The 57,671-nt window shown below is 71.4% G+C and carries 47 protein-coding genes and 2 pseudogenes (2 of these 49 cut by a window edge); 19 read left to right on the forward strand and 30 right to left on the reverse strand.

Going from position 1 to position 57,671, the window contains the following annotated elements:
* The 5 genes from ACZ6B1_RS31875 to ACZ6B1_RS31895 all read right to left on the reverse strand — a co-directional run.
* Positions 1-535, reverse strand: the start of a protein-coding gene (locus ACZ6B1_RS31875; RefSeq protein WP_468784097.1) for an RNA polymerase sigma factor. 1,007 nt of this gene lie to the left of the window's left edge; 535 of the gene's 1,542 nt are visible here — the first part of the coding sequence; the start codon lies at positions 533-535; its stop codon lies beyond the left edge, outside the window.
* A 432-nt stretch (positions 536-967) separates the two neighbouring features.
* Entirely contained in the window at positions 968-1,855 is an 888-nt protein-coding gene (locus ACZ6B1_RS31880) for a FadR/GntR family transcriptional regulator (RefSeq protein WP_468784099.1), read from the reverse strand.
* A gap of 163 nt (positions 1,856-2,018) precedes the next feature.
* Positions 2,019-4,361 carry an ABC transporter ATP-binding protein gene (locus ACZ6B1_RS31885; protein WP_468784101.1) on the reverse strand — a complete coding sequence of 781 codons (2,343 nt, stop codon included), beginning with the start codon at positions 4,359-4,361 and terminating at the stop codon, positions 2,019-2,021.
* A 160-nt stretch (positions 4,362-4,521) separates the two neighbouring features.
* Positions 4,522-5,280 (reverse strand): NUDIX hydrolase, encoded by a 759-nt coding sequence (locus ACZ6B1_RS31890; RefSeq protein ID WP_468784103.1) that lies wholly within the window; start codon positions 5,278-5,280, stop codon positions 4,522-4,524.
* A gap of 216 nt (positions 5,281-5,496) precedes the next feature.
* Entirely contained in the window at positions 5,497-7,062 is a 1,566-nt protein-coding gene (locus tag ACZ6B1_RS31895) for a DUF4192 domain-containing protein (RefSeq protein ID WP_468784104.1), read from the reverse strand.
* A gap of 187 nt (positions 7,063-7,249) precedes the next feature.
* Between ACZ6B1_RS31895 and ACZ6B1_RS31900 the strand changes: the two genes are divergently transcribed.
* Both ACZ6B1_RS31900 and ACZ6B1_RS31905 read left to right on the forward strand, forming a co-directional pair.
* Positions 7,250-9,415, forward strand: a complete 2,166-nt coding sequence (locus ACZ6B1_RS31900) for a RecQ family ATP-dependent DNA helicase (RefSeq protein WP_468784106.1) — start codon at positions 7,250-7,252, stop codon at positions 9,413-9,415.
* 284 nt (positions 9,416-9,699) lie between these two features.
* Positions 9,700-10,320: a hypothetical protein gene (locus tag ACZ6B1_RS31905; protein ID WP_468784108.1), complete on the forward strand. Its 621-nt coding sequence runs from the start codon at positions 9,700-9,702 to the stop codon at positions 10,318-10,320.
* A 300-nt stretch (positions 10,321-10,620) separates the two neighbouring features.
* On the opposite strand, the gene ACZ6B1_RS31910 is transcribed toward ACZ6B1_RS31905, so the two are convergent.
* The 3 genes from ACZ6B1_RS31910 to ACZ6B1_RS31920 all read right to left on the reverse strand — a co-directional run bounded on the left by ACZ6B1_RS31910 (position 10,621) and on the right by ACZ6B1_RS31920 (position 12,722).
* Positions 10,621-11,247: a hypothetical protein gene (locus ACZ6B1_RS31910; RefSeq protein WP_468784109.1), complete on the reverse strand. Its 627-nt coding sequence runs from the start codon at positions 11,245-11,247 to the stop codon at positions 10,621-10,623.
* A 68-nt stretch (positions 11,248-11,315) separates the two neighbouring features.
* Positions 11,316-12,017, reverse strand: a complete 702-nt coding sequence (locus ACZ6B1_RS31915; protein WP_468784111.1) for a ribonuclease HII — start codon at positions 12,015-12,017, stop codon at positions 11,316-11,318.
* A gap of 81 nt (positions 12,018-12,098) precedes the next feature.
* Positions 12,099-12,722 (reverse strand): TetR/AcrR family transcriptional regulator, encoded by a 624-nt coding sequence (locus ACZ6B1_RS31920; RefSeq protein WP_468784113.1) that lies wholly within the window; start codon positions 12,720-12,722, stop codon positions 12,099-12,101.
* Between the two features lie 185 nt (positions 12,723-12,907).
* Between ACZ6B1_RS31920 and ACZ6B1_RS31925 the strand changes: the two genes are divergently transcribed.
* Positions 12,908-14,455 carry an MFS transporter gene (locus tag ACZ6B1_RS31925; protein WP_468784115.1) on the forward strand — a complete coding sequence of 516 codons (1,548 nt, stop codon included), beginning with the start codon at positions 12,908-12,910 and terminating at the stop codon, positions 14,453-14,455.
* 303 nt (positions 14,456-14,758) lie between these two features.
* On the opposite strand, the gene ACZ6B1_RS31930 is transcribed toward ACZ6B1_RS31925, so the two are convergent.
* From ACZ6B1_RS31930 to ACZ6B1_RS31940, 3 genes are all read right to left on the reverse strand, one after another.
* Positions 14,759-15,664 carry an ADP-ribosylglycohydrolase family protein gene (locus ACZ6B1_RS31930; RefSeq protein WP_468784117.1) on the reverse strand — a complete coding sequence of 302 codons (906 nt, stop codon included), beginning with the start codon at positions 15,662-15,664 and terminating at the stop codon, positions 14,759-14,761.
* Between the two features lie 12 nt (positions 15,665-15,676).
* Positions 15,677-16,336, reverse strand: coding sequence for a histidine phosphatase family protein (locus ACZ6B1_RS31935; RefSeq protein ID WP_468784119.1), 660 nt, complete (start codon positions 16,334-16,336; stop codon positions 15,677-15,679).
* Between the two features lie 173 nt (positions 16,337-16,509).
* Positions 16,510-17,115 carry a YdbC family protein gene (locus ACZ6B1_RS31940; RefSeq protein ID WP_468784121.1) on the reverse strand — a complete coding sequence of 202 codons (606 nt, stop codon included), beginning with the start codon at positions 17,113-17,115 and terminating at the stop codon, positions 16,510-16,512.
* Positions 17,116-17,210: 95 nt separating this feature from the next.
* Between ACZ6B1_RS31940 and ACZ6B1_RS31945 the strand changes: the two are divergent.
* Positions 17,211-17,801 (forward strand): annotated as a pseudogene (locus ACZ6B1_RS31945) (TerD family protein); the annotation flags it as partial.
* Between the two features lie 67 nt (positions 17,802-17,868).
* Here ACZ6B1_RS31945 and ACZ6B1_RS31950 read toward each other — a convergent pair.
* Together ACZ6B1_RS31950 and nrdR are read right to left on the reverse strand one after the other, a co-directional pair.
* Positions 17,869-20,766: a vitamin B12-dependent ribonucleotide reductase gene (locus ACZ6B1_RS31950; RefSeq protein ID WP_468784123.1), complete on the reverse strand. Its 2,898-nt coding sequence runs from the start codon at positions 20,764-20,766 to the stop codon at positions 17,869-17,871.
* Positions 20,767-20,929: 163 nt separating this feature from the next.
* A complete protein-coding gene (nrdR, locus tag ACZ6B1_RS31955; protein WP_468784125.1) occupies positions 20,930-21,475 on the reverse strand; it encodes a transcriptional regulator NrdR in 546 nt (181 codons plus the stop codon).
* Positions 21,476-22,041: 566 nt separating this feature from the next.
* Here nrdR and lexA point away from each other — a divergent pair.
* Positions 22,042-22,821: a transcriptional repressor LexA gene (gene lexA / locus ACZ6B1_RS31960; RefSeq protein WP_014675455.1), complete on the forward strand. Its 780-nt coding sequence runs from the start codon at positions 22,042-22,044 to the stop codon at positions 22,819-22,821.
* A gap of 159 nt (positions 22,822-22,980) precedes the next feature.
* On the opposite strand, the gene ACZ6B1_RS31965 is transcribed toward lexA, so the two are convergent.
* The 4 genes from ACZ6B1_RS31965 to ACZ6B1_RS31980 form a co-directional block, all read right to left on the reverse strand.
* Positions 22,981-24,972, reverse strand: a complete 1,992-nt coding sequence (locus ACZ6B1_RS31965) for an ATP-dependent DNA helicase (protein ID WP_468784127.1) — start codon at positions 24,970-24,972, stop codon at positions 22,981-22,983.
* A gap of 196 nt (positions 24,973-25,168) precedes the next feature.
* Positions 25,169-25,843: a GNAT family N-acetyltransferase gene (locus ACZ6B1_RS31970; RefSeq protein ID WP_468784129.1), complete on the reverse strand. Its 675-nt coding sequence runs from the start codon at positions 25,841-25,843 to the stop codon at positions 25,169-25,171.
* Between the two features lie 67 nt (positions 25,844-25,910).
* Positions 25,911-27,860, reverse strand: a complete 1,950-nt coding sequence (locus ACZ6B1_RS31975; protein WP_468784131.1) for an IucA/IucC family protein — start codon at positions 27,858-27,860, stop codon at positions 25,911-25,913.
* A gap of 256 nt (positions 27,861-28,116) precedes the next feature.
* Positions 28,117-29,589, reverse strand: a complete 1,473-nt coding sequence (locus tag ACZ6B1_RS31980; RefSeq protein ID WP_468784133.1) for a diaminobutyrate--2-oxoglutarate transaminase family protein — start codon at positions 29,587-29,589, stop codon at positions 28,117-28,119.
* A 222-nt stretch (positions 29,590-29,811) separates the two neighbouring features.
* On the opposite strand from ACZ6B1_RS31980, the pseudogene ACZ6B1_RS31985 reads away from it, so the two are divergent.
* The 3 genes and pseudogenes from ACZ6B1_RS31985 to ACZ6B1_RS31995 form a co-directional block, all read left to right on the forward strand.
* A pseudogene (locus tag ACZ6B1_RS31985) lies at positions 29,812-29,907 on the forward strand (esterase); the annotation flags it as partial.
* A gap of 262 nt (positions 29,908-30,169) precedes the next feature.
* A complete protein-coding gene (locus ACZ6B1_RS31990) occupies positions 30,170-31,402 on the forward strand; it encodes a trypsin-like serine peptidase (protein ID WP_468784135.1) in 1,233 nt (410 codons plus the stop codon).
* A gap of 130 nt (positions 31,403-31,532) precedes the next feature.
* Positions 31,533-32,738, forward strand: coding sequence for a trypsin-like serine peptidase (locus ACZ6B1_RS31995; RefSeq protein WP_468784137.1), 1,206 nt, complete (start codon positions 31,533-31,535; stop codon positions 32,736-32,738).
* Between the two features lie 82 nt (positions 32,739-32,820).
* Here ACZ6B1_RS31995 and hflX read toward each other — a convergent pair whose 3' ends face one another.
* The 6 genes from hflX to miaA form a co-directional block, all read right to left on the reverse strand.
* Complete coding sequence (hflX, locus tag ACZ6B1_RS32000; protein ID WP_468784139.1) at positions 32,821-34,311, reverse strand: GTPase HflX; 1,491 nt, start codon at positions 34,309-34,311, stop codon at positions 32,821-32,823.
* 134 nt (positions 34,312-34,445) lie between these two features.
* Positions 34,446-35,972: a M1 family metallopeptidase gene (locus ACZ6B1_RS32005; protein ID WP_468784141.1), complete on the reverse strand. Its 1,527-nt coding sequence runs from the start codon at positions 35,970-35,972 to the stop codon at positions 34,446-34,448.
* 112 nt (positions 35,973-36,084) lie between these two features.
* Positions 36,085-38,250, reverse strand: a complete 2,166-nt coding sequence (locus ACZ6B1_RS32010; RefSeq protein ID WP_468784143.1) for a RelA/SpoT family protein — start codon at positions 38,248-38,250, stop codon at positions 36,085-36,087.
* Positions 38,251-38,533: 283 nt separating this feature from the next.
* A complete protein-coding gene (dapF, locus tag ACZ6B1_RS32015; protein ID WP_468784145.1) occupies positions 38,534-39,403 on the reverse strand; it encodes a diaminopimelate epimerase in 870 nt (289 codons plus the stop codon).
* 59 nt (positions 39,404-39,462) lie between these two features.
* Positions 39,463-39,987 carry a hypothetical protein gene (locus ACZ6B1_RS32020; protein WP_468784232.1) on the reverse strand — a complete coding sequence of 175 codons (525 nt, stop codon included), beginning with the start codon at positions 39,985-39,987 and terminating at the stop codon, positions 39,463-39,465.
* Between the two features lie 107 nt (positions 39,988-40,094).
* Positions 40,095-41,033, reverse strand: a complete 939-nt coding sequence (gene miaA, locus ACZ6B1_RS32025; protein WP_468784147.1) for a tRNA (adenosine(37)-N6)-dimethylallyltransferase MiaA — start codon at positions 41,031-41,033, stop codon at positions 40,095-40,097.
* Between the two features lie 179 nt (positions 41,034-41,212).
* Between miaA and ACZ6B1_RS32030 the strand changes: the two genes are divergently transcribed.
* Together ACZ6B1_RS32030 and ACZ6B1_RS32035 are read left to right on the forward strand one after the other, a co-directional pair.
* Complete coding sequence (locus tag ACZ6B1_RS32030) at positions 41,213-41,512, forward strand: hypothetical protein (protein ID WP_468784149.1); 300 nt, start codon at positions 41,213-41,215, stop codon at positions 41,510-41,512.
* Positions 41,513-41,537: 25 nt separating this feature from the next.
* Positions 41,538-41,810, forward strand: a complete 273-nt coding sequence (locus ACZ6B1_RS32035) for an antitoxin (protein WP_468784151.1) — start codon at positions 41,538-41,540, stop codon at positions 41,808-41,810.
* 103 nt (positions 41,811-41,913) lie between these two features.
* Here ACZ6B1_RS32035 and ACZ6B1_RS32040 read toward each other — a convergent pair whose 3' ends face one another.
* From ACZ6B1_RS32040 to ACZ6B1_RS32055, 4 genes are all read right to left on the reverse strand, one after another.
* Complete coding sequence (locus ACZ6B1_RS32040) at positions 41,914-42,627, reverse strand: class III extradiol dioxygenase subunit B-like domain-containing protein (RefSeq protein WP_468784153.1); 714 nt, start codon at positions 42,625-42,627, stop codon at positions 41,914-41,916.
* A 142-nt stretch (positions 42,628-42,769) separates the two neighbouring features.
* Positions 42,770-44,296, reverse strand: coding sequence for a tRNA (N6-isopentenyl adenosine(37)-C2)-methylthiotransferase MiaB (gene miaB, locus ACZ6B1_RS32045; protein ID WP_468784155.1), 1,527 nt, complete (start codon positions 44,294-44,296; stop codon positions 42,770-42,772).
* 33 nt (positions 44,297-44,329) lie between these two features.
* Positions 44,330-45,079 carry a PP2C family protein-serine/threonine phosphatase gene (locus tag ACZ6B1_RS32050; protein WP_468784157.1) on the reverse strand — a complete coding sequence of 250 codons (750 nt, stop codon included), beginning with the start codon at positions 45,077-45,079 and terminating at the stop codon, positions 44,330-44,332.
* Positions 45,080-45,358: 279 nt separating this feature from the next.
* A complete protein-coding gene (locus ACZ6B1_RS32055) occupies positions 45,359-45,766 on the reverse strand; it encodes a pyrophosphohydrolase domain-containing protein (protein ID WP_468784159.1) in 408 nt (135 codons plus the stop codon).
* 106 nt (positions 45,767-45,872) lie between these two features.
* Between ACZ6B1_RS32055 and ACZ6B1_RS32060 the strand changes: the two genes are divergently transcribed.
* A complete protein-coding gene (locus ACZ6B1_RS32060; protein WP_468784161.1) occupies positions 45,873-46,871 on the forward strand; it encodes a TAXI family TRAP transporter solute-binding subunit in 999 nt (332 codons plus the stop codon).
* Positions 46,872-46,917: 46 nt separating this feature from the next.
* Here ACZ6B1_RS32060 and ACZ6B1_RS32065 read toward each other — a convergent pair whose 3' ends face one another.
* A complete protein-coding gene (locus tag ACZ6B1_RS32065; protein WP_468784163.1) occupies positions 46,918-48,324 on the reverse strand; it encodes a sensor histidine kinase in 1,407 nt (468 codons plus the stop codon).
* 9 nt (positions 48,325-48,333) lie between these two features.
* The gene (locus ACZ6B1_RS32070; protein ID WP_468784165.1) at positions 48,334-49,020 is read right to left on the reverse strand and encodes a response regulator transcription factor; all 687 of its coding nucleotides are present in this window, start codon (positions 49,018-49,020) and stop codon (positions 48,334-48,336) included.
* Between the two features lie 296 nt (positions 49,021-49,316).
* On the opposite strand from ACZ6B1_RS32070, the gene ACZ6B1_RS32075 reads away from it, so the two are divergent.
* The 8 genes from ACZ6B1_RS32075 to ACZ6B1_RS32110 all read left to right on the forward strand — a co-directional run bounded on the left by ACZ6B1_RS32075 (position 49,317) and on the right by ACZ6B1_RS32110 (position 55,727).
* The gene (locus ACZ6B1_RS32075; RefSeq protein ID WP_468784167.1) at positions 49,317-50,093 is read left to right on the forward strand and encodes an amino acid ABC transporter ATP-binding protein; all 777 of its coding nucleotides are present in this window, start codon (positions 49,317-49,319) and stop codon (positions 50,091-50,093) included.
* 85 nt (positions 50,094-50,178) lie between these two features.
* Positions 50,179-51,012 carry a glutamate ABC transporter substrate-binding protein gene (locus ACZ6B1_RS32080; RefSeq protein WP_468784169.1) on the forward strand — a complete coding sequence of 278 codons (834 nt, stop codon included), beginning with the start codon at positions 50,179-50,181 and terminating at the stop codon, positions 51,010-51,012.
* Between the two features lie 122 nt (positions 51,013-51,134).
* Positions 51,135-51,800: an amino acid ABC transporter permease gene (locus ACZ6B1_RS32085; protein ID WP_468784234.1), complete on the forward strand. Its 666-nt coding sequence runs from the start codon at positions 51,135-51,137 to the stop codon at positions 51,798-51,800.
* Positions 51,797-52,699: an amino acid ABC transporter permease gene (locus ACZ6B1_RS32090; protein WP_468784171.1), complete on the forward strand. Its 903-nt coding sequence runs from the start codon at positions 51,797-51,799 to the stop codon at positions 52,697-52,699. The genes ACZ6B1_RS32085 and ACZ6B1_RS32090 overlap by 4 nt, the downstream gene beginning before the upstream one ends.
* A gap of 178 nt (positions 52,700-52,877) precedes the next feature.
* Entirely contained in the window at positions 52,878-54,479 is a 1,602-nt protein-coding gene (locus ACZ6B1_RS32095) for an FAD-dependent monooxygenase (RefSeq protein WP_468784173.1), read from the forward strand.
* Positions 54,480-54,595: 116 nt separating this feature from the next.
* Entirely contained in the window at positions 54,596-54,643 is a 48-nt protein-coding gene (locus ACZ6B1_RS32100) for a hypothetical protein (RefSeq protein ID WP_309506048.1), read from the forward strand.
* Between the two features lie 182 nt (positions 54,644-54,825).
* Positions 54,826-55,317, forward strand: coding sequence for a cupin domain-containing protein (locus ACZ6B1_RS32105; RefSeq protein ID WP_468784175.1), 492 nt, complete (start codon positions 54,826-54,828; stop codon positions 55,315-55,317).
* Complete coding sequence (locus ACZ6B1_RS32110) at positions 55,314-55,727, forward strand: rhodanese-like domain-containing protein (protein ID WP_468784177.1); 414 nt, start codon at positions 55,314-55,316, stop codon at positions 55,725-55,727. Before ACZ6B1_RS32105 ends, ACZ6B1_RS32110 begins: the two co-directional genes overlap by 4 nt.
* An 81-nt stretch (positions 55,728-55,808) precedes the next feature.
* Here the strand turns inward: ACZ6B1_RS32110 and ACZ6B1_RS32115 are convergent, their stop codons facing one another.
* On the reverse strand, positions 55,809-57,671 hold the 3' portion of the coding sequence (locus ACZ6B1_RS32115) for an FtsX-like permease family protein (RefSeq protein ID WP_468784179.1). The gene runs 666 nt beyond the window's last position; only the last 1,863 of its 2,529 coding nucleotides appear in the window; its start codon lies beyond the right edge, outside the window — the gene reads right to left on this strand; it ends in the stop codon at positions 55,809-55,811.

Raw genomic sequence — 57,671 nt, forward strand, 5'->3', positions numbered from 1 at the left:
TGGTCTCCTCGAGGACCTCGTCCTCGATGAGTTCGGCGTCGTCCTTCTTGCCCGTGGTCTTCTTGGCCGCGGTCTTCTTGGCGACGGTCTTCTTCGCAGCCGCTTTCTTGGCGGTCGTCTTCTTGGCTGCGGCCTTCTTGGCGGGGGCGGCTTCCTCGGCGGGCTCGTCGGCGGCCGGGGCGGCGGGCGCGACCGGGGCGGCCGTGGTGGCGGTGGCCTTCCTGGTGGTCACCGTCTTCGCCGCGACCGTCTTGGTGGCGGTGCGCTTGGCCGGGCTCTTCGCTGCGACGCTCTTTCGGGTGCGCTTGGGCTCTGCTGCACTGACCATCAGCGTCACACCCTCTTCCTCAAGGATCTGGTTGAGGCTGCGCAGTACGTTCTTCCACTGAGTGGCCGGAATCTGGTCGGCTTCGAAGGCCCGACGCACATCGTCGCCGGCGATCTGCCCCTCAGCCTTTCCCCGCTCAATGAGCGCCATGACAGAGACGGACTCGGCGATCTCCGGCGGGAGCGTACGGGATGTGCTGGCCGACACGAACAACCTCTCGGAACGTTGGAAAACGGCTTCCGGCCCCGTCCACAACGGACAGGAGCCGACCACCGGCCGGGGAGGGCCGACGGAGCGGGCGGGGGCCGGGAAGATGCACAGCGCCTTGCCAGGCGTCCGTATTCCCTCCGCGGCTGTCACCTCTTAGGTCATCGCGCTGCTCCCACGAGCGTTACGCCCAATCTGCGTGGCCCGAGTCACACCCCGTAAGCGGTCAAAAGCTATCGAAGACTGGCATACAGGATCATCTGCGCAGCCGCCCCGTCAGCCTGGGCCGATCGGGGCCCGACCGCGGCGTCGCCGGGCCCCGCCGGACTCCGGGGATTCCGGCGGGGCCCGGCGGCGGCCGGTCCCCTAGCCCGGCCGCCGCGCCGGCCACGGCACCGCGGCACACCGACGACCGCACCGCTGGGAAGCGGGTCAGTGCTCACGCGGGGCGGGAACCACGCGCTCCACCTCGGGGTGGACGGTGAGCAGCTGACGCATGGCCGTCTCCGCCGCCGTGCCGTCGCCGGTGCCCAGCGCGTCGACCATCCGCGCGTGCAGCGCGAGCGAGGCCTCGTTCGGCCGGTCACAGCCCGTGACCGGGCCCCCGGAGACCTGGAGAGCGGCCGAGACGATCCCGGAGAGGTGCTCCAGCATGCGGTTGCCGGCGATCTGGATGAGCAGCGCGTGGAACTCGGTGTCGGCACGCGAGAACGTCAGCGCGTCACCCTGCGCCATGGCGTGACTCATGATCTCGACCACGTCGGACAGGCGCTGCTGCACCTCCTCGCGTCCGTGCCCGGCGGCGAGACGGGCGGCGAGCGGCTCGATCGTCCAGCGCAGCTCGTTCAGCTCGCGGCGCTGATCGTCGCGCTGCGGCCCGAAGGCCCGCCACTCGATGATGTCCGGGTCCAGGAGGTTCCAGTCACTGACGGGACGCACGCGCGTACCGACGTTCGGGCGGGCGCTGACGAGGCCCTTGGCCTCCAGGACGCGGAGGGACTCACGGACGACGGTACGGGAGACCTCGAAACGCTGGCCGATCTCCTCGGGCACGAGCGGCCGGTCGGCTCCCAGGTCGCCCGATACGATCATCTGACCGAGCTGCTGAACGAGTTGGCCGTGCAGTCCGCGTCCGCGGCTGCCCGCGGCGCGCCGGCCCACGCGGCCCAGCTCGGGGTCCGCTGCCTCCCAGGCGGGCGCTCCGACCCGGTCGTTCACCGCCGCGTCGGTGTAGGGGTAGCGGTCGAGTTCGCCCGGGCCGACCAGACCGGAGTCTGAGGAGCGGGCGGCGGTCATCATGGTGTGCGCAAGGGTACTCACGCATCCTTTGTCGGCGCCGTCTTCAACTCCCTTGAGGTCTTTGGTGAAAAGCACACGAAAGGGTGATCGCTCACCCCGTCGCAATTGACGCCTTATCGGAAAGAAACGAGCCGTATTCGGGGAGTTGTTGGCACGACGGGACCGGATGCGTTCGCAGCGGTGGTCATCGGATCCTGGTTCGCATGGTTGTGACCAGGTACGCACACAGCAGTGCGGTCAACGACAACGCCAGTGCACCGCCGAACGGTTGGGCGACGACTCGCACCGTGGCCAGCAGGTAGCGCTCGCCGCCGAAGGGCCACTGCAGCAGCAGTACCTCCCGCACTCGCAGGGGGAAGCCGGCCGCCGTCCGCACGGCCGGTCCGCCCAGCACCCAGCGCAGGACGGGGACCAGGACGACGGGGACGGCGAGGACGGCGGCGAGACCAGCCGTGGTGGACCTGAAGATCCCGGCCGCCAGCACCCCGGCCCAGGCGCAGCCGGCCACAAGACCGAACCAACTCACGGTCAGGGGGAGCCAGTCCGAGGGAACCTGGGTCAGCTCCCGACCGAAGACGACGTAGAGCACCTCGGCATCGCAGCCCACCGTGAGGAAGGCCAGCATCAGGGCGGTGGCTCCGGACACGAGGAGTTTCGCGGTGAGCAGTCCCAGCCGACGGGGCACGGTGCCGCGGTCCGCCGCCAGCGCGGGGTGACGGAACTCGTCCCCGAAGGCCAGGGCGCCGAGCAGTCCCGCCGCGAGCGCCGCCGGCGGCAGCGGCAGGCCCCTCGGCCACGCGGCGAAGAGCCGTGCCTGCGGGGTGTGACCGATCCGGGCGAGGAGGACGGCGGTGAGCGCGGACACCAGCAGCGCGGCCCCGCAGATGAGGAAGCCGGTGCCGATTCCCGCGGCGCGCCGCAGTTCGTAGCGCAGCGGGCGGAGGGGGCTTCGAGCGGTGCGTACGGCGATGGGAGGCGGGAGGGGGGACAGGGCGTCGAGGGTACGGGCCGCGTCGGCGAGCGAGCGCGACGGCGGTTCGGCTTGGGGCTGCCTGCTACCGGGATGCCCGGTGCCCGGCGTCCGCGCGCAGGGCACCGTGGTACCGGCCGCGGGCGTACCGGCGGGGACCATGACCGTGACATCGGCCCTGGCTCGTGTGCCGGTGGCGGCCGCCTCCGAAGAGTCTGCCTCCGCGGAGGACGCGTCGGGGCGAGCACCGGCGGCGATCATGGAGGCGCCGGCCGCGGCTTCGCCATCACCCGCGGGCGTGTCGGTGGTGGAAGCGGCACCGGAGAGTGTGCGGCCGGTCGCGGATGCGGCGTCGGACTTCGACAAACCCTCCGCCTGCGCTCCCTCGGCGGTGTCCGCGGCCCCAGAGAGGGCGTCGCGCTTCCCCGTGAACACCGGACGCGGGCCGTCGGCATTCTGCTCCAGCGCGTCGTCCGGCAGTGAGACACGTGACAGTGACCGTTCACGCTCCTCGGAGGGAAGAGCGGGTACCGCCGTCGCGGCTGCGGCAGTCCTCCCCTGCGGCGACGAGCCGGACACAGCCCGTGTCCGCCCCTGCGGGGAGTGTTCCGGAACGGCCCGCTCCCGCCCGGCGGAGAGCGGCTCTCCGCCCGTGGCTTCGCCGCCTCGAGGTCCCGCACACGACCCCATGTCACCTACTTCGTCCGCGAGTTGGTGGACGAGGATGCCGTGCCGGAATGCGATCTCACCGACGTCGGCGGTCGTGCTGCCGTACACCGAGAGGCGATTGCCGTCCTCTCGCACGACCTCGACGGAGCGCTGTTCGGTACGGGCCTCCTTGGTGAGCAGGGCCGCGAGGCGGGCGGCGTGAGGGCTGCGCACGGCCACGCGCGGACGCAGCCGGGTGCGCGCGAACTCCCTGCCCTCCTGGTCGGCGGAGAGTCTGCCGCCGTCGAGGGTGACGACCCGGTCGGCCGAACGAGCCGCCTCCTTTGGGTCGGCGGTCGTGAAAAGCACCGTGCCGCCCTGGTCCGCATGCGCGCGCAGCATGCCGTGCAGCCAGCGCGCCTCGCGGGCGGACAGACATGCGGTGGGTGCGTCCAGCACGAGCGTGTGCGGGTCTGCCAGCAGCGCGCAGGCCAGTCCGAGTCTGCGGTCCATGCCGCGCGACAGGGTCCCGAGGCGTTCCTCGCGGAGGCTGACGAGGCCGACGACCTCGAGTACCTCGTCCGCGCGGCGGACGGGGACTCCGGCCGCCGCGCACAGCATGCGCAGGTGGCCGCGGACCGAGCGGGCCGGATGACCGGGAACGTCCCCGAGGAGCACGCCGACTTCTTGTGACGGGTGAGCGATCCGGTGCAGGGGGCGGCCCCGGAAGTGGGTGATGCCGCGACCCTGTTGCAGTTCGAGCATCAGCCTGAGCGTCGTCGTCTTGCCCGCCCCTCCGGCTCCGTGGAGCGCGGTGACATGACCGGCGCGCGCCTCGAAGGAGACGTCGTCGACGGCGGGCGGGTGCGCCTTGCGGGGGTTGCTGGTCAATCCGAAGGCCTGGATCACCTGCAGCAAGATAGCGCGCGATGTCCGGTTTTTCTGGTATCCCCCTATCTGTTCTTCGGTGGTGCGCAAGTCGAGCGGCACACGCGTCCGCCAATAGGCGGAAAGGACCCCGGCATGCCTTGGCCGACATCGGCCGAAACGGTGGCCGGGTACCGCGCGGTCAGACCTCGGGACGGAGCATCGGCGGGTTGAGCAGGGTGGCGCCTCCGGCCCGGAAGAGCTGGGCCGGCCGACCGCCCTGGCGGGTCGTGGTGCCGCCGGTGGGGACGAGGAATCCCGGCGTCCCGGTGACCTTGCGATGGAAGTTGCGCGGATCGAGGGCGACCCCCCACACGGCCTCGTAGACCCGCCGCAGCTCCCCCACGGTGAACTCGGGCGTACAGAACGCGGTGGCCAGCGAGGAGTACTCGATTTTGGAACGGGCCCGCTCGACCCCGTCGGCGAGGATCTGGGCGTGATCGAAGGCGAGCGGTGCCACGGGTTCGCCGTCGCGACCGTATCCGCCCTGCTGGAGCAGTTCCTCGACCGGCGCCCAGCGCGCGTTGCTCGCGTCGCCGCCCGCACGGGGCGCGGGCAGATCCGGGGCGAGCGCGAGGTGGGCGACACTGACGACGCGCATCCGGGGGTCCCGCTTCGGGTCGCCGTAGGTGGCGAGCTGTTCGAGATGGGCGCCGTGGTCCTGGGCCGGAGCCGCGGGGTCGTGAGCGCGCAGCCCGGTCTCCTCGGCCAGCTCCCGCGCCGCCGCCTGGGAAAGGTCCTCGTCGGCCCGTACAAAACCGCCGGGCAGCGCCCACCGCCCCTGGAACGGCGGCTCACCCCTGCGCACCGCCAGCGCACACAGCGAATGGCGGCGCACGGTCAGCACGACCAGGTCCACGGTGACGGCGAAGGGCGGAAAGGCTGACGGGTCGTAGGGCATGCGGCGATCATAGTCGTCTGCCTGACGATAAACACTCCCTTCGCCGACCGCCCCTGCACCGGATCCACTTCGCTCCGGTATGCACGCGGGACGGGCTCCCGGTCCTCGTGCTGCCGGTGTCGCACGAGGTCAGCCTCCGGTTGTGGGCCCTGCGACGAGGGGGGCTTCCACCGCGCCCGGTACGACCGCACCCTCATCCGCCTCAGCCCCGGGCTCTCATCCGTCGCCCTCGTTCTCCCCGTGCCCACTGCCCGCCGCGGTGCCATGGGACCCGCCCTCACCGGCCCGCGCACGGGCGGCACCCGGCTTGGCGTTGCCCGGACGGGAAGATCCGGCGCCCGATGACTGAGGGCGGGAGCCGACCGGGCGCCGGAGGCCCTCGTCCCCGCGCGCCGGCCGGGCGGCGGCGCCTCCGCTCCCGGCGGCGCGGGTCCGGCGGCGGCGCCGCGGACCACCGGCCGGGACGCGTTCGGCACTGGGACCGCCGGGCCGTACGGTGCCCCCAGGGCCTTCGGCGGTGGTGGACGAAGGCTCAGCGGACGCGGCCTCGGTCGCCGGGGCGGCCTGCTGCACCGCCTCCGGCCCGACAGGCCGCTCACGTTCCGCGCGCAGACAGCGGCGGATCGACTCGGGATCCAGCCCCTCGTTGCAGGCCTGGTGCAGCAGCCGGGCGAACAGGTAGTCGGGGTCGGCGCCGAGGGCCATGGCGAGGGCCTCACGGGCCTCCAGTTCGTCACCGGACGACCAGGCCACCCAGCCCGCCAGAGTCAGCGGGGCGGCGGCGTGCTCGCCGTACGGACCCACACAGCGGCGGGCCAGCGCGCGCCAGAGCCTCAGGGCCGGACCGGCGTCCTCGCCCTCCATCCACGCGGCCGCGCGGTCGCGCGTCGTGCGGTCCTGGAGTCCGAGGACCAGCGTCGCCGCCTCGTCGTGCGCGAGCAGGTCGTCGTCACGGAGGTCCGCCTGGTGGGCGCCGGACACCGGCGCCGCCGCGGCGAACCGGCGGATGATCCGGTCGGCCAGCCCGAGGGTCTCCTCGGCCACGCACACGCGCTCGGCGTCATCCAGGATGCGGGGCACCAGGGACATGCCGGCCGCGTCCAGCGCGACCTCCTGTTCCAGGGCGGCGCCCGTCTCCCAGGGCAGCAGCCTGGCCCGCAGCTCGCGGAGCGTGCCGCGCACCTGGATCCCCGCGTAGGTGGCCGCGGCGGCCAGCACCGAGGTGCCGGGCAGGCCCATGGGGGTTCCTTCGTCGGGGCAGCACCCCTTGACCGGGCAGCAGTACGACCAGAACCGGCCGTCCGAGACACACAGCGCCTCGATCACCGGTACGTCGAGGCTGCCGCATTCGGTGCGCAGGAGCTGGGCGAGCGGTTCGAGCCGCTTCATGACGTCCCGGCCCGTCTCGTCCGGGTCCGGTTCCTGGCAGACGTAGGCGACCATCTGCTCGGGCCGGGTGCCACGTCGTTCGCTGCCGGCCACCAGACCCCGGGCCAGCTGCCGGGTGGCCTCCGGCCAGTCCTCCCGACTCGCCGGGATGCCCAGCCGGGCGCGGCCGCCGAACCTGCCCCGGCCCTCCCGGTCGTGCAGGGCGACCAGCACCATGCTGTCCTCGGGGCGGTAGCCGAGCAGGTAGGGCAGGGCGTCGGCCAGCTCGGCGGGAGTGCGCAAGGTGACCTGGGGATCGTGCGCGGACTGGTCGTTCGGTGGCCCGCCCAGCGGCTCGTCCCCCGTGAGGTCACCGTTTTCGAAGGGTCCGGTCGTTTCGCCGTGATTCGTCATGCGCCGACGATCTCGCGGATGCCGGGATTCCGCTTGAGCCTGTGGACAACTCGAATCAGGGACACGACAAGACACACGACTCGGCGACCGCCGATGTGGGCGCTTTTCCACAGCCCGAGTCACATGGATGCCCGCTCGCCCCCACTGTCCCGCCCGATTGTCAGTCCCGTCCTGTTGTATGGGACGCATGGAGCACACGAGCAACGCGGACCTCCGGGCGCAGGCCGACGCCGTCCTCGCCCGGCTCGTCGGAGACGCCACGTCAACGGCACGGCTGCGCGAGGACCAGTGGCGGGCGATCGAGGCGCTGGTCGCCGACCGGCGCCGGGCCCTGGTCGTGCAACGCACGGGCTGGGGGAAGTCCGCGGTGTATTTCGTGGCGACGTCGCTGCTGCGGGCCAGAGGCAGCGGGCCCACGGTGATCGTCTCCCCACTGCTCGCGCTCATGCGCAACCAGGTGGAGGCCGCGGCCCGTGCCGGCATCCACGCCCGGACCATCAACTCCGCCAACACCGAGGAGTGGGAGGGCGTCCAGGCCGAGATCGAGCGCGGCGAGGTCGACGTGCTGCTCGTCAGCCCGGAGCGGCTGAACAACCCCGACTTCCGTGACCAGGTTCTACCCAAGCTCTCCGCTGCGACCGGACTGCTCGTCGTGGACGAGGCCCACTGCATCTCCGACTGGGGTCACGACTTCCGCCCGGACTACCGCCGGCTGCGCACCATGCTGGGCGACCTCCCGCCCGGCGTCCCCGTGCTGGCCACCACCGCCACGGCCAACGCCCGCGTGACCGCCGACGTGGCCGAGCAGCTCGGCACCGGCGGCACCTCGAACGCCCTGGTGCTGCGGGGCCCGCTGGACCGGGAGAGCCTGAGCCTCAACGTGCTGCGGCTGCCGGACGCGGCGCACCGGATGGCCTGGCTCGCCGACCACCTAGACGATCTGCCGGGCTCCGGCATCATCTACACGCTCACCGTGGCGGCCGCCGAGGAGGTCACCGCGTTCCTGCGGCAGCGCGGTCACACCGTCGCCTCGTACACGGGCAGGACGGAGAACGCCGACCGGCAGCAGGCCGAGGACGATCTGCTCGCCAACCGGGTCAAGGCCCTGGTCGCCACGTCGGCGCTCGGCATGGGCTTCGACAAGCCGGACCTCGGGTTCGTGGTGCACCTCGGTTCGCCGTCGTCCCCCATCGCCTACTACCAGCAGGTCGGCCGCGCGGGCCGTGGCGTGGAGCACGCCGAGGTGCTGCTGCTTCCGGGCAAGGAGGACGAGGCCATCTGGCAGTACTTCGCCTCGCTGGCCTTCCCCTCCGAGGATCTCGTGCGCCGCACCCTGGACGTCCTCGCCCGGGCCGACGGACCGCTGTCCCTCCCGGCCCTGGAACCCCTGGTGGAACTGCGCCGGTCCCGGCTGGAGACGATGCTGAAGGTCCTCGACGTGGACGGAGCGGTGCGGCGGGTCAAGGGCGGCTGGATCGCGACCGGGCAGCCGTGGTCCTACGACACCGAGCGGTACGACTGGGTGGCCCGGCAGCGAGGGGCCGAGCAGCAGGCGATGCGCGAGTACGCGTCCACCACGACCTGCCGGATGGAGTTCCTGCAACGGCAGCTCGACGACGAGGGCGCCAAGCCCTGCGGCCGCTGCGACAACTGCGGGGGTCCGCGCTTCACCGCCGACACCACGACAGCGGCACTGGACGCCGCGCGCGTCGACCTCGGCCGTGCCGGGGTCGAGGTGGAACCCCGCCGCATGTGGCCGACCGGGCTCCCGGCGATCGGCATCAACCTCAAGGGCCGCATCGCGGCCGCCGAACAGACCGCACCGGGGCGGGCCCTGGGCCGGCTGTCGGACATCGGCTGGGGAAACCGGCTGCGGCCCCTGCTGGCATCCCAGGCCTCCGACGGGCCGGTGCCCGACGACGTGGCGCGAGCCGTGGTGGACGTACTGGCCGACTGGGCGAAGAGTCCGGGCGGGTGGACTTCGGGGGCGGAGGGCGCCCAGGCCCGGCCGGTGGGTGTGGTCACCATCGCCTCCCGCTCCCGGCCCGCGCTGATCACTTCCCTGGGCGCCCGCATCGCCGAGATCGGCCGGCTGCCGCTGCTCGGCTCCGTGGAGTACGCCGGGGACGCGCCCCGGGGGCCACGCAGCAACAGCGCCCAGCGGCTGAAGGCCCTCGACGGCTCCCTGACGCTGCCATCGGCCCTCGCCTCCGCGCTCGCCGAGGCGCACGGTCCGGTCCTGCTGGTGGACGACTTCACCGAGACCGGCTGGACCCTCGCCGTCGCGGCACGCCTGCTCAGAAGGGCCGGCGCCGAAGGCGTGTTGCCCCTGGTGCTTGCCGTCCAGGGATGACCGCGCACCCGGCGAGCCGGGTCGGCACACCTCGCCAGGACACGAACGTGCCGCAACCGCGCGCCACAGGGGTCGTCAGCACCCCCCGTGGGTAGGGATATAAGCCACGCACCACCAGATAAGCGTCGGCGGCTCCAATTGCTCGTTGCCGCATCCAAGTTCGGCAGGAAGAATTGAAGTCCGCTCCCCGCACGGCTCGCCCATGATCCGTGGGCGTCGCCGCGGTGCGCGCTCCCCCAATCCGACCTCGCCCGCAGTGTGGGCGCGTAGCCGAAGGGAGGAACGTGACCTTCGGATTCGCCTCGTCCTCGGCGGCCTCCTTGTCGACGTCCGCGTCCGCCGCTTCCGCCAGTCGCCTGCTCGAGCCCGCGGAGTGGGCAGCCGCCGGAATCCCGCTGCTGCGCAACCCCCGTGAGGTCGTCGGCGGGCTGCACGCCCGTCATCGCCCCCGGCCGTCCATGGCGGTCGTTGCCGTCCTGGATCCGGAGGAACGCCTTTGCGCCAGCGCGTCGTTCATAGGGCGCCCCGCGCACGCCGACGGCTGGATGTTCCGCAACGCGCTGCTGGCCCAGCTGCGCCGGGTCATTCCGCACGACCTGCGCCGCCGCACCCCGGTGCGCACCGCCGTGCTGCTCTACTGCCGTGAGGGCGAGGCGCGTTGGACCGAGGAGGACGGCGCCTGGATGTGGGGGCTGCGTGACGCCTGCACGCTGCACGGGCTGCGCTGCGGGGCGTACATCACGCTGACCGGGGACGGCTGGCAGGTACTCGGTGAGGGACGGGGCGGGCGCCACCCGAACGCCCACTCGGAGCCTGAGTCCTTCGCCATGTCGCAGGCCCCGCCCCTGCCTCCCCGCACCGGTGGACCGATGTCCGAAGTCCTGCGCCGCGCCGCTGCCCGCTGAAACCGGCCCACACGAGGGCTGGGGGCTGAAGGCACGACCGGGGTACGGCGGCGCGGGTCGGCCATCGTGGCGCCACAACGGTGACTGGCAACGGCCACCGGCCCCGTGGGCAGCCCACAGCGCTGCTACGTGACCGGGAGGCTGCCGCCCGAGCCGCTGCTGCGGGCGCCCGCGAACGGGTCCGGCTCACCCGGGACGAACAGCCACTGCCGGTTTTCCGGCCATGCCGAAAGCCGCACCGTACGGATGTCGCCGGAGCGGCTCCGCGTCATGCCCGTCCCCGAGGGGACCGGACGTGCCTCAGACGCCCGCGCCCAGCACCGCGTTGATCTGCTGCGGGTCCCCGCAGACGATCAGCAGCGCGCCGGCCCGCGAGTGCGCGAGCGCAAGGGCGGTGGCGGCAGTCTCGGCGGAGTCGCCGTTGACGGCCACGACGACCACGGGCCGGGTCGCGGCACGGGAGGCGTGGACCGCGTCCGTGTAGAAGATGTCGTCACCGGCGTCTTGCTGCGCCCAGTAGGAGGCTTCTCCGAAGGACAACTCGTGCTCCGCCCACGGATGCTGGGAACCGGTGGTGATCACCAGCACCTCTCCGGGGGCGCGGCCCGAGTCCAGAAGCAGGTCCACTGCCTCTTCGGCGGCGTCGAGCGCGCCCTCGGCCGAGGCAGGGATCAGCTGGATCTGCGGAGTCGCCGGTGTGGCGGTCGGAGCCGTGGCAGCGGGAGCGGCCTGGCCCGACGGGGCCGGCTTGGCCGGAGCCGCGTCACGCGAAGCGCGCTGCACCGGCGGCGCGGGCCGCGGGGGGCCTGGACGACCGGGGCGGGACGGAGCCGCGGGACGGGGGCCGGGTACGGGGCGTGGGGTCGGCGCGGTGCGGGGACCCTGGGCACTCTCGTGAATCTGAGGCTCCTCGGGAATGAGAGGCATGAGCTGATTTTTATCAAACGTTGGTGCGGCACGGCTGGCCGGGTGGCACATCAGTGCGAGCGGAACCGTCAGAAGTCGAAGCCGAGCTGACCCTCGATCTCCGGAACGCTCCCGTCCGCCCAGCTACGGACCTTCTTGAGGTGCCGCCACTGGGGCAGCGCATCAAGATACGCCCACGACAAGCGGTGGTACGGGGTGGGCCCCCGCTCCTCCAGCGCCGCCTTGTGCACGGGCGACGGATACCCGGCGTTGTCCGCGAATCCGAAGTCTGCATGGTCGATGCCCAGTTCGGCCATCATTTTGTCGCGCTGAACCTTGGCGATCACCGACGCCGCAGCGACGGCCACGCAGGACCGGTCACCCTTGATGACCGTGCGCACCTGCCACGGGGCGCCGAGGTAGTCGTGCTTGCCGTCGAGGATCACCGCCTCCGGGCGGACCGGCAACAGGTCCAGGGCGCGGACGGCGGCGAGCCGCAGCGCGGCGGTCATCCCCAGGGCGTCGATCTCCTCGGGCGTCGCATGCCCCAGGGAATAGGCCGTGACCCACGAACGCAGTATCCCGGCCAGTTCCGTACGCCGTTTCACGGTCAGCAGCTTGGAGTCGGTCAGACCCTCGGGCGGCCGACGCAGTCCGGTGATCGCCGCACAGACGGTGACGGGACCGGCCCACGCCCCCCTCCCCACCTCGTCGACACCGGCAATGACCTTCGCTCCGGTCGTGGCGCGCAGGGAGCGCTCGACGGTGTGTGTAGGTGGTTCGTACGGCATGGCGCCCTTAGGTTACGCCGCCGGCAGGGCCGCGCGACACCCCGGCCCCCAGGACCGGACCGGGGGCGCCGATGGATCCGATCAGGACCCGTGCCGCCGCAGCAGCGGCATCATCAGCCGGTCGATCATCTCTTCGAGGTCCTGATCGCTCCATTCGCTGGCGCACATCTTGGATCGATACATCATCATGGCCGGGACCGCGTCGAAGACGTAACCGTTGTCGGCATCCGGGCGCACCTCTCCCCGTCCGATGCCACGGATGATGACTTCGCGGAGCTGCTCGATCATCGGCTCGACCACTCCCTCGAAGATCACGCCGTGGAAGCGTTCCACCTGCGCGGGGTCGCATTCGTGAATAACGGCACGCAGGGCGAAACCAGGTCGGGAGAACATGGCGTCCCGTGCGCGCCGGCACAGGGCCAGCAGATCCTCCCGGACGCTGCCGAGGTCGGGGGCTTCCTCGACGCGGGGCAGTCCGGCCTCGAGGGCATGGGCGACCAGATCCTCCTTGGAGGGCCAGCGGCGGTAGACCGCGGCCTTGCCGGTCTGGGCGCCGGCCGCGACGCCCTCCATCGTCAGGCCGTTCCAGCCGACCGTGCTGAGCTGCTCCAGGGCGGCATCCAGGATCGCGCGCTCGAGCACCGCGCCGCGCCGACGGGGGGAGGCCGCCTGAGCGGGAGCGGCCGTCCAGCGCGAGGTATCCATCTGTGTTTCTCCAGCGTGCAAGGGGAAGCGGGGGTTCCGGGGCGGGGCCACGTCACGTCGCAGCAAGGGGGACGCGACACGTGACGCGGAATTAAGTGAACGCTTGCGTTCACTGTCGGGGACTCACTACCGTTGACGCGAAAGTGAACGCAAGCGTTCACTAACGCCTTTGTGGGGGACCCATAGTGACAACCTCTCAGCTGCTCCAGGAACGGAAACCGGGTGCGGCCCGCCGGGACGGGCATCCCGGCGTCGCGCTCACCGTCATCGCGGCCTGCCAGCTCATGGTGGTACTCGACGCGACGATTGTGAACATCGCACTCCCGCACATTCAAGACGCTCTCAAGTTCAGTACCACCGATCTCACTTGGGTGGTCAGCGCCTACACGCTCACCTTCGGCGGTCTGCTGCTGCTCGGCGCACGGGCCGGCGACATCCTCGGCCGGCGCCGGGTGTTCATGGCCGGCATCCTGCTGTTCACCTTCGCTTCGCTGCTGGGCGGGCTCGCCCAGGAACCCTGGCAACTCCTCGCGGCGCGCGCCTTGCAGGGAGTGGGCGGCGCGATCGCCTCGCCCACCTCGCTCGCCCTGATCACCACCACCTTCCCCGAAGGCCCGGAACGCAACCGGGCCTTCGGCGTGTTCGCCGCCGTGTCCGCGGGCGGTGGTGCCATCGGCCTGCTCGCCGGCGGCATGCTGACCGACTGGCTCGACTGGCGGTGGGTGCTCTTCGTCAACGTGCCGATCGGCCTGCTGATCGCGTTCCTCGCCCCGCTGTACATCAGCGAGTCCGAGCGGCACCCGGGACGGTTCGACATCGCGGGTGCGCTCACGTCGACGGTCGGCATGGCCTCGCTGGTGTACGGGTTCATCCGCGCCTCGGAAGAGGGCTGGCGGGACGGTCTGACCTTGGGGTCCTTCGGCGCCGCGGTGGTGCTCCTGCTGGCCTTCGTCCTCACCGAGCTGCGGGCCAAGGAACCGATCACCCCGCTCAAGATGTTCGCCGACCGCAACCGCTCGGGCACGTACGTGATCATGCTGAGCCTCGCTGCGGCGATGTTCGGCATGTTCTTCTACATCGTGCTGTTCGTGCAGAACGTGCTCGGCTACAGCGCGATCAAGGCCGGTCTGGCCTTCCTCCCCGTGACCTTCGCGATCGCGGTCGGCGCGGGTCTGTCCCAGCGCTTCCTGCCCACGCTCGGCCCCAAGCCCTTCATGATGACCGGCTCGGCGCTCGTGGTGACCGGACTGGTCTGGCAGACCTTCATCACGCCCGACAGCTCCTACCTCGGCGGGGTACTGGGACCGATGCTGGTGTTCGGCTTCGGCATGGGCCTGAACTTCGTGACGGTCACCGTCACGGCCGTCTCCGGTGTGGCCCAGCACGAGGCGGGCGCTGCCTCCGGGCTGCTCAACGCCACCCAGCAGGTCGGTGGTTCGCTGGGTCTGTCCATCCTGACCACCGTCTTCGGCTCCGCGAGCACGGACGAGGCGAAGAAACAACTGCCGAAGTTCCTCGCCGACGGCACGCCCGAGCAGAAGGCGCAGTTCGCCAAGACGCACGAGTTGCCCGCGCCCTGGGGGCATGAGGTGCTCGCTCACGGGATCTCCGCGGCCTTCGTCCCGGCCGCCGCCATGGCTGTACTCGCGTTCCTCACCGCCTGGCTGGTGATCAGGGTACGCAAGAGCGATCTCGAAGCCCTCGCCGGCACGACGGGCCCGGGCATCGGCTGACCGACCCACGGCCGCGCGGAACCACGGCCGGCCGGACCGCAGCAGGGGGAACGGCATACGCTGCGGCCCGGCCGTCCGCACCACCCGTGCGGCCACGGCCATGAAGATCAGCGGGACGAGCACTGCCGGCACAGCGACAACGATCGCCATCACCCACCCCCCTCCCGCCCTTCACCTGCCAGAACCAGGCCTCGCCCTCATCGCCGCGGGCGACGGCTACCTGCAGAACGGAGGGTGGTCACACAGAGTTCCTGGTGGGTACGGAGAGTTTCTCTTTGCCCGTGGCCGGCTGACGAGCCGGGATCAGAACCCCGTCGGCATCCATTCAGGCAGTGCCTCGGTCCGCTCCACCCACCGCGCGGGCGGCGTGCCCGCCTTGCCGGAGCCGAGCACGCCGCCCACGATCGCGCAGGTCGTGTCCACGTCCCCGCCGACCTGGGCGGTCGTCCAGAACGCCGTCTCGAAGTCGGCCAGGGACCGCGCGGCGGACCAGAGGGCGAACGGAACGGTGTCGTGGGCCGATGTGCGGCGTCCGCAGCCCAGCACGGCCGCGACGGTGGCCGGATCGCCGTAGTCGAGCATGTCGCGGGCCCGGCGCAGGCCCGCCCCGACGGCGCTCTTCGGGATGAGTGCGATGACATCGTCGAGGAGTGCCTCGGGACCGGGCGGGCCGCCCGGCGACGCGGCCAGCGCGGCGGCCGCGGCGACGGCCATCGCGCCCACCACGGCCTCGCGGTGCTGGTGCGTGGGGTACGCCGAGATCTCCGCCTGGTGGGTCGCCTGCTCGGGGTCGTCGGCGTACCAGGCGCCCAGCGGCGCGATGCGCATCGCGGCGCCGTTGCCCCAGGACCCCTGTCCGTTGAAGAGAGCGGCCGCCAGTTCGCGCCAGTCCTCGCCCTCGCGGACGAGGCGGAGCAGCCTGTTGACGGCCGGGCCGTAGCCGCGGTCGAAGTCGTGGTGCTCGGCGAAGGAGCGGGCGAGCGCGTCCTGGTCGAGGCGGTGGTGGACGGCCAGGACGGCCACCACGGAGCAGGCCATCTCCGTGTCGTCGGTCCACTGCCAGGGGCCGGCGGGCAGCTCGCGGCGCTTGAGCAGGGGGTAGTTCGCCGGGACGAAGAACTGCGAGCCCAGCGCGTCTCCCACCGCCAGTCCGCGCAGGCTGGCCAGGGCGCGGTTCAGGCGCTCGAGAGAAGAGGAGTCAGCGGTCATCGGTCTGCCACTCTATCCGGAACCCCAGTGCGGCACCGGATCCCGCCACCGCTCGAAGGGCCGGTTCAGGGTGTACTTGCCGTCCTCACCGAGAACGAGCGTCCGCATCTCGGCGTTCCCGGGATTCGACAGCGACTCGAATTCCGCCACCGTCCAGTGGAACCAGCGCATGCAGAACAGCCGCATCGCGAGCCCGTGCGTCACCAGCAGCACGTTCGGTGGATGGTCCGGCGCCTCGAAGCTGCGGAACAGGCTCTCCAGGAAGCCGCCGACCCGGTCGTAGACGTCGGCGCCGGACTCGCCCTGCGGGAACCGGAAGAAGAAGTGGCCATAGGCGTCCCGGTACGCCTTCTGCAGGCGCACGTCGTCGCGATCCTGCCAGTTGCCCCAGTCCTGCTCGCGCAGCCTGGGCTCCTCCCGCACCCGTATGAGACTGGGGTCGAGATGGAAGGCGCGAAACGTCTCGTGGGTACGGCGGTAGGGGGAGACGTACACGCTCACGCGTTCCCGGCCGAAGAGCTCCCTGATCTTCTTTCCGGTCTCCTCGGCCTGTCTCCAGCCGCGCTCGGTCAGGGCGAGAGCGTGGTCGGGCTCCCGCTCGTACACGGAGTCATCAACATTGCCCGTTGACTCGCCGTGCCGGACAAGGACGATGCGCCGTGGTCGTGCCATGCCGAAACCCTAGATCGAACGAGGGACGGTGGAGCACTCGTACGGGCCCCATACGGCGTAGGTCACACGCATCCCGCGCATCGGGGCACTCATGGGCGCACGATCCCCGCGTCATCCCCACGCCGGATCTACCGACTGTCCGGGAACAGCGCTCCATCCTCGAGACGGCCGGTTCAGACCGTCCAGGACGGCTCCAGTTCCACGATGTCACCGGTCAGCGCCGCGATGTCCGCCTCCGTCTGGGCGCGCAGGGCGAGGCGCTCCACCCGCTCGGTGCGGTATTTGCCGTGTTCGGCCGCCGACCGCCACATGGACAGGATGAGGAACTCCTGCGCGGGTGCCTCGGCGAACATGCCCCGGATCATGCCGGGCGAGCCGGCCATGGCGGGGTTCCAGACCTTCTCCTGCATGAGGGTGAAGTGCTCCACACGCTCCTCGTGGACCCGGCACAGGGCGACGCGGACCAGGTCGGAGTCGGTGAACCGGGGCTCGAAGCCGGTTTTCACGTCGAACCGGTACTCGAACAGTTTGACCTGGGAGTCCTTGAACGTGCCGGACTGGGCGGCCGCCAGACGGTCGTGGGACCGAGCCATGAAGGAGTCGTAGAAGGCGCGGCTCTCCCAGAAGGCGAAGATGTGCGCCACTCCGGGCCGCTGCCGGCTCCAGCCTCCGCCCTGCCCCCGAAAACCCGGCTCCCCCGGAAGCCCCGCCCATTTCCGCTGCCCGCGCTCGAAGCCGCGGCGGTCCACCACGGTGCAGCGAATCCACTTGACCAGCACCGCGCCATCGTAAGGCCACCGGGCGTGGCGCCGGTCACGCTCCGGCTGAGATGGCCCGCGCACGCTCCCCCGCGCGCGTGACACGATGAGCAAACGGCCCTGACTCCGGGGCAGTTGACAGGTATGGCACTTCAAGGGGGTGGCGAAGCCCGGTGGCTGGCTTCAGCAAGGGAATCCGCAAGGTCCAGGTCGCGCTCAAGTGGGACCCCAGTCCGGCGGGCCGACCGCCAACCGATCTGGACATCATGGCGGGGCCGTTCGAGTCCGGCGACCCGTACGGGGCGCCGGCCTATCTGGTGCACTTCGACAGCCGTTCGCCGGACGGCACGATCTTCCTCAACCGGGACAGCACCGACGGCAGGGGCTTCGGCTGGGACGAGGTCATGACACTCGAGCTCGACCGGCTCGACGGCCGGTACGCGCGCGTGGTGGTCGGTGTGGTCATCCAGCAGCGGACCGGACACATGACCTTCTCCGACGTGCTCGGCCCGGCCATGCGCATCCGCGAGGGCTACACCGTGCTCGCCGAGGACGACTTCGCCTCGGTCCCCGAGGCCACGGCGGCCACGATCGGCGAGTTCCTGCGCGACGACTCCGGTGGATGGACGTTCCACCCCGGAGTCCACGGCTACGACGAGGATCCGGCGACCTTCACCCGTGTCATGGGCAGCAGGCCCCGCCCCTGACGCGGAGGCGCACAGGTAAGGGGCGCCGGCTATCGCCGGCGCCCCTTACCTCAGGAACCGCGTGTCATCAGCTGCAGCCGCTGGTCGAGCCGCAGCCCTCGCAGATGTAGCAGGAACCGGCCCGCTGCATCTTCGTCCCGCAGGAGAAGCACAGGGGGGCGTCGGCCTGGATGCCCAGCTGCATCTCCACCAGCTCGGCGCTGGTGTGCGCCTGCTTCGGGGCCGGCTTGGCCACCTCGGCCTCGGCCTTCGGCGTGGCGACGGCCTTCAGCTCCTGGGCGCGCGGCGCCGACTGGGCCAGGCCCTCAACGTCGACCTCGTCGTCGGCGGGCTCGTAGGATCCGGTCTCCAGGTGCCGCTGGCGCTCCTCGGCGGAGTGGATGCCGAGCGCGGAGCGCGTCTCGAAGGGCAGGAAGTCCAACGCCAGGCGGCGGAAGATGTAGTCGACGATCGACTGCGCCATCCGCACGTCCGGGTCGTCCGTCATACCGGCCGGCTCGAAGCGCATGTTGGTGAACTTCGAGACGTACGTCTCCAGGGGCACGCCGTACTGCAGACCCACGGAGACGGCGATGGAGAAGGCGTCCATCATGCCCGCCAGGGTCGAGCCCTGCTTGGACATCTTCAGGAAGACCTCACCGAGACCGTCGTCGGGGTAGGAGTTGGCGGTCATGTAGCCCTCGGCGCCGCCGACCGTGAAGGACGTGGTGATGCCGGGGCGGCCCTTGGGCAGACGCTTGCGGACCGGGCGGTACTCGACGATCTTCTCGACCGTCTCGCGGATGGCCGCTTCGGCCTTCTCCGTGACCTCGGCCTTCTCCTTCTCCTTGGTCTTGGCGGAGAGCGGCTGGCCGACCTTGCAGTTGTCGCGGTAGATGGCGAGCGCCTTGACGCCCAGCTTCCACGCCTCGTAGTAGATCTCCTCGACCTCCTCGACGGTCGCCGTCTCCGGCATGTTGACCGTCTTGGAGATGGCGCCGGAGATCCACGGCTGGATCGCCGCCATCATGCGGACGTGGCCCATCGGGGAGATGGCGCGCTCGCCCATGGCGCAGTCGAACACCTCGTAGTGCTCGGGCTTGAGGCCGGGAGCGTCGATCACGTTGCCGTTCTCGGCGATGTGGGCGACGATCGCCTCGATCTGCTCCTCCTGGTAACCCAGGCGGCGCAGGGCCTGCGGAACGGTGCCGTTGACGATCTGCATCGAGCCGCCGCCGACCAGCTTCTTGAACTTCACCAGCGCGAGGTCGGGCTCGACACCGGTGGTGTCGCAGGACATCGCCAGACCGATGGTGCCGGTCGGGGCGAGAACGGACGCCTGGGAGTTACGGAAACCGTTCTTCTCGCCGATGCGGACGACGTCCTGCCAGGCCTCCGTGGCGGCGGCCCAGACCGGGGTGTCAAGGTCGTCCATGCGGACGGCCCCGCCGTTGGCGTCGGCGTGCTGCTTCATGACGCGCTTGTGGGCGTCGGCGTTGCGGGCGTAGCCGTCGTACGGGCCCACTACGGCGGCCAGCTCGGCGGAGCGGCGGTAGGCCGTACCGGTCATCAGCGAGGTGATGGCACCGGCGAGGGCACGGCCGCCGTCGGAGTCGTAGGCGTGGCCGGTGGCCATCAGCAGGGCGCCGAGGTTGGCGTAGCCGATGCCGAGCTGGCGGAACGCGCGCGTGTTCTCGCCGATCTTCTGGGTCGGGAAGTCCGCGAAGCAGATCGAGATGTCCATCGCGGTGATGACCAGCTCGACGACCTTCTGGAAGCGCTCGGTCTCGAAGGACTGGTGGCCCTTGCCGTCGTCCTTCAGGAACTTCATCAGGTTCAGCGAGGCCAGGTTGCAGGACGTGTTGTCCAGGTGCATGTACTCGCTGCACGGGTTCGACGCGGTGATCCGGCCGGACTCGGGGCAGGTGTGCCAGTTGTTGATGGTGTCGTCGTACTGGATGCCCGGGTCGGCGCAGGCCCAGGCGGCCTCGGCGATCTTGCGGAAGAGCGCCTTGGCGTCGACCTCCTCGATGACCTCACCGGTCATACGGGCGCGCAGGCCGAACTTGCCGCTCGACTCGACCGCCGTCATGAACTCGTCGTTCACGCGGACCGAGTTGTTGGCGTTCTGGTACTGGACGGACGTGATGTCGTCGCCGCCCAGGTCCATGTCGAAGCCCGCGTCACGCAGGACGCGGATCTTCTCCTCCTCGCTGACCTTCGTCTGGATGAAGTCCTCGATGTCGGGGTGGTCGACGTCGAGCACGACCATCTTGGCGGCGCGGCGGGTGGCACCACCGGACTTGATGGTGCCGGCGGAGGCGTCGGCGCCACGCATGAAGGAGACGGGACCGGAGGCGTTGCCGCCGGAGGAGAGCAGCTCCTTGGAGGAGCGGATGCGGGAGAGGTTCAGGCCGGCGCCGGAGCCGCCCTTGAAGATCATGCCTTCTTCCTTGTACCAGTCGAGGATCGACTCCATGGAGTCGTCGACGGACAGGATGAAGCAGGCGGAGACCTGCTGGGGCTGCGGGGTGCCGACGTTGAACCAGACGGGGCTGTTGAAGCTGAAGATCTGGTGCAGGAGGGCGTAGGCCAGCTCGTGCTCGAAGATCTCGGCGTCGGCGGGCGAGGCGAAGTACTTGTGGTCCTCACCGGCCTTCCGGTACGTCTTCACGATGCGGTCGATCAGCTGCTTGAGGCTGACCTCGCGCTGCGGGGTGCCCACGGCACCGCGGAAGTACTTGCTGGTGACGATGTTGACCGCGTTCACCGACCAGAAGTCGGGGAACTCGACGCCACGCTGCTCGAAGTTGACCGAGCCGTCGCGCCAGTTGGTCATGACGACGTCACGGCGCTCCCAGGCCACCTCGTCGTACGGGTGTACGCCGGGGGTGGTGTGGATGCGCTCGATGTGCAGTCCCTTGTTACCCGCCTTGGCTCCCTTGGCTCGGGAACCTCGTGCCGGACCGCTCGCCGTCTCTGTCATGCCGCCTCCCTGTACGGGCGAAACGCCCTGAAGTGCCCCGATGTTCCCGTGGCACGGTGTTCTGTCTGGTGTCGCGGGCGCCCTCAACTGCACCCGCAACAGGTCTTCGGTCGCCGCCTTCCGATCCGGAACCCGGGCGTCCGTCCGGGTTCCGGCGCGCCGGTCAGTCGGCGGCGTGGGCGGGCACGGGGACCTCGGTGGCCCCTCCGGGCCCGCGTTCGTCTTCCTGGCTCCCCGCTCCCGCGTCCTCGTCGTCCGCGGCGCCTCGCGCCCTCCTCAGCTCCGCGATGGCGGCCTCGAAGTCGTCGAGCGAGTCGAAGGCCCGGTAGACAGAGGCGAATCGCAGATAGGCGACGAGGTCGAGTTCCTGCAACGGGCCGAGTATGGCCAGACCCACGTCGTGGGTGGTCAGCTCGGCACTTCCGGTGGCCCGCACGGCCTCCTCGACCCGCTGGCCGAGCTGGGCGAGCGCGTCCTCGGTGACGGGCCGCCCCTGGCATGCCTTGCGCACACCGTTGATGACCTTGGTGCGGCTGAACGGTTCGGTGACTCCGGACCGCTTCACCACCATGAGCGAGCAGGTCTCCACGGTCGTGAAACGACGGGAGCAGTCGGGGCACTGGCGGCGCCTGCGGATCGACGTGCCGTCGTCGGTCGTACGGCTGTCGACCACGCGGCTGTCGGGGTGCCTGCAGAAGGGGCAGTGCATGATCTCCAACCCTTCTCACAGCAGACTCAATGACCCCGCTGGACCACATGGGCCCCTCGAAGCAGCCCTAAGCATAGGCGATCGCGGAGCCATCCCAGACCCGGGGGACCACAACTTGTGGGCTGCGGTAAGCATCCAACCACTAGATGTAGGGCTTGGCCCATACAACGAGGCGGTCACGCGTGTCGCCACGCAGAAGCAGGCCCCGGATACCCGCTGGCGGCATTTCCGAACACGCGGGCGCAGGGACGTATCGATCCTGCGGTTACGGAGATACCGTGGGCGCCGCACGGAGACCGCGTGGGACTCCGGCGCAGAAGGGAGCCCGGATCCGGGTGGACCGGGTTCCGGATGGCAGACTGAGGGCACAACCCGCAAGGTCGCCATTCCCGGCGGTGAAGAGTACAGCAATGGGCGCTTTTGCCCGCCAAGTGCCACGTTAGCCATACACCCAGACACATGATCGCGTCAGGCGAATCGCACTTTTTCACTCGAACGTGTGTTTGGCGCAACCTTTCGAAAGCAACTACCGTTGTCCAGCAGGGAGACCATCGAGAGGGGCCGACGTGACCACCACCGCAGACAGTGCCACCATCACTGCCCAGGACCGCTCCATGGGCCGAGTCGAGCCGGTACATGCGATGAACGAAGCCACGAATCCCGAGGGGCACAAGCGCTCCCTTCCTGGCCGACCTCCAGGTATCCGGGCGGACAGCTCCGGGCTCACCGACCGGCAGCGCCGGGTGATCGAGGTCATCAGGGATTCGGTGCAGCGACGCGGATATCCGCCGTCCATGCGCGAGATCGGCCAGGCCGTCGGGCTCTCCAGCACGTCCTCGGTGGCGCACCAGCTGATGGCTCTGGAGCGCAAGGGATTCCTGCGCCGCGACCCCCACCGCCCGCGCGCGTACGAGGTGCGCGGCTCCGACCAGGCCGTGACGGTGCAGCCCACCGACACCGCCGGCAAGCCCGCCGCGTCCTATGTCCCGCTGGTCGGCCGTATCGCCGCCGGTGGACCGATCCTCGCCGAGGAGTCGGTCGAGGACGTGTTCCCGCTGCCCCGCCAGCTCGTCGGCGACGGTGAGCTGTTCGTCCTCAAGGTCGTCGGCGACTCCATGATCGAGGCCGCGATCTGCGACGGCGACTGGGTCACCGTCCGCCGCCAGCCGGTCGCCGAGAACGGCGACATCGTCGCGGCGATGCTCGACGGCGAAGCCACCGTCAAGCGCTTCAAGCGCGAGGACGGCCACGTCTGGCTCCTGCCGCACAACGCGGCCTACGAACCGATCCCCGGCGACGACGCGACCATTCTGGGCAAGGTCGTCGCTGTGCTGCGGCGCGTGTGACGGCCGTGGCGGGCGGGCCGGACGGCTCGTCCCCCTGACCGGGCCCCGGGACCCCTGCGCCGGTTCCGGGGCCCTGTGCTGTCCAGACTCTCCCCCGGACGGCTGCGCGATCTCTCGTGCATGTGGCGGTTCCGGCCTCAGTCGGCCGGACCAGCCGGCTCACTGCTCCTGTGTCTGCTTCTCTTCCATCTGCCTCGCGGTCGCGTCGATGGCCGCCAGCGACTTGCGCACCTGGTTGCGGTCCGTGGTGTACCAGAAGTCGGGCAGTGACGCCTTGAGGTAGCTGCCGTACCGCGCGGTGGCGAGGCGCTGATCAAGTACCGCGACCACACCTCGGTCCCCCGAGGCGCGGACCAGACGGCCTGCGCCCTGGGCCATGAGCAGGGCCGCATGGGTCGCGGCCACGGCCATGAAGCCATTGCCGCCCGCGTCCTCCACCGCCTTCTGCCGGGCGCTCATCAGCGGGTCGTCGGGGCGCGGGAAGGGGATCTTGTCCATGACCACCAGCTGACAGCTCGGACCTGGGACGTCGACGCCCTGCCACAGCGACAACGTGCCGAACAGGCAGGTCCGCGGGTCGGCGGCGAAGTTCTTGATCAGCTCGCCGAGCGTCTCCTCGCCCTGGAGCAGGATGGGGAACTCGGGGATTCGGGAGCGCAGCTCCTCCGCGGCGAGCTGAGCGGCACGCATGGACGAGAACAGCCCGAGGGTGCGGCCGCCGGCCGCCTGGATCAGCTCGGTCAGCTCGTCGAGCATGTCGGAGCGCTCGCCGTCCCGGGCGGGGCGCGCGAGATGCTTCGCGACGTACAGGATGCCCTGCTTGGGGTAGTCGAAGGGCGAGCCGACGTCCACGCCCTTCCACTGCGGCAGGTCCTCGCCCTCCGTGCCCTCGGGGCTGAGCCCCAGGGAGGCGCCGACGCCGTTGAAGTCGCCGCCCAGCTTGAGCGTCGCCGAGGTGAGGACGACGCTGCGGTCCGCGAAGAGCTTCTCCCTGAGCAGCCCGGAGACGGACATGGGTGCGACACGCAGCGAGGCGCCGAAGCGGTCGTGGCGCTCGTACCAGACCACGTCCCACTCGGAACCGTTGACCACTCGTTCCGCCACGTCGTGCACGGTCTCGACCGAGGCCAGCGCCTGCTTGCGGACCGCGTCCTCGTCCTGGACGGACTTGTCGCGGGTCGAGCCGAGCGCGGTGATCACCGTACGGGCCGCGTCCCGAAGCGCCATCAGCGCATAGCCGAGATCCTCCGGGATCTCCTCGAGGCGGCCCGGCAGAGCCAGTTCCATCAGCCGCTCGAAGCCCTCCGCGGCGGTCTGGAGCTGGTCGGCGGCCTTCTCGTTGACGAGTTTGGCCGCCCGGCGCACGGCGCGGTTGACCTGGCCGGGCGTGAGTTCGCCGGTGGCGACGCCGGTGACACGGGAGACGAGCTCGTGCGCCTCGTCCACGATCAGTACCTCGTGCTGAGGCAGCACCGGGGCGCCTTCGATGGCGTCGATGGCCAGGAGGGCGTGGTTGGTGACTACGACCTCGGCGAGCTTGGCCCGCTCGCGCGCCATCTCCGCGAAGCACTCGGCGCCGTAGGCACACTTCGACGCGCCCAGGCACTCCCGCGAGGAAACCGACACCTGCGCCCAGGCACGGTCGGAGACGCCCGGTGTAAGGCCGTCGCGGTCGCCGGTCTCCGTCTCGTCCGCCCAGTCACGCAGGCGCAGCAGGTCCTGGCCCAGCTTGCTGGTGGGCGCGGCGGCCTCGAACTGGTCGAAGAGCCCGTCCTCCTCGTCCTGTGGCATGCCCTCGTGCAGGCGGTGCAGGCACAGGTAGTTCGACCTGCCTTTGAGCATGGCGAAGTCCGGGCGGCGGCGCAGCAGCGGGTGCAGGGCGTCGACCGTGCGCGGCAGGTCGCGTTCCACGAGCTGGCGCTGCAGTGCGAGTGTGGCCGTGGCGACGACCACTCGCTCCCCGTGCGCGAGCGCGGGCACGAGATAGCCCAGCGACTTTCCGGTGCCGGTGCCGGCCTGGACCAGCAGGTGGGATCCGTCGTCGATCGCTTCGGCGACCGCTTCGGCCATGGTCACCTGGCCGGGGCGCTCCGTGCCGCCGACGGCTGCGACAGCGGCATGCAGGAGTTCGGGGAGTGAGGGCTTCGTCATAGCCCGACCACCCTACGGCCCGGCACTGACAAACGGGCGGTCAAGGCGGGGGCGAGGGGTGGGAGCACTGCGGGGACTCCTGATACGGAGCGGGGTGACTGCGGCGGCATCGCCGGCCTTCCACCTCTCTTCGCAACGGCTGGGAACCTCACCGGGCCGCCGTTCGTACTCAATGTGACGACACAAGCACAATTCGTCACGTCACTCGGTTCGGGACGCGGTCCCGGATCACGAGGGCGGCCCGCTTGCCGGGCAGGTCGACCTCGGACGCGAATCGGAAACCGGCACGCAGGAAGGCGGTGACGGAAGGGGTGTTACGAAGATCCGGTTCGGCGACGACCCGGGCGCAGTCGGGGCGACGGTCGAGGACTAGATCGGCCACGGCCTTGAGCAGGGAGGAGCCCAGTCCCCGCCCCCGGTCCGCGGCCTCACCCACGAGGAGGTGGATCCCGGTGTCGTGCGGACGAGTAGGACAGTGGCGGGCCAGCGGATCGAGGTCCGCCCGATAGATCTCCCAGTAGCTCATGGGGACGCCGTCGAGCATGCCCAGGCACGGCACGCTGCGGCCGTCGCCGTCGAGTTGGGCGCGAAGGTGGTCCTCGATCCTGTCCGGGGGCCCAGCCAGCTCCCAGAAGGCGGCGACAGCGGGGTCGTTCATCCAGCGGTGGATGAGCGCGAGGTCGTCCTTCAGGCGCACGGGGACGAGTTCGAAGAGGCCTACGGGGGTGGGGGTCGGGCCCCAGCCGGACACGTCGTCGAGCAGGTCGGCGGTGGCGAAGAGGGCGACGAACTCGGCGGGCAGGCGCAGATGCAGCGTGGCCTCGCCGTCCTCGGGAGAGGCGGTGTCCGTACTGGTGTCGGTGGAGGGCACGGTGCGCTCCTTTCGGCTGAGGGATGTGGAGGGCTCGCGGGAAACGCGGAAGGGCAGAGCGGTTCGTTCAGGAGTGAAGGGGGTTGGCGATGGTGACGTAGACGGACTGGGTGTCGACCGGGCCGACGAGTTCGTCCATGCCGTGCAGCCGGGTCAGCAGGTTGGCCTTGCAGCGCAGGACAGGTGAGTCGAGCAACAGGCCGGGCAGCGGGGTCCGCAGGGCGAGCGGGCCTGAGGCGGCATCGGTGAGAAAGCCTCGGAACGCGGCGAGGAGCATCCGTTCGTCGGCGAGTTGCTGGGAGCCGAAGGCGCCGATCAACCCGAGCACGTTGTTGATGGCGAGGTAATAGGCGAAGCGTTCGTCGGTCACCTCGTCCGCGACGAAGGTGTCACTGCGCACGCCGATGCCGGGCAGCCGCGCGTCGAGCTCGGTCCGCCGGGACTCGCGGAAGTAATAGCCCTGGTTGTCGCGGTACCGGCCGCCGGCGGGCCAGCCGTCGCGGTCGAGCAGGACCAGGGTGTTCTGCTGATGGGCCTCGAGGGCGATGCCGGCCTCGCTGTCCAGCCAGAGCACCGGCCGGACGACCTGTTCCAGGTAACGCAGGAACCACTCCGCGGCGACGGCTCCGACAGGGCGCCCGGTGCGTGCGGCGAGGCGCGCGACGAGTTGCGACAGACGGGACCGCAGGGCCCAGGGTCCCTTCGTCGGCCAGGGGTCGGTGTCCGGTTCGGCGAGCGGCCGGGGCGAGACGAGTCCGGCCAGGCAGCTCACATCGTCAGCCGGGGCGAACGGGTTGTGCCTGATCATGACGTCGAGTCCGGGCAGGGGCCGCCCGTCCGGATCGTCGACGGCGAGCCAGGCGGGGTCGCGGACGATGTCGAAGGCGGGATGTGCGGCCTGCCACTGACGGGCGAGCCCGCCGCGCAGCAAACGGTGCACCTCGACTCCGCGGTGGAGTTCCTTGCGCAGGTTCTCGCGACGGGAGTTGGTGATGCGCAGGCCCAGCGACAGTTTCAGCATCGCGGGGGCGTCGGATCGGTGGACGGTGCGTACGGAGGAGGTGGGGTGCCAGGGTGAGCCGAGCGGACCGAGGTCACGGAGGGCTCCGGAGTCGAGCAGGGCGGCGATCGCATCGCGGTGCCTGGTCTCCCTGGCCTGCCAGGGGTGCAGCGGCAGCGCGGCGTATCCGGCGGGCAGGGGCAGAGTGGTTCCGGCGAGCCGCTGGGTGAGCCGGTCCGCGGGAACGGTACGGCCGCGCTCGGTCCAGGCCGAGTCGGCCGCCAGTAGAGAGGGGGCCACGGCCCACCAGTGCAGCGGGAACGAGCCGCGTGATTCCGGTGAGTACAGCGGGCCTTCGGCCTCGGTCAGGCCTTCCCGGCTCTTCGGGGCCGGGTGCAGGGGGTGTCCGAGGAGGAGGGACTGTTCGGCGCTGAGGAAGAGGTCGGGGCCGTCGTCCGGATGTGCGCGCCGGTCGCTGATGAACGTCGCGGTGCGGCGCAGGGAGTCGGCCACCCTGGCGACCAGGTCGCCACCATCACCTGCGGCCTCGGGCTGCTCCGGGACACTGAGGGTCCTGTGGGTGCCGCCCGGTGTCTCCCTGGCCAGGAGCGCCGCGAGAGTGATCGCGTCGACGGGCGGGGCCGTCTCGGCGCCGGCCAGGCGGACCGGCCCGAAGCGGTGCCAGCCCCCCTGGGACCAGTGCCGGACCTGGACGATGAGCGCGGTGCCACTGCGGAGCAGCGGGATACGAAGGGTGCCGGTGGCGGGGGCGGCGAGGCCGGTCTCCCGTACCCAGCAGCGCAGGAGGTTCTCGACGGCGGCGGCCTGGGCGGCGGTGCCGGGGTCGGGGTCCTCCAGCGGGTCCGCGCCGGGGGCCGCCGCGCTCATGCTGTCCGGCGCTCGCCGCTTCTGCTGGGGGAAGGACTCGGCGAGCGGCACGTGAGAGGGCTGGGTCCCGGAGTCGCCCTGTTCGTCAGGGCTGCCGGAACGGCCGTCGGGTGCGGGAGTGGCGTTCAAGACGGCTCCTCGGAAGGGGTGGGCTGGGGCTACGGAGAGGTGGGGGCGTTCTCGTCCGGACTTCCCGTCGTCCGTTCGGCCGCCGTGCGGTGGTGCCGTTGGGCGCTGGTGCCGTTGTGCGGCCGTCGAATGTCCAGGCGGCGGGGGCGAACGAACGGTCACGTCGTGCGCGTGGTTCGCGTGCGACCGGGACGAGAGGGATCGAGCCTGGTTGGGTCCTCGGGCTCCGGTGGTGGGGCCGCTCTCGTGGGGGCCGCTAACGGATGCCGGGGACAGGGTTGTCGTGATGGCGGTGCCGGCGGCCGTGGTCCTGCTGTCGGCGGGCCGCCGCTTCCACCGCGTCGGCCAGGCGGTCCATGACGGCTGCCGCCTGCTCGTCGGAGATGGTCAGCGGCGGAAGGAGCCGTACGACGCCGGCGTGGCGACCGCCGAGTTCCACGATGAGCCCCCGGTGGAGACACTCCCGTTGGACGGCCGCCGCGAGTTCGGGGGCGGCGCGGCGCGGGGTGGGGGTGGGCCGGAGGCCTTCGGCGTCGAACCGGTGATCGTCGGCGAAGGGGTCCTCGCCCGGTCCGGTCGCCTCGCTCTCCGGGTCCACCAGCTCGATGCCGATCATGAGCCCCCGTCCTCGGACGTCACCCACGCAGGGGAACGCGTCCCGCAACTGGCGGAGTTGGGAAAGCATCCGCGACCCGAGGTCGGCGGCCCGCTCGGCGAGTGCGTTCTCCCGTACATGGGCCAGAGTGGCGGTGCCGGCGGCCATGGCCAGCTGGTTGCCGCGGAAGGTGCCCGCGTGGGCACCGGGCTGCCACGCGTCGAGGTCGTCGCGGTAGACGACCACGGCCAGGGGCAGGCTGCCGCCGATGGCCTTCGACAGCACCATGACGTCGGGTGTGACGCCGCTGTGCTCCACGGCCCAGAAGGCGCCCGTGCGGCCGACGCCGGTCTGGATCTCGTCGGCGATCAGCGGGATGGACCGGTCGGCGGTGATCTCCCGCATGCGGCGCAGCCAGCCGTCCGGCGCCGGGATCACGCCGCCCTCGCCCTGGACGGGTTCGACGATCATTCCGGCGGGGAGCGGTACGCCCGACTTCGGGTCGTCGAGGAGGGACTCGGTCCAGCGGGCGGCGAGTTCGGCACCGCGCGGACCGCCGATGCCGAAGGGGCAGCGGTAGTCCTGCGGGTACGGCAGCCGCGCGACCCGTACATCGCCGGCTCCGCCGGAGGCGGCCATGGCCCCGGCCGTCATGCCGTGGTAGGCACCGGTGAAGGCGAGTATGCCGGTGCGTCCGGTCGCGGTGCGGACCAGTTTGAGGGCCGCTTCGACGGCGTCGGTGCCGGCCGGTCCGCAGAACTGCACCCGGGCACGGTCGGCGAGCCCCGGCGGCAGGCTGCGGAACAACTCGGTGATGAAGGCGTCCTTCACCGGTGTCGCCAGATCGAGGACGGAGAGCGGGGCGCCGGAGTCGAGGACGCGACGGATGGCCTCCAGGACCACCGGGTGGTTGTGGCCGAGGGCGAGGGTTCCGGCCCCCGAGAGACAGTCCAGGTAGCGGCGGCCGTCGGCGCCCTCGATGGTCAGTCCCCGCGCCCGCACGGGCACGATGGGCAGGGCCCGCGCGTAGGTGCGTGCCGCGGACTCACGCGCCGACTGGCGCCTGAGGATCCCCTCGTGCACCGCGCGCTCTTCCCCGTACGCACCTTCAGCCACCGACTCGGTCACGGCCACGACTCGCTGTCCTCCCCGCTGTCCAGAGGCGAGTTGATCCACGGGGACCGGGCACAGGCAGCCGACCCCCCACCCCTACAACCGCGCACCGGCCCACGGGTTACGGGTCACCCCGCAATCCCTACCGTCCCCGCAGTCCCTGGACGGCGGCCGAACCGTCCATCGCCCCGACCCAGCACCTGCCCCTGCCCCTGCCCCCGTCGCACACCCGTCCGCTTTGCCGCTCCGGTGCTGCTCTACCCGGTGACCGACGCGAACTTCGACACCGCGTCCTCTCTGCAGTTCGCCGAGGGCTACCACCTCACCCGGGACGGCATGCCCTCGTCGCGCAACGGCGAGGCGTGGCGCTCCTTCCGCTGGAGGTCGTCGGTCGTGTACACGGAAGCGCGGCTGGCGTGCTTCCAGGTCAGGCCGCTTGTAGCCGAACCGTTGCCGGACCGTCGGAACTCCCCCACAGCGAACGCATAGTGTGTGATGCCGTTCCCAGCGGACCAGTGGACCGGCATCAACTCCCCATGGGTGTGGTGCCGGTGCCGGGACCGAAGCGCCGAGTACCTTCACATCAGGGGGAGTCAACAGCATGCGATCCATACGGCCGTCGTTCACCGTTCGCCGAGGGAGGGGCGCGCCGCGCAGGACCTCCCCCGTGCTGGCGACGGTCGCCCTCGTCTCGGCGCTGGCGCTGACCGCCACGGCCTGCGACGGCGACGGTGACGACAACGCCGACGACAGGCCGACCGCCGCCGCGACCCAGGGCGGCACCGGCGACGGCAAGATCAAGATCCCGGACGACATCCGTCAGAAGCTCAAGGAGCACGGGGTCGACATCGACAAGTGGAAGCACGGCGCCTGGAAGAACTGGGACAGGGACGACTGGCTGCGCGAGGCCAACGACTTCATCAACCCCATCATCAAGGGCCTGTGGGACCCGGACCGGATGCGGGACGCCGACGACCCGGCCAAGCGGGTCGACGACAACGACATCTCCGGTGACCAGGGCGTGACGGACCCGACCCCGGCGCCGGTGACGGCACAGGCGGTCAGGCCGCCGTACCACACCAGCGCGGCCGCGTCGGGCAAGGTCTTCTTCGACTCCCCCGAGGGCACGATGGTCTGTTCGGCGACGGTCGTGCAGGACCCGGCGCACCCGGGCAAGTCGAACCTCATCTGGACGGCCGGCCACTGTGTGCACGCCGGCAAGAGCGGTGGCTGGTACCGCAACATCGCCTTCGTGCCGTCGTACAACAACCAGGGCAAGCCGAACGCCGAGCTGCAGGACGCGAGCCGGGCCGAGGTCGCCCCGTACGGCGTCTGGTGGGCCGACGCGGCGAAGACCTCGCAGCAGTGGATCGACCAGGGCGGCCGCACCGGCGGCAGCGGCGCCTCGTACGACTTCGCGGTCATCCATGTGACGCCGGAGCAGGGCAACGCGGGCAAGTCGCTGGAGGAGACGGTCGGCGGAGCGCTTCCCGTGAACTTCGACGCCCCGGCCGTGGCCAAGGTGCAGAGCATCACGGCGACGGGCTACCCCGCCGCGGCTCCCTACGACGGCCAGCTCGCCTACCAGTGCCAGGACAAGCCGGGCCGGCTGTCCCTCGGCAAGTCGGACCCGACGATGTACCGCATCGGCTGCACGATGACCGGCGGCTCCTCCGGCGGCGGCTGGGTGGAGACCGGCACGGACGGCAAGGCCGCCCTGGTGTCCAACACCTCGATCGGCCCGGTGCGCGCGGGCTGGCTGGCGGGTCCCCGTCTGGGTGAGGTGGCCAAGGGCGTCTACGACTCGGTCAGCAAGAAGTTCGCCGGGCGGTAACGCCCACCGCACCACATGGGACCGGACGGCGGCGAGACGTCCACGGGGACCTCGCCGCCGTCCGGTCCCGGCCCCACGCGCGCGGTCGCGGTGGGGCGTCATCGGACACTTCGACGGGGGTCACCGCACCATGCGTTACGCACCTTCCCTCTCGGCGCGCCCGCGCCGGACCGCTCTGGCGGCGGCCGGTCTGGTCGCCGCCCTGGCGTTCACGACGACCGCCTGTGAGGGCTCCACCGACGACAAGGCGGACGGCCGGGCCGGCGCCGACGCCTCCCAGCCCGCCGCCGGCGGGAGCGGCGGCGGCAAGGTCCGGATACCGGCCGACATCGCCGGCCGGCTCAAGGAGCACGGCATCGACGCCGACCAGTGGAAGAACGGCGCCTGGAAGAACTGGGACAAGGACAAGTGGCTCAGTGAGGCCAAGGACTTCGTCAACCCGGTGATCGAGGGCCTGTGGAAGCCCGAGCGGATGCGCTCCGCCGAGGAGGCCGACAAGACGGTCACCAAGGACGCGGCGGCCGGCCAGGGCGTCAGCGATCCGGAGCCGCGGCCCGTGCCCGCCGAGGCGGAGCGGACGCCGTACCACCGCAACGCGGCGCCCGTGGGCAAGGTCTTCTTCGACTCGCCCAAGGGGTCGATGGTCTGCTCCGGCACGGTCGTCAAGGACGTCAACCACCCGGGCAGGTCGAACCTGGTCTGGACGGCGGGCCACTGTGTGCACGCCGGCGGGAACGGCGGCTGGTACCGCAACATCACCTTCGTGCCGTCGTACAACGACCTCGGCAAGTCCGAGTCCGAGCTGAGGGGCGCGACGACGCCGGAGTCGGCCCCGTACGGCACGTGGTGGGCGGACTGGGCCTCGACCTCGAACGAGTGGATCCGGGGCGGCTCCGAATCGGGCGGCGCGGGCGCGGCGTACGACTACGCGGTGCTGCACGTGAAGCCCGAGTCCGGGGCGAAGTCGCTGGAGGAGACGGTCGGCGCGGCGCTCGACGTCGACTTCTCCGCGCCGTCCGCGGCCGAGGTGGCGAGCATGGGCGCATGGGGCTATCCGGCGGCACCGCCGTACAACGGGCTGAAGATGTTCAAGTGCCTGGACCGTCCGGGCCGGCTGGCGCTGAGCCCGTCGCTGCCCACCATGTACCGGATCGGCTGCACGATGACCGGTGGCTCCTCCGGCGGCGGCTGGTTCCGGGTGGTGAACGGGAAGACCGAGCTGGTGTCGAACACCTCGATCGGGCCGGTCTCCCACACCTGGCTGGCCGGCCCGCAGCTGGGCAAGGAGGCCGAGGCGCTCTACCAGAACATGAGCCGCTCGTACGGCGGGCGGTGACGAGACCCTTGAGCCGATGACGGGAGGCCCGCCACCCGGAAAGGGGTGGCGGGCCTCTCGTCCACGTCGTGTCGCCCTGGTGTCAGGCCGCGGGCGTCGGCGTGTAGGGCGCCAGGTCCGCGGCCAGCTCCTCGTGCACCCGGACCTTGAGCAGGGTGCCCTCCGCGGTGTGCTCCTCGGAGATCACCTCGCCCTCGGTGTGGGCGCGGGCGACGAGCTTGCCGTGGGTGTACGGGACGAGCGCCTCGACCTCGACCGAGGGGCGGGGCAGCTCGTTGTCGATCAGCGCGAGCAGTTCCTCGATGCCCTGGCCGGTGCGGGCCGAGACGGCGATGGAGCGCTTCTCCACCCGCAGCAGCCGCTGGAGTACCAGCGGGTCGGCCGCGTCCGCCTTGTTGATCACGACGATCTCGGGTACGTCGGTGGCGCCGACGTCCCGAATCACCTCGCGCACGGCGGCCAGCTGCTCCTCCGGGACCGGGTGCGAGCCGTCCACCACGTGCAGGATCAGGTCGGAGTCGCCGACCTCCTCCATGGTGGAGCGGAACGCCTCGACCAGGTGGTGCGGGAGGTGCCGGACGAAGCCGACGGTGTCGGCCAGCGTGTACAGCCGCCCGCTCGGGGTCTCGGCCCGGCGGACGGTCGGGTCGAGGGTCGCGAACAGCGCGTTCTCGACCAGGACGCCCGCGCCCGTCAGACGGTTGAGCAGGGAGGACTTGCCGGCGTTGGTGTAACCCGCGATGGCGACGGACGGCACCTTGTTGCGCCGGCGCTCCTGGCGCTTGATCTCGCGGCCGGTCTTCATGTCCGCGATCTCCCGGCGCATCTTCGCCATCTTCTCGCGGATCCGGCGCCGGTCCGTCTCGATCTTGGTCTCACCGGGGCCACGGGTGGCGAGGCCGCCGCGACCGCCACCCATCTGGCGGGACAGCGACTGACCCCAGCCTCGCAGCCTCGGCAGCATGTACTGCATCTGCGCCAGGGCGACCTGCGCCTTGCCCTCTCGGGACTTGGCGTGCTGCGCGAAGATGTCGAGGATCAGGGCCGTACGGTCGATGACCTTGACCTTGACGACGTCCTCGAGCTGGATCAGCTGGCCCGGGCTCAGCTCACCGTCGCAGATGACGGTGTCCGCGCCCGTTTCGATGACGATGTCACGCAGCTCCAGCGCCTTGCCGGAGCCGATGTAGGTGGCCGCGTCGGGCTTGTCCCGGCGCTGGATCACGCCGTCGAGCACGAGCGCGCCTGCGGTCTCCGCGAGGGCGGCCAGCTCCGCGAGGGAGTTGTCCGCGTCCTGGACGGTCCCGGTGGTCCACACCCCGACGAGCACGACCCGCTCCAGGCGGAGCTGGCGGTACTCGACCTCGGTGACGTCCTCGAGCTCGGTGGAGAGGCCCGCGACGCGGCGCAGTGCCGCGCGCTCGGAGCGGTCGAACTGCTCGCCGTCCCGCTCGCCGTCGATCTCGTGGCTCCAGGCGACGTCCTCTTCCATCAGGGCATCGGCCCGGAGACCTTCGGGATAGTCGTGCGCGAGGCGCTTGGTGTCCTGGGAAGGGGAAGAAGAGGAGGTCATTGGATCCTTACGTCGGTGGGAAGGCCGAGTCGGCGTTCATGGTGGACAACGCACGAGCACCCCGGGAGATTCCCGTGCCCCGTGCCGCGCCGACCTAAAGATGGTCGCACGGCGCGGCACGGCGCGTCACCGCCTTATTGCACGCCCGGCCCACCCTTCTTACCGTGCTTGTCCCGCTTGGGTTCCTTGACGGACTTGCCGCTCTTCCAGTCCGGGTGGCCGGGCATCGGCGGGGTCTTCTCGCCGTACAGCCAGGGCTGGAAGAAGCCGGTCAGGTCGCGGCCGGCGATGGCCGAGGCCAGACGGACGAACTCGGCGGTGGTGGCGGTCGAGTCGCGGTGCTCCCGGACCCAGGCCCGCTCCAGGCGCTCGAAGGCCCGCGTGCCGATCTCCTGGCGCAGGGCGTAGAGCACCAGCGCCGCGCCGTCGTAGATGTTCGGCCGGAAGATGCTGATCTTCTGGCCGGGCGCGGGCGGCTTGGGCCGGGCCGGGGGACCGCCGTCGGTCCGCCAGCTGTCGGAGGCGCCGTAGGCGGCCTTCATGCGTTCCTCCATGGGCCGCTTCGACTTCTCCTGCGCGTAGAGGGACTCGTACCAGGTGGCGTGCCCCTCGTTCAGCCAGACGTCGGACCAGGTGCGAGGGCTGACGCTGTCGCCGAACCACTGGTGGGACAGTTCGTGCACCATGATCGAGTCGACGTACCAGGCGGGGTAGGCGGGCTTGGTGAAGAGATCCTTCTCGAAGAGCGAGAGGGTCTGCGTCTCCAGTTCGAAACCGGTGGAGGCCTGGGCCATCAGCAGCCCGTACGTCTCGAACGGGTAGGAGCCGATCTTGCTCTCAAGCCAGGCGATCTGGCCGGGCGTCTTCGCGAGCCAGGGTTCGAGTGCCTTGCGGTCGGCGCTGGGCACGACGTCGCGGACCGGCAGGCCGTGCGGTCCCTTGCGGCGCACCACGGCGGAGCGGCCGATGGACACCTGGGCGAGCTCGGTGGCCATGGGGTGCTGGGTGCGGTAGGTCCAGGTGGTGGCACGGCCGACGCGCTCGGCTCCGGTGGGCAGGCCGTTGGCCACGGCGGTGTAGTCGTTCGGGGCGGTGACCCGGATGGTGAACATCGCCTTGTCGGACGGGTGGTCGTTGCACGGGAAGACCAGGTGGGCGGCGTCGGCCTGGTTGGCCATCGCCAGGCCGTCGGTGGTGCGCACCCAGCCGCCGTCCTGGCCCTTGGCGCTGACCGGGTCGCTGGTGTGCTTGACGGTGATCCGCGTCCAGCTTCCCCGGGGCAGCCGGTGGTCCGGCGTGACCACCAGATCCTCGCCCGCGCTGGTGAAGGCGGCGGGACGGCCGTCCACCTCGACGGACTCGACGGTGCCGTGCGCGAAGTCGAGGTTGAGCCGGTCCAGGCCGGTGGCCGTCCAGGCGTTGATGGTCGTGACGGCCCGCAGCGGCTTGTCGTTCTTCCCGGAGTAGGTGAAGGACAGGTCGTACGACGCCACGTCGTACCCGGGGTTGCCCAGGGTCGGGAAGAGCCGGTCACCGACGCCCAGGGGCCCGGCCGGGGCAGCGGCGGCGAGCAGGCATACGGAGACGGCGGAGGCGAGCAGGGCGGCCTTCCGGCGGCGGAAGGGGCGGAGGTCGTGGCCCCGGCGGAGGGTGAGCGGCATGGACCACCGCTACCAGCGCGCGCGTGCGGCACGACGGCGACGCGCGCCGGGCCCACCCGATCGGGTCGGTCCCGCACACCTTCTTCAGGCATCCGGGCGCCTTCGGCGTCCCTCAGGAAGCGGGTGCCTGGTGCTGGGCCCGGGCCACGTCGAACACCCCAGGCACGTCGCGCATCGCCCGCATGAGGGCCGGGAGGTGGGCCGCGTCGGGCAGCTGGAGCGTGTAGGTGTGGCGGACCCGCTGCTGGCTTGGGGGTTCCACGGTCGCGGAGACGATGTCGACGCCGGCCAGAGCGATCGCCTCGGTGAGGTCGGCCAGCAGATGCGGGCGGCCGAACGATTCGGCGACCAGGGTGACCCGGCACTCGGTGGTGTCCCCCCAGCGCACGTCGATCTCGGTGCGCCCCCGGTTCTTCATCTCCGCCACCGCGGCGCACTCCACCCGGTGCACGGTCACCACTCCCCCGCGCACGGCGAAGCCGGTGATCCCGTCGGGCGGTACGGGCGTACAGCAGCCCGCGAGGCGGACGGTGGCCCCGGGCCGGTCCAGGAGCACGTCGGCGCCGCGTGGGCGGGTGATGCCGGCGCTCTCGGGCTCGGCCGCCCGGAAGGCCGCCTCGCCGGCCGCGCTCCCGGTGACACCTTCCGCCTCCTCGGCCCGCGCTTCGGCCTGCGTCTCGCCGCTGCCGCCCGGATGCGCGGCCAGCCACCGCTGGATGGCGATCCGCGCCGCGGCGGTGTGGGCGTGCTCCAGCCACTCACGGGAGGGCTCGGAGGCCGGATCCTGGCCCATGAGGAGCTGTACGGTGTCGCCGTCCCGCAGCACGGTGCTGAGGGTGGCCAGGCGGCCGTTGACGCGGGCGCCGATGCAGGCGTGGGCGTCCTCGCCGTACTGGGCGTAAGCGGCGTCCACACAGCTGGCTCCCTCGGGCAGACCGAGGGCACCGCCGTCCGGCCGGAACACGGTGATCTCGCGGTCCTGGGCGAGGTCCTCGCGCAGGGTGGACCAGAAGGTGTCGGGGTCGGGCGCCGCCTCCTGCCAGTCGAGGAGGCGGGAGAGCCAGCCGGGGCGGGTGGGGTCGGCGCGCTCGCCGTCGGCGGGATCGTCGGCCCCGGGGGCATAGGGGTTGCCGAGCGCGACGACGCCGGCCTCGGCCACCCGGTGCATCTGGTGGGTGCGGATGAGGACCTCGACGACCTGGCCGTCCGCACGGGCGACGGCCGTGTGCAGCGACTGGTAGAGGTTGAACTTGGGTACGGCGATGAAGTCCTTGAACTCGGAGACGACCGGCGTCATGCACGTGTGCAGCTCGCCCAGGACGCCGTAGCAGTCGGCGTCCTCCGCCACGAGCACCAGCAGCCGGCCGAAGTCGGCTCCGCGCAGCTGTCCCCGCTTGCGGGCCACCCGGTGGACGGAGACGAAGTGCCGGGGGCGGATGAGGACTTCGGCGGCGATGTCGGCCTCGCGCAGCACCGAGCGGACCGACTCGGCGGTCTCCGCGAGCGTGTCGTCGGTATGGGCCGCGTTCCCCGCGATCAGCTCCCGGGTGTGCTCGTACTCCTCGGGGTGGAGGATGGCGAAGACCAGGTCCTCCAGTTCGGACTTCAGCGCCTGCACGCCGAGGCGTTCGGCGAGCGGGATGAGGACGTCCCGTGTGACCTTGGCGATCCGCGCCTGTTTCTCGGGGCGCATCACGCCGAGGGTGCGCATGTTGTGCAGGCGGTCGGCGAGCTTGATCGACATCACCCGCACGTCGCTGCCGGTGGCGACGAGCATCTTGCGGAAGGTCTCGGGCTCGGCGGCGGCCCCGTAGTCGACCTTCTCCAGTTTGGTGACACCGTCGACCAGATAACGCACTTCCTCGCCGAACTGTTCCCGCACCTGATCCAGCGTCACGTCGGTGTCCTCGACGGTGTCGTGGAGCAGGGAGGCCGTCAAGGTGGTCGTCTCGGCGCCTAGTTCGGCGAGGATCAGGGTCACGGCCAGGGGGTGCGTGATGTACGGCTCGCCGCTCTTGCGCATCTGGCCGCGGTGCGAGGACTCGGCCAGGACGTAGGCGCGGCGCAGCGGTTCGAGGTCCGCGTCGGGGTGGTGCGCGCGGTGCGCGTCGACGACGTGGCTGATGGCGTCGGGCAGCTTGTCGCGCGCGGTGGGGCCGAGCAGCGCGGCCCGTCCGAGCCGGCGCAGGTCGATCCTGGCCCGGGACTTCCGGCGGACCGCCGCGGGCGCTGCCGCGGCCGGGCCGGGATTCGCAGGGTTCGTGGCCTCCGCACTCATGGGCACCTCCGGCTCGTGGACCGGCGGACGGAGCCCGGGGCGTGCGCGGCTCAGGGATGGCGACGTTCCCCCGTCCGTGCCGGTGCTTGATGCTACCGAGCGCATCACGTGCGGCTGACCGCCTCTCGCAGAGCGTGAAACGGATCACCCAATCGAGCGACGGCATGGAGGTTTAGAGTTTGCGCCACCTGCACTGCGCTCGGCCGCGGTTTCGAATGCCCCCGGCCGCCGGAGATCGATGCTCCGGACGCCCGGGAGCCGCCACGACCGGCGTCTCACCGGGTCAGCGAAGCGCGCTTGCCAGCCACTCGGCGTCGATCTCGCCCTCGGCGACGATCACGGCCGGTCCGGTCATCTCGATCTCGCCGTCGGGCCGCTCGGTGATGACCAGGCGGCCGCCGGGCACGTCCACGGTGTACGTCGCCGGGGTGCCGGTGCGGGCCGGGTCGGCGCCGTCACGACGGGCGGCGGCCACGGCGACGGCACACGCGCCCGTGCCGCACGAGCGGGTCTCACCGGAACCCCGCTCGTGCACCCGCATCGCCACGTGCCGCGGGCCGCGGTCCACGACGAACTCGACGTTGACGCCCTCCGGGTAGGCGGTGGCGGGGGCGAACGGCGGCGGGGAGTACAGGTCCCCGGCGTGCGCGAGGTCGTCGACGAAGGCGACGGCGTGCGGGTTGCCCATGTTGACGTTGCGCGCGGGCCAGCTGCGCTCGCCCACGCTCACCGTGACGTCGCCCTCGGGCAGGCGCGCGCTGCCCATACCGACGGTGACGTCTCCGTCCTTGGCGATGTGGACGCTCTTGACGCCCGCGCGCGTGGCGATCGCGATGTCACCTTCGGCCACATGACCGGCGTGCTGAAGGTAGCGGGCGAACACACGGGTGCCGTTGCCGCACATCTCCGCGATCGAGCCGTCGCCGTTGCGGTAGTCCATGAACCACTCCGCCTCCGCGGCCATCTCCCTGGCCTCCGGGTGCGCGGCGGACCGCACGACGTGCAGCACCCCGTCGCCGCCGATGCCGGCCCGGCGGTCGCACAGGGCGGCGACCTCGGCGGGGGTCAGGTCAAGGGTGTTCTCCGGGTCCGGGACGATCACGAAGTCGTTCTCGGTGCCGTGACCCTTGAGGAAGGCGATCCGCGTGCTCATTCCTCGATCGTACGGGGTCGGTACGACAGCGGCGGTGCCGCGCCGGAGGCGGGCAGGGGCTAGCGCAGCCGGGCCACGCGCCACACGGCGAGGACGGCCACGAGGGCCACCAGGAGCACGTAGGCGAGGACGACCCGCCAGTCGGGGCGGCGTCCGGAGCCGCGCGCCGGCAGACCCGGCCAGGTGTAGCCCACCCGGCGGGCGGCCATCATGCCCCAGCCCGCGGCGCAGGAGCAGATCAGCAGGCCCAGCATGGCGATCACCGCGCCGCTGTCGCCGAAGTCGAAGGCGAGCGGGAAGGCGAACATCAGGGAGCCGCCCGCGGCCAGGGCCACGATGGGCGCGAGCTGCCAGATGCGCAGCCGCCGCTGGGGACGCAGCTCGACCTCGACCTCCGGACCGCCCGCGTACATCTCCTCGGGCGCCGGGCCGTCGGCGGTGACGCCGCCTTCGGTGCCGTCGGGGCCGTCGTCGGCGAGACGCTCCGCGTCGTCGGTCAGACGGTCCTCGCCCTGTTCCGGTTCACCGGCGTCGGTCGTGATCCGTTCGGCACTTCGTGCGGTGTCGCGAGGGCCGGCCTCCATCGCCACGCGCCCTCCCAACTAGGACTCCACTGGTCGATCGAAGCTCGATGATGGCACGGCACCGGAGGCCGCGTTGACCGGCGGCGCATCCCGATGCCATCACGTGATCAGGCTGTAACCGGTCGTTCGACCACGGCCAGAGCCAGCCGTGGGAGTTCCCCGCGGTCCGCCGCCGCGCCGCTCAGCCAGTGCACCCGCGGATCGCGCCGGAACCAGGAGTCCTGGCGGCGCGCGAAACGTTTGGTGGCGCGTACGGTCTCGGCCCGGGCCTCCGCTTCGGTGCACTCCCCGGCGAGCGCGGCGAGCACCTGCTGGTAGCCCAGCGCGCGCGAGGCCGTACGGCCCTCGCGCAGTCCCCGCGCCTCCAGCGCACGCACCTCGTCCACCAGCCCCGCCTCCCACATCCGGTCGACGCGGAGCGCGATGCGCTCGTCGAGCTCGGGGCGGGCGACGTCCACGCCGATCTGCACGGTGTCGTAGACGGAGTCGTGGCCGGGGAGGTTCGCGGTGAAGGGCTGCCCGGTGAGCTCGATCACCTCCAGGGCGCGGACGATGCGGCGGCCGTTGCCGGGCAGGATCGCGCGGGCGGCGTCGGGGTCGGCGGCGGCCAGGCGGGCGTGCAGCGCTCCGGAGCCGCGCAGCGCCAGCTCCTCCTCCAGACGGGCCCTGATCACGGGGTCGGTGCCGGGGAACTCGAGGTTGTCGACGGCTCCGCGTACATACAGCCCTGAGCCGCCCACCAGGATCGGCCAGCGGCCCTCGGCGAGCAGCGCGTCGATCCGCGCGCGGGCCAGTTTCTGGTACTCGGCGACCGACGCGGCGGCCGTCACGTCCCAGATGTCCAGCAGGTGGTGCGGGACACCGGCCCGCTCCTCGGGCGTCAGCTTGGCGGTGCCGATGTCCATCCCTCGGTACAGCTGCATGGAGTCGGCGTTGACGACCTCGCCGCCGAGTCGCTGGGCCAGGAATACGCCGAGATCGGACTTTCCGGCCGCTGTGGGGCCGACGACGGCGATGACGCGGGGGGCGGGGGGTGCGCTGCTCACCGCACCAGTCTCGCAAACCCCACGGCCGCGCCTCGAACGAGTTACGTGACGGCACGCGTCCCGGTTCGTTGCACCGAGATACCGCCCGCTCGGTCTTTGGAGGCGGTGACCCGGGTGGCGCAAACGGACGCACCGCTTGACGCGGGATTACGCCCGCACGAGTAACGTATGGAGTGGTTATGGGCGTTTTTGCACGGCTTCTCGGCAGGTCGAAGGCGAAGCAGGAGGCGTCGGCCGCTGAGGGGCGCGGCGGCGACACGCCGGCAGAGGCCGCGGCGCCGGAGGCGGTCGAGGGCGCGGAGCCGGCGGAGGCGACGGGCTCGTCCGAGGACGGGCATGAGGGCGCGGCGGTCGGGGCGGACGCCTCGGGAACCCGCGTGGCCGAGGATGCCGAGACTGCCGAAGGCCCGGAGATCCCCAAGCAGCAGTCCGCGGACGAGGCCGCCGACAGCGAGGCCGGCGAGGGCGCCCGCAGGTGACCGTCCCCGTCAGGGAAGGTGGAGCATGGGTCTCTTGGAGAACATGAAGGCCAAGCTGGGTCCGGCCAAGGACAAGGTGTCGGATCTGGCGAGCCGGCACGGGGACAGGGTGCAGCACGGCATCGACAAGGCCGCTCGTGCCGTGGACGAGCGGACCAAGGGCAAGTACACCGACCGGATCCACGCCGGTACGGGCAAGGCGAAGGAGGCGATGGACCGCCTCGCGCACAAGGAGGAGCCGCACGTCAGCGGTGCGAAGCCCCCGGCCCGGCCGGAGGGCCCGCCGCCCACCTCCTGAACGGCACACGGCTCGCCGGACGGCCGCGGAGCACCATGCCTCCCGGCCGTCCGCCGTTCCATGCCCGCGGCCCTCGGCAGCCCGGGGCGGCCCGCTCCGGGGCCTACGACCAGGTGGCCACCAGGTAGCCCACCCCGTAGGGCGCATCGTCGTACAGCAGGGCGCCCTCCAGGCCCGCGCCCTCCGCCGCGCCCGCGAGGACCTGCCAGGGCGCGCGTCCCGAGGCCTTGAGCTCGTATGCCAGCCCGGCGTCCAGCTCCCGGAGCGCCGCCACGTCCGCCGTGCCCAGGGCGCGCGCCACCGCGGCGTCGAAGGGGGCCGCCCGCTCGTCGAGGTAGCCCGGTGCCTTGAGGGTGCGGCAGGCGCTCGCGTCTCCCATCACCAGCAGCGCGACCCGCCCGGCCCGGGCGCCCAGCTCCCTGCCGGTCTCCACGCACCGCTCGGGTTCGAGCGGTTCCCCGACGCCGAGTCCCTCGATCGGGGCGTCCGCCCAGCCGGTGCGCTCCAGCAGCCAGGCCGCGACGGCCAGCGACGGCGGCAGCTCACGCTCGCCGGCGGCGTCCGAGGCGGGGCCGAGCCGTACGGCGACGTCGACGCCGAAACCGCGGAAGGACCCCCGGGCGCCCTGCGGGTGCCATCCGCGCCCGCTCCGCTCGGCGGGCCCGACCACCACGAGCGCGTCGGGGCGGGCGGCGGCGAGCACTCCGAGCGCGTCGGCGCACGCCGCGCGCGCGGGGTCCAGTTCCGGTGCGGCACCCGCGGCCACCTCGGGCACGAGAAGCGGCGGGCAGGGACAGACAGCGGCGGCGACAAGCATGACCGGCAGAGTAACGCCGTCCGGAGACGGAGCGTTACCCCACGCCGCGCCCCACGCCGGCCTCCGGACCTCCCGGGCCGGGCCCCGGGTCGATCCGCACGCCGGCCGGCTTCCGTGCCGCGCCGGCCGGCGTCAGTGCCGCTCAGTCGCAGCCGCAGCCGCTCGCCGCGGCGGGCAGCGGCGCCGGGACGCCGATCTTCGGCAGGCCGAGCAGCACGCCCGCCGGCTTGGCGGTCTCGGCGGCGTTGCGCTTCTCCCAGGCGTCGCCCGCGCGCGTGCGGCGCACGTCGAGGACGGGGCCCTCGGCGAGGAGGTGGTGCGGGGCCGCGTAGGTCACCTCTACGGTGACGACGTCACCGGGGCGCACCTCCTGCTCCGGCTTGGTGAAGTGGACCAGGCGGTTGTCGGGGGCCCGGCCGGACAGCCGGTGGGTCGCGCCGTCCTTGCGGCCCTCACCCTCGGCCACCATCAGCTCGAGCGTGCGGCCGACCTGCTTCTTGTTCTCCTCCCAGGAGATCTCCTCCTGAAGGGCGACCAGACGCTCGTAGCGGGCCTGGACGACCTCCTTGGGGATCTGGTCCTCCATGGTCGCGGCCGGGGTCCCGGGCCGCTTGGAGTACTGGAAGGTGAACGCCTGCGAGAAGCGTGCCTCCCGGACGACGTGCAGGGTCTGCTCGAAGTCCTCCTCGGTCTCGCCGGGGAAGCCCACGATGATGTCGGTGGTGATCGCCGCGTGCGGGATGGCGGCGCGCACCTTCTCGATGATGCCGAGGTAGCGCTCCTGCCGGTACGAGCGGCGCATCGCCTTCAGGACGGTGTCCGAGCCGGACTGCAGCGGCATGTGCAGCTGCGGCATGACGTTCGGCGTCTCGGCCATGGCGGCGATGACGTCGTCGGTGAAGTCGCGCGGGTGCGGGGACGTGAAGCGCACCCGCTCCAGGCCCTCGATGTTCCCGCAGGCGCGCAGCAGCTTGCTGAAGGCCTCGCGGTCGCCGATGTCCGAGCCGTAGGCGTTGACGTTCTGGCCCAGCAGCGTGATCTCGGAGACGCCCTCGCCGACCAGGGCCTCGACCTCGGCGAGGATGTCGCCGGTGCGGCGGTCCTTCTCCTTGCCGCGCAGCGCCGGAACGATGCAGAAGGTGCAGGTGTTGTTGCAGCCGACGGAGATCGACACCCAGGCCGCGTACGCGCTCTCGCGCCGCGTGGGCAGCGTGGAGGGGAAGGCCTCAAGGGACTCCGCGATCTCGACCTGCGCCTCCTCCTGGACGCGGGCGCGCTCCAGCAGGACGGGCAGCTTGCCGATGTTGTGCGTACCGAAGACGACGTCCACCCAGGGCGCCTTCTTCACGATGATGTCCTGGTCCTTCTGCGCCAGACAGCCGCCGACCGCGATCTGCATGCCGGGTCGCGAGGCCTTCTTCGGCGCGAGCCGGCCGAGGTTGCCGTACAGCCGGTTGTCGGCGTTCTCACGCACCGCGCACGTGTTGAACACGACGACGTCGGCGTCCCCGTCCGATCCCTCGGGGGCGCGCACGTAGCCGGCCTCCTCGAGCAGCCCGGACAACCGCTCGGAGTCGTGGACGTTCATCTGGCACCCGTAGGTGCGCACTTCGTAGGTCTTCGGTCCCTGGACGTCCACTGCGAGGCTCCGGTCGCTGCTGCTGGTCATGGGTCAAGGGTAGGTGCTCGCCGAAGGGCCCCTTCACTCGTCCGCCACACGTACGACGGCCAGCGTGATGTTGTCGGGGCCGCCCGCCGTGATGGCGGCCTTCCACAGTTCGAAGGCCACCCGGCCGTCGTCGTGCTCCCGCATCACCTCGTCGAGTACGTCGTCCGGCAACGGATCGGTCAGGCCGTCGGTGCACATCAGGCAGCGGTCGCCGGGCGACAGCCCCCGAGTGGTCACGTGGGCGCGGACGGGACGGTACGCGGGGCTGCCGCCCAGGCACTGGGTGACGAGGTGGGTGCGTCCCCACGCGGAATCCGGCGGGGGGCGGTCGTCGACGCTCAGCAGCCGCAGTCCGTCCCGGTCAGCCGCGTAGACCCGGCTGTCGCCCACGTTGAACACCAGCAGCGAGCCGGGCCTCAGGACGACGCCGGCCAGGGTCGTGCCCATGGTCGCGAACTCGCCTCCCGCGTCGCCGCCGGCGGCCGCGTGGATGGCGCGGTTGCAGTCGTCCACGGCCTCGCGGACGGCGTCCTCGCCGTTCAGTCCGGGACCGGCGGCCGCGATCCGGCGGGCCACCAGGGCGCTGGCCACATGGCCGCCGGGATGACCGCCGAGTCCGTCGGCCACGGCGACGACGAGCGGTGTGCCGAGTGGGAAGACCAGGGTCTGCGGGTTCTCGGTGACCGTGGCGCACAGGGTCCACGGTCCGGCGACGAGGCTGTCCTCGTTGCGGTCGCGGACCAGCCCGGGATGGCTCAGCGCGGTCACCACCGCGTACGGCATGGCATTTCACCGCCTTCACCCAGGGGGCGGGGCCTCCGATGTCCCGCCCGCGGGGAGACCGGACGAGGCCGGACGAGCCGGATGCGGGCAAGATCCTCGCTCTCAAGCCTAGGCGTTCTCCCGGCCCCGCTCATCGTCGTCGCCCACCGGCCGTCCCGGTCCGGGGCACGACGGCGCACGCCCGCACACCGCGGGCGTGCGACACCTCCGGATCGCCCGTGAGCTCCGGCCGCCGACGTCGGGCCGCGAGGTCGGACCGCGGGTGTCGGACCGCAGGCGTCAGGCCGCGCCGTCCGCTGCCCAGCCCTGGCGGCGCAGCACGGCCGACACGTCCGGCGCCCGGTAGTGCTCCCCCTTGAGGACCTTGCCGTCGGCACGCCGGGCGACCTGGCCGTCTGGGCCCAGCTTGCTCATGTTGGCGCGGTGGATCTCGGCGATCACCTCGTCGAGGTCGATGCCGTGGACCAGCGCGGTGCCGTACGCCACGTACACCACGTCGGCCAGCTCGTGCGCAAGGCGGTCAAGCGGACCTTCGACCGACACCTCGGCGACCTCCGCGGCCTCCTCGGCGAGCAGTTCCCCGCGGTGCGCGGCCAGTGCGGGAGCCACTTCGGTGGGCGTGCTGTGCGCGTCGAGGCCGAAGGCGAGGTGGAATTCGCGGACGAGACGGGCGGGCGAAGTGCTCATGCGGCGACTCTAACGGCCGCCACCGACAGCCCCCGCCGTGTGCCGCCGCACCCCGCGGTGACCCCGGCCCTGGTCAGCCCCGCGGGCGGCTGGCAGGATCGCCCGCATGTCCAAGGTGTTCCCACGTAACAGCAGGCGCCGGGCGCTGCAGAGCGCGGCCGCCGGCGCCGTGGCCCTCGGGCTGCTGCTGTGGTGGCTGCTGCCCCTGGGCGAGAAGCCGCCGAGCGGGTCGATCGTCTTCAGTACGGGCACCTCCCGCGGGGTCTACGAGGAGTACGGCGAGCGGCTGCGCAACGAGCTGGCGAAGGACATGCCCGGCCTGAAGGTGAAGCTGCTGAACAGCGCCGGTTCGCAGCAGAACGTGCAACGGGTGGCGACGGGAGACGCCGACTTCACGATCGCGGCGGCCGACGCGGTGGGGACGTACGAGCAGCGGCACCCCGGCTCGGCCGGCCGGCTGCGCGGAGTGGCCCGGCTGTACGACGACTACGTGCAGCTCATCGTGCCCCGTGATTCGGAGGTCGACAGCGTCGCGGACCTGCGGCACAAGCGGGTGGCCACCGGCCTGCCCGACTCCGGGGTGCGGCTGATCGCCGACCGGGTGCTCAGGGCCGCCGGCATCGACCCGCACAAGGACGTCACGCCGGTGTCGGAAGGCATAGACACCGGGCCCGCCCGTCTCGCCCAGGGCAGGATCGACGCGTTCTTCTGGTCGGGCGGGCTGCCCACGAAGGGGCTGGAGGGACTGGCCAGGAAGGGCGCCTTCAAGTTCGTGCCGATCGACGGCGACCTCGTCGCCAAGTTGCACGCGGGCGACGAGGCCGGGCGGTACTACCGGGCCACCAACATTCCCGAGTCGGCGTACGCGCGCGTGCAGCACGGCTCGACGGTGGCGACGATCGCGGTGTCCAACGTGCTGATGACCCGCGCGGACATGGATCCCCGGCTGACGGAGTGGGTGACGCGTACGGTGATCAAGAGCCGGGACGACATCGGCGCCCATGTCCACTCGGCGCAGCTGGTCGACCTGCGCACCGCCATCTACACCGATCCGCTGCCCCTGCAGGAGGGCGCGCGGCGCTACTACCAGTCGGTCAAGCCGTAGCGGGCGGCTTCGCGCGGGGCCCGGCAGCCCGGCCGGTCCGGGGGGTCTAGCGCGGCTCGGCGTGCCGCGGCACCGTGACCGTGACCGTCAGCCCCCGCGGCTCGTGGTGCGCGCAGCTGATCGAGCCGCCGCCCGCGGCGAGCAGGGCGCGGGTGATGGACAGGCCGAGCCCGGAGCCCTTGACGTTCTGGTGGCGGCCGCTGCGCCAGAAACGATCGCCCACGCGCGTGAGTTCCTCATCGGTGAGGCCGGGCCCGGTGTCGCTGACCCGGACGGTCGTGCTGTCGCCGTTGGATGCCACGGTGACCTCGACCGTACCGTCCTCGGGCGTGAACTTCACGGCGTTGTCGATCACCGCGTCCAGCGCGCTGGACAGGGTGATCGGGTCGGCCCAGCCGGTCGTCGGCGGGCAGTCTCCGGTGAGCCGGACGCCCTTGGCGTCCGCGGTCGGTGCCCAGGCCGCCACCCGCTCCTCGGTGAGCGCGCCGACGTCGGTCAGCCGGAGGTCGGCCTCGGCGTGCTCGGCCAGCGCCAGGTCCAGCAGGTCGTCCAGGACCTGAGCCAGGCGCTTGCCCTCGGTGCGGACCGAGGCGATCTCCGCGTTGCCCTCCGGTAGTTCCAGGGCGAGCAGTTCGATGCGCAGCAGCAGCGCCGACAGCGGGTTGCGCAACTGGTGCGAGGCGTCGGCGACGAAGGCGCGCTGCTGCTCCAGGACGTCCTCGACGTTGTCCGCCATCTCGTTGAACGATCGGGCCAGCCGTCTGAGTTCCGGAGGTCCGCCGCCGACCGCGACCCGGGACTTCAGGCGCCCGGTGGCGATGTCGTGCGTGGTGGCGTCCAGGATGCGCACCGGTCTGAGCACCCAGCCGGTCAGCCGCAGCGCCGCGCCGACGGCGAGCAGCATCGCGGCGACCTCGCCGGCCCCGATGACCAGCCAGCCGCGCAGGATGCGCGAGCGCAGCTGTCCGGTGGGCGAGTCGGTGACCACGACCGCCACCACGTCCCCGTCGCGGATCACCGGTGAGGCGACGACCAGCCGGCCGCGCTGCCAGGGCCACACCTGCCGCGGGTCGTGGCTGCGGCGGCTGAGCAGCGCCTCGTCGAAGGCGTCCCGCACCTCCCCTGTCCGCGGTAGGAGCCAGTCGCCCGGGGCGTTGGCCATGGCTGCGTCATTGCTGTAGAAGACGCCGGCGCGGATGCCGTAGACGCCGTGGTAGCTGTCGAGTTCGCGGCGCAGGGTCTGCCGGCGCTCGTCCGTGGTGGACGGCCGCGACGCGGTGGGGACGTCGGTGACGAACTGGGCGAGCGCGGCGAAGCGCGCGGTGTCGTCGATCCGGTCGACTACGACCTTCTGCTGCTGGGCGGCGGCCAGGCTGACGGCGAGCGGCACGCCCAGGGCGAGGAGTACGGCCGCCATCAGGACGATGAGCAGCGGCAGCAGCCGGGTGCGCACCCGTCCCCGCTACGCGGCCGGGGCGACGAGCCGGTAGCCGACGCCTCGTACGGTCTCGATCAGCGCGGGCATGCGCAGTTTGGCGCGCAGGGAGGCGACGTGCACCTCCAGGGTGCGACCGGTCCCCTCCCAGCTGGTGCGCCAGACCTCGCTGATGATCTGCTCCCGCCGGAAGACCACGCCGGGCCGCTGCGCGAGGAGCGCGAGCAGGTCGAACTCCTTGCGCGTCAGCTGGATCACCGCACCGTCCACGCTGACCTGGCGGGTGGGCAGCTCGATGTGCACGGACCCGAGCCGCAGCGCGCTCCCGGCGTCCGGCGCGGGTTCCTCGTGCACGCTGCGCCGGCTGACGGCGTGGATCCGGGCGAGCAGTTCTCCGGTGTCGTACGGCTTCACCACGTAGTCGTCGGCGCCCAGGTTGAGCCCGTGGATGCGGGAGCGGACGTCGGAGCGGGCGGTGACCATGATCACCGGCGTGCCGGTGCGCTTGCGGATCTTGCCGCAGACCTCGTAGCCGTCCTGGTCGGGCAGGCCCAGGTCGAGCAGGACCACCCCGAATCCCTCGCCCTCGGGAACGAGCGCCTGGAGGGCCTCCTCGCCGCTGCGCGCGTGGGTGACGTCGAAGCCGTGCCGCGCGAGGACCGCGGACAGGGCCGCGGCGACGTGGTTGTCGTCCTCGACGAGCAGCAGTCTCATCGCCGCCCCCTCCGGGTCAGTGGTCGTACGGTCATCGTTCTCGTTCGGCTTGTATCTCATGTGCACACGCGCGTGCACGATGGAAGTCACGCCGATGGACAAGGACGGCGTCAAGAGGGTTCCGGTTGCCTGCCGCTTCCGTTATGCGCCCGATACGTGGCACAGAACGCAAGTGCTACGACACGTGTCCGATTGCTATCGGATCGTGATGCTCAGATTCCCCTCAGATGTGATGACGCTGGTCACGGGGCCTCACTACTGTCCACCGAAACCGAGGAGGACGGAGCCCGAGAGCGATGACCGAAGTATCGGTGGCCAAGGAAGACGTGGCCGCGACCGACGAACTGGTCGTCCTGAAGAGCGTCAACAAGCACTTCGGCGCGTTGCATGTGCTCCAGGACATCGACCTGACGATCGCCCGCGGCGAGGTCGTCGTGGTCATCGGGCCCTCCGGGTCCGGGAAGTCGACCCTGTGCCGCACCATCAACCGGCTGGAGACCATCGACTCCGGCACCATCACGATCGACGGGAAGCCGCTGCCCCACGAGGGCAGGGAGCTGGCCCGGCTGCGGGCCGACGTCGGCATGGTCTTCCAGTCCTTCAACCTCTTCGCGCACAAGACCGTGCTCGAGAACGTGATGCTGGGCCAGACCAAGGTCCGCGGGACGGACAAGAAGCAGGCCGAGGAGAAGGCCCGCGCGCTGCTCGACCGGGTCGGCGTGGGCACCCAGGCCGACAAGTACCCCGCGCAGCTCTCCGGTGGCCAGCAGCAGCGCGTGGCCATCGCCCGGGCGCTGGCGATGGGCCCGAAGGTCATGCTCTTCGACGAGCCGACCTCGGCCCTCGACCCCGAGATGATCAACGAGGTCCTCGAGGTCATGCAGCAGCTCGCCCGCGAGGGCATGACGATGATCGTGGTCACCCACGAGATGGGCTTCGCGCGATCGGCTGCCAACCGGGTGGTCTTCATGGCGGACGGCCGCATCGTCGAGCAGGCCGCGCCCGAGCAGTTCTTCAGCGCGCCGCGCAGCGACCGGGCCAAGGACTTTCTGTCGAAGATCCTGCACCACTGACCGCGCGGAGCCCGCGCGCCCTGACGTTCCGGGGTCGCCCCACCCTCACCGGCCTCGTTCTCTCACCACGCAAAGGATGTTCACCATGAAGCTCCGCAAGGTCACCGCCGCCTCGGCCGCCGTACTCGCCCTCGCCGTGGGTGCCACCGCTTGTGGCGGCGGCAACTCGGACAGCGGTTCGGGCGGCGGCAAGAAGATCAAGATCGGCATCAAGTTCGACCAGCCGGGTCTCGGCCTGAAGGAGCCGAACGGTTCCTTCTCCGGCTTCGACGTGGACGTCGCCACCTATGTCGCCAAGGAGCTCGGCTACAAGCCGAACGAGATCCAGTGGGTGGAGACCAAGAGCGCCGACCGCGAGAACGCGCTCGCCCGGGGTGACGTGAAGTTCATCGCCGCCACGTACTCGATCACCGACGAGCGCAAGCAGAAGGTCGACTTCGCCGGCCCGTACCTGCTGGCCCACCAGGACCTGCTGCTCAAGAAGGACTCGAAGATCGCCAAGGGCACGGACCTCAACGGCCAGAACCTGTGTTCCGTGACCGGTTCGACCTCCGCGCAGAACGTCCAGAAGACGATCGCCCCGAAGGCGAACCTGAAGGAGAACAGCACGTACTCGGAGTGCATCGCCAGCCTGCAGAGCGGCGCGGTGGACGCGGTCACCACCGACGACTCGATCCTCGCGGGCTTCGCGGCGCAGGACAAGTACAAGGGTCAGTTCAAGCTCGCCGGTCTGAAGCTGAGCAACGAGAACTACGGCGTCGGCGTCAAGAAGGGCGACGCCGCGACCCTGGACAAGATCAACAAGGCGCTGGAGAAGATGGTCAGCGACGGCTCCTGGCAGAAGGCCGTGGACAAGAACTTCGGCCCGGCCGACTACAAGAACGAGCAGGCCCCGAAGATCGGCCAGATCGTCAAGTAACGCGGAACTCCGCCGGCGCTCACTCCGGCGGGTGACGCAGGGTTCCCGTGGCGCGCCGCCGCTTCGAGCGGTGGCGCGCCCCGCCCTCCACGTACGCCACACACCCGGAAGCGCGGGAGATCGTGTTCGACTTTCTTCAAGGTTATGACGTCCTAGGGGCGTTCTGGACGACGGTGCAGCTCACCCTCCTCTCCGCCGTCGGCTCCCTGGTCTGGGGCACCCTGCTGGCAGCGATGCGAGTCAGCCCGGTCCCGCTCATGCGCGGGTTCGGCACGGTCTACGTGAACATCGTCCGGAACATCCCCCTGACGATCATCATCCTCTTCACCTCGCTGGGTCTCGCCGACATCTTCCGGGTGACGATGGGCGCCTCCGACTTCAAGGTCCAGGGCTTCCGCCTCGCGGTCCTCGGTCTGATCGGCTACACCGCCGCCTTCGTGTGCGAGGCGATCCGCTCCGGCATCAACACCGTGCCCCTGGGCCAGGCGGAGGCCGCCCGGGCGATCGGGCTGAACTTCACGCAGACCCTGCGCCTCATAGTGCTGCCGCAGGCGTTCCGCGCGGTGATCGGCCCACTGGCCAACGTCCTGATCGCCCTGACGAAGAACACCACCGTCGCGGCCGCCATCGGCGTCGCCGAGGCCGCGACCCTGATGAAGACGATGATCGAGAACGAGGCCCAGACGCTGGCGATCGGCGCGGTCTTCGCGCTCGGCTTCGTGGTTCTGACCCTGCCCATGGGCCTGCTCATGGGATGGGTCGGCAAGCGACTGGCGGTGAAGCGATGAGTTCCGTCCTCTACGACACTCCGGGGCCCCGCGCCAAGCGGCGCAATGTGCTGGTCTCCGTGGTCTTCTTCGTCCTGCTCGCCGCGCTGGCCTGGTGGGTCTGGGGGGTGCTGGACGACAAGAACCAGCTGCGCTGGGCGCTCTGGCAGCCGTTCACCACCTCCCAGGCGTGGACGACCTATCTCCTGCCCGGCCTCGTCAACACCTTGAAGGCGGCGGCGCTGGCCATGGTCATCGCGCTGCCGCTCGGCGCGGTCTTCGGCATCGCCCGCCTGTCCGACCACCGCTGGGTGCGGAGCGTGGCGAGTGTGGTCGTCGAGTTCTTCCGGGCCATCCCGGTGCTGCTGCTGATGCTGTTCGCCAACGAGTTCTTCAGCCGCTACACGCAGGTCACCAGCGACGACCGGCCCTTCTACGCGGTGGTCACCGGCCTCGTGCTCTACAACGCCTCGGTCCTCGCCGAGGTCGTCCGGGCCGGCATCCTCGCCCTGCCGAAGGGGCAGACAGAGGCGGCCTACGCGATCGGTCTGCGCAAGGGGCAGACGATGACCAGCATCCTGCTCCCCCAGGCGGTCACCGCCATGCTGCCCGCCATCGTCAGCCAGCTCGTGGTCATCGTGAAGGACACCGCGCTCGGCGGCGTGATGCTCGGCTTCGCGGAGCTGCTCAGCGAGCGTGGCACGCTCGCGGCCAACTACGCCAACGTCATCGCCAGCTTCGTCGTCGTGGCGGTCATCTACATCGTCCTGAACTTCGCCCTGACCTCCTTCGCGAGCTGGCTGGAGGGCCGGCTGCGGCGCAGCAAGCGCGGCACGGGCGCCGTTCTCGGCGCCGAGGACATGGAGGAGCTCAACCCGGCGGCGGTGGGCGGCAGCTTCGGCACCGGAAAGGCCGTCTGACCGATCGTCACGTCACCCGTACGGCCCCCGGAGGCAGTGGCATGATCGCCACTGCCTCCGGTCGCTTGACGCAAACTCTGCCAATGGGTTGCATACATTCTGTGATCGTGCACCCTGCTCCAACCTTCTGTTCACACACATCCCCGAGGGCACCGCTGCGGGCAGGGGGCGCCGCGCCGTGGACCCGGTGATCATCGTCGGAGCGGGGCCCGTCGGGCTCACGCTCGCCCTGGCGCTGGCCCGTCAGGACGTTCCTTCCGTCGTCCTGGACGAGGGCCCGGGCAAGGACGAACCGCGCCCGGCGCGCACCGTCGTACTGCGCGAGGACACGGCAGCCTTGTTGGAGCGGCTGACCGGGACCGCGCTCGGCGACCAGGGGACGAGGTGGACCGGATTCCGGTCGGTGCGACGCAAGCAGGTGACGGCTGAGACCACCTTCGACGCCGCGGCCCCCGCCCCGCTGCACATCGCCCAGCACCTGCTCACCGGCGCCCTGCGCACGGCCATCGCGGACGAGCCGCTGGTCAAGGTCGCCGCGGACAGCAGGCTCGACTCGATGGAGCAGGAACGCTCCGGCGTCACCGCGCACACCCGCGGCCCCAGCGGCACCTGGTGGCGGGGCAGTTACCTGGTCGGCTGCGACGGTCCCCGCTCGACGGTGCGCAAACTGCAGGACATCCGGTTCCCGGGCCGTACGGCGGTGGAGCGCCACGCGGTCGCCGCGCTGCGCACGGAACTTCCGTGGGAGGGTCAGGCGTTGCTCCACCGGATGCCGCCTTGGCGGCAGTCCGGGCCCTCGGCCGGGGAGGTGACCGCCCGCCCCCTCCCGCACGGCGTGTGGCGCCTGGACTGGCTGCTGCCGCCGGGCAAGGACCTGGTCACGCCCGAGCTGCTGGTGGCCCGGATCCGCGAGACTCTCGCGGCCTGGACGGACGGCCCCACTCCGCCGTACGACCTGCTCGACACCGGTGTCCACACGGTGCATCACCGGCTGGCCCGGCGCTGGCGGGCGGGCCGGGTGTTCCTGGCCGGGGACGCGGCCCATCTGCTCGGCGCGCTCGGCACCCAGGGGCTCGACGAGGGGCTCCGGGACGCCGACAACCTCGCCTGGAAGCTGGCCCCGGCCTGGCACCACGGGCATCACGAGACCCTGCTCGACAGCTACCAGACCGAACGCCGCGCGGTGGTCGCCGCCCGGCTGCGCGCCGCCGACCAGGTGCTGCCGGTGCTGCGCGGCGGTGGCGGGCTGCGCCACATCGTCCCCGGCACTGCCCGCGGCCACGACGCGCTGCTCACGGACGGTCATCTGGGGCGCGGCCCGCTCGGTGCGCCGGGGGCGTACGCTGGCTCACCGCTCGCGCCGGTGCCTCTGGAGGGCGAAATCCCGGTCGAGACCGCGCCGGGCGCACCGGTCACGGATGTGCGCGTCACGGCGGAGGATGGTTCCTTCGTACGGCTGCGCGACCGGCTGGGCCGCGGCACGCTGCTCGTCGTGCTCATCGCGCCCGGTACCGGTGTGTGGGACCGCAAGCACTGGGTGTCCGCCGGGGTCATGCCCCGGCTCGCCGCCGCGGTGACCGCGCTTCCGCATCCGGCGGAACTGCTGGTCGCCGAGGAGTACCCGGGTGCGCCGGCGCACAGCGTGCTGCTCGTGCGCCCCGACGGCCACCTGGTCACCGCGCTGAGCGGAGTCCGCCCGGCCGACCTGTACGCGGCAGCGGAGGCGGCCGTGGGCGGCGCGGCCAAACAGGAGGCGGAGGCGAGCTCCGGCGTGCGCTGACCAACGGCTCCGTCACGCGCCGTCCGCATGGTGACGGTGAGTTGACCGGCGTCCGGCAGCATGCTGTACTCCGGATCGTGACCGACACCTGTGTGCGCCTGTGGCGGAGGGTCCATATGGACCTCGTCCGCTATGCGGGCTGCGTGTGTCGCCCGTCCTGCTGAATTTCGCTCCCTTTTTCCCGGGCGCCGCCGTGCGCCCGTTTCGGCGAACCTTCCTCAGGACGGTGTACGTGTCCCTCTCCCCCACTGCCTCCGCATCCCTGGCTGCCGGCTCCCCTTCTGGCTCACCCTCCGGCGCCGCCTCCTCCTCCGCGCCCCCTGCCGCAGCCGGTGCCGCCGGTCAGGTGCCGACCCAGGCGGACCTCCTCGACTTCGCGCGGCGTACGGCCGCCGACGGCGAGCTGATCTCCTCGCTCCCGCTCGACCCGGAGGGCCGCACCTGGGTGCGCCTCGAGGGTCCAGGCGGCAGCGAGGCCTGGCTGATCGGCTGGCCGCCCGGCAGTGGCACCGGCTGGCACGACCACGCCGACTCGGTCGGCGCCTTCGTCACCGCTTCGGGCGAACTCAAGGAGCACTCACTGGCGGCCCGGCTCCCCACCGACGGCTGGAAGAGCCTGGAGCTCGCCGAGGACGTGGACCGCGAGCGCCGGCTGTCCGCCGGGCAGGGCCGCGCCTTCGGCCACCACCATGTCCACGAGGTCCTCAACGAGTCCCCGGACCGGCACGCCATCTCGGTCCACGCCTACTACCCTCCGCTGCCGCGGATCCGCCGCTACAGCCGTACGGGCCGGGTGCTGCGCCTGGAGCAGGTCGAGCGTCCGGAGGACTGGCAGTGAGCGGCGACCCGTCGGCACAGCCGGCCGGCATCGACGAGTTGCTGGAGCGGGTCCGTGCGGGCTACCGGCGCATCGAGGCGCGAGCGGCGCACGAAGCGGCGCGCACCGGTGATGCCCTGCTGGTCGACATCCGGTACGCGGCCCTGCGCGAACGGGACGGACTGATCCCCGGCGCGCTGGTCATCGAGCGCAACGAACTGGAGTGGCGCCTCGATCCCCAGGGCAGCCACCGGGTTCCCGAGGCCACCGGCCATGACTTGCGTGTCGTCGTCATCTGCAACGAGGGCTACGCCTCCAGTCTGGCGGCGGCCTCCCTCCACCAACTGGGCCTGCACCGGGCGACGGACCTGGTGGGCGGCTTCCAGGCGTGGCGAGCGGAGGGACTGCCCGTGGAGCCGGCGCCGGGCTGAGCGGGCCACCGCCGGGAGGCGCCCCGCGGGCCTTCGCCGGGGGCGACCTCAGGCGGCGGCCCGCAGCCGCCGCCTTTCGCCCTACTCCTTCGCGGTGGCCACCGTCACCGCCCTGACCCGAAGCGCCGCACGCCCGGGAAGGGCACTGGCGGTGAGCGCCAGGAGCGCGGCCACCGCGACGACGGCGACATACAGCAGGGGCGTGACCGCGGGGGCTGCCCGGCCCGTCATGCCGAGGCTGAACGCGGTGAGCACGGCGAGGGAGATGCCGCTGCCGAGCGCGGTGGCGAGGAGCAGCACGGACAGCGCCTCCGTGCGGAGCATGCGCAGCACCTGGCGGCGGGTCGCTCCGGCGAGACGGAGCAGGGCGAACTCCCGGACACGCTCCGCGACCGACATGGCGAGGGTGTTGACGACCGCGATGGCGGTGAACGCCAGGACCAGTCCCATGGCCAGGTAGTTGACCTCGGCGTTCGCCTGCTGCCGTTCGGCCTGGAGTGAGTCGGCGGCGGCCGGCGAAAGAACTTTCAGACCCGGGAACTCACGGAGCGTAGTCGCGAGTTGTGTCTTTGTACGGGTCGTGCCGACGAGGACGGAGGAGGCGAGCGGGTTGTCCATGTGGCGGGCCAGGAGGTCGTGGGCGAACGTGAGATCGCCGAAGCCGAGACCCCGGGCGTAGACGGCGGCGACGGTGAGCGTCGCGGGCGTCCCGTCGCCGAGCGTCAGTTTCAGGCTGCTTCCGGGCTTCAAGTGATGCTGATCCGCGGCCAGTCGGCTCACGGCGACGGTGCCGGGAGCGAGGTCGGCGAGGGAGCCGGCGGTGACCTGCGGATCCCAGGTGCGGTTGAGACCGGCCGGGGTGACGCCCTGGGCGGGGTACTTGTCGAGGCCGACGCGGACGGTGGTGCGCACCACCTCGGTGACGATGTCGTGCCGGGCCCGCAGCAGCCGCGCGGCCTCGTCCGGGACGCCGGGTCCCTGGGCGGCGACGACCCAGTCGGCGGTGACACCGTCGCGCGTCTGGGCCCGGGCGGCGCCGCCGAGGGTCGACTGGACGAACAGAACGGTGCAGGTCATGCCGATGAGCAGGGTGAGGGGGGTGACGACGGAGGCCATCCGGGCGGCGTTGCCGCGCAGATTGGCAGTGGCGAGCCGCCCGCCGTGACCGGTGAGCCGCAGCGGTACGGCGAGCAGCAGCGCGGCCGCTTTCACCAGGAGAGGACCGAGCAGAGCGACGGAGGTGGACAGCACGACGACGGCGAGGAAGGTCACGGGGGTCGAGGCGGGCTCGCTGCGCAGGGCGGTGAGGACGGCGACGAGGACGATGCCACCGGCGAGGAGGAGCAGACCGGCGGTGATACGCCCCCAGGCGGGCCGACCGCGCTCGGCCCGGGCCTCGGCCAGGGCTTCCGCCGGCCGGATCCGGGCGACCCTGCGGGAGGCGATCCGGGCCGCCGCCCACGCGCCGAGCAGGGTTGCGGCGAGCCCGGCGAACGGCGGGAAGACGCTGGTGGTGTGCTGAAGCGTGTCGGGTACGGCGCCCAGGGCGACGAACCTGGAGTGCAGCAGACCGCCCAGCGGCAGCCCGAGGAGAGCCCCGAGGGTGCCCGCCGCCGCGCCGACGATCAGCGCCTCCCGACCGAGCAGCTTGCGGACCTGCCCGGGGGTGGCGGCGATGGCCCGGAGCAGGGCGAGTTCGCGGTGGCGCTGCTGGACGGTGAGTGCGAAGGTGCCGACGACCACGAGCACCGCCACCAGCAGCGAGGTGCCGCCCATCGCGCCGCCCATGCTGACCAGCCGGGTGCGAGCGGCGGCCGCGTCCAGGAACTCGACGGGACCGCGGGCGTCACCGGTACTGACCTGAGCGGTGGTGCCGTGCAGCGCCCGTGTCACGGCCTGTCGCACCGTCTCCGGGTCGGTGCCCCTGGCCGGGAGAACGCCGAA

The organism is Streptomyces sp. NPDC041129 (assembly GCF_055592265.1).

Coding starts and splice junctions, on each gene's coding strand:
- ACZ6B1_RS31890 (WP_468784103.1), bottom strand. CDS start 5,280: ATGCCCTACGACCCGTCAGCCTTTCCGCCCTTCGCCGTCACCGTGGAC.
- ACZ6B1_RS31895 (WP_468784104.1), bottom strand. CDS start 7,062: ATGACGAATCACGGCGAAACGACCGGACCCTTCGAAAACGGTGACCTC.
- ACZ6B1_RS31900 (WP_468784106.1), top strand. CDS start 7,250: ATGGAGCACACGAGCAACGCGGACCTCCGGGCGCAGGCCGACGCCGTC.
- ACZ6B1_RS31910 (WP_468784109.1), bottom strand. CDS start 11,247: ATGCCTCTCATTCCCGAGGAGCCTCAGATTCACGAGAGTGCCCAGGGT.
- ACZ6B1_RS31915 (WP_468784111.1), bottom strand. CDS start 12,017: ATGCCGTACGAACCACCTACACACACCGTCGAGCGCTCCCTGCGCGCC.
- ACZ6B1_RS31920 (WP_468784113.1), bottom strand. CDS start 12,722: ATGGATACCTCGCGCTGGACGGCCGCTCCCGCTCAGGCGGCCTCCCCC.
- ACZ6B1_RS31930 (WP_468784117.1), bottom strand. CDS start 15,664: ATGACCGCTGACTCCTCTTCTCTCGAGCGCCTGAACCGCGCCCTGGCC.
- ACZ6B1_RS31935 (WP_468784119.1), bottom strand. CDS start 16,336: ATGGCACGACCACGGCGCATCGTCCTTGTCCGGCACGGCGAGTCAACG.
- ACZ6B1_RS31950 (WP_468784123.1), bottom strand. CDS start 20,766: ATGACAGAGACGGCGAGCGGTCCGGCACGAGGTTCCCGAGCCAAGGGA.
- nrdR (WP_468784125.1), bottom strand. CDS start 21,475: ATGCACTGCCCCTTCTGCAGGCACCCCGACAGCCGCGTGGTCGACAGC.
- ACZ6B1_RS31965 (WP_468784127.1), bottom strand. CDS start 24,972: ATGACGAAGCCCTCACTCCCCGAACTCCTGCATGCCGCTGTCGCAGCC.
- ACZ6B1_RS31990 (WP_468784135.1), top strand. CDS start 30,170: ATGCGATCCATACGGCCGTCGTTCACCGTTCGCCGAGGGAGGGGCGCG.
- ACZ6B1_RS31995 (WP_468784137.1), top strand. CDS start 31,533: ATGCGTTACGCACCTTCCCTCTCGGCGCGCCCGCGCCGGACCGCTCTG.
- hflX (WP_468784139.1), bottom strand. CDS start 34,311: ATGACCTCCTCTTCTTCCCCTTCCCAGGACACCAAGCGCCTCGCGCAC.
- ACZ6B1_RS32005 (WP_468784141.1), bottom strand. CDS start 35,972: ATGCCGCTCACCCTCCGCCGGGGCCACGACCTCCGCCCCTTCCGCCGC.
- ACZ6B1_RS32010 (WP_468784143.1), bottom strand. CDS start 38,250: ATGAGTGCGGAGGCCACGAACCCTGCGAATCCCGGCCCGGCCGCGGCA.
- dapF (WP_468784145.1), bottom strand. CDS start 39,403: ATGAGCACGCGGATCGCCTTCCTCAAGGGTCACGGCACCGAGAACGAC.
- ACZ6B1_RS32020 (WP_468784232.1), bottom strand. CDS start 39,987: ATGGAGGCCGGCCCTCGCGACACCGCACGAAGTGCCGAACGGATCACG.
- ACZ6B1_RS32030 (WP_468784149.1), top strand. CDS start 41,213: ATGGGCGTTTTTGCACGGCTTCTCGGCAGGTCGAAGGCGAAGCAGGAG.
- ACZ6B1_RS32035 (WP_468784151.1), top strand. CDS start 41,538: ATGGGTCTCTTGGAGAACATGAAGGCCAAGCTGGGTCCGGCCAAGGAC.
- ACZ6B1_RS32040 (WP_468784153.1), bottom strand. CDS start 42,627: ATGCTTGTCGCCGCCGCTGTCTGTCCCTGCCCGCCGCTTCTCGTGCCC.
- miaB (WP_468784155.1), bottom strand. CDS start 44,296: ATGACCAGCAGCAGCGACCGGAGCCTCGCAGTGGACGTCCAGGGACCG.
- ACZ6B1_RS32050 (WP_468784157.1), bottom strand. CDS start 45,079: ATGCCGTACGCGGTGGTGACCGCGCTGAGCCATCCCGGGCTGGTCCGC.
- ACZ6B1_RS32055 (WP_468784159.1), bottom strand. CDS start 45,766: ATGAGCACTTCGCCCGCCCGTCTCGTCCGCGAATTCCACCTCGCCTTC.
- ACZ6B1_RS32060 (WP_468784161.1), top strand. CDS start 45,873: ATGTCCAAGGTGTTCCCACGTAACAGCAGGCGCCGGGCGCTGCAGAGC.
- ACZ6B1_RS32070 (WP_468784165.1), bottom strand. CDS start 49,020: ATGAGACTGCTGCTCGTCGAGGACGACAACCACGTCGCCGCGGCCCTG.
- ACZ6B1_RS32075 (WP_468784167.1), top strand. CDS start 49,317: ATGACCGAAGTATCGGTGGCCAAGGAAGACGTGGCCGCGACCGACGAA.
- ACZ6B1_RS32080 (WP_468784169.1), top strand. CDS start 50,179: ATGAAGCTCCGCAAGGTCACCGCCGCCTCGGCCGCCGTACTCGCCCTC.
- ACZ6B1_RS32090 (WP_468784171.1), top strand. CDS start 51,797: ATGAGTTCCGTCCTCTACGACACTCCGGGGCCCCGCGCCAAGCGGCGC.